This window comes from Candidatus Gastranaerophilales bacterium (genome assembly GCA_028696075.1).
GTDB lineage: Bacteria > Cyanobacteriota > Vampirovibrionia > Gastranaerophilales > JAILCC01 > JAQVHS01.
Window position 1 is genome coordinate 1 of the sequence record JAQVHS010000012.1, and the last position, 56,517, is coordinate 56,517.

At 36.5% G+C, this 56,517-nt stretch carries 60 protein-coding genes (1 of these 60 only partly in view); 32 read left to right on the plus strand and 28 right to left on the minus strand.

Features of this window, described 5'->3' with window-relative positions; all coding sequences use genetic code 11:
• Positions 1-268 precede the first annotated feature (268 nt).
• Positions 269-502, plus strand: a complete 234-nt coding sequence (locus tag PHX18_07660; GenBank protein MDD3594486.1) for a helix-turn-helix transcriptional regulator — start codon at positions 269-271, stop codon at positions 500-502.
• 331 nt (positions 503-833) lie between these two features.
• Here the strand turns inward: PHX18_07660 and PHX18_07665 are convergent, their stop codons facing one another.
• The 3 genes from PHX18_07665 to PHX18_07675 all read right to left on the minus strand — a co-directional run bounded on the left by PHX18_07665 (position 834) and on the right by PHX18_07675 (position 3,247).
• A complete protein-coding gene (locus tag PHX18_07665) occupies positions 834-1,154 on the minus strand; it encodes a hypothetical protein (protein MDD3594487.1) in 321 nt (106 codons plus the stop codon).
• 24 nt (positions 1,155-1,178) lie between these two features.
• Entirely contained in the window at positions 1,179-2,915 is a 1,737-nt protein-coding gene (locus PHX18_07670) for a hypothetical protein (GenBank protein ID MDD3594488.1), read from the minus strand.
• 170 nt (positions 2,916-3,085) lie between these two features.
• Positions 3,086-3,247 (minus strand): hypothetical protein, encoded by a 162-nt coding sequence (locus PHX18_07675; protein ID MDD3594489.1) that lies wholly within the window; start codon positions 3,245-3,247, stop codon positions 3,086-3,088.
• A 118-nt stretch (positions 3,248-3,365) separates the two neighbouring features.
• On the opposite strand from PHX18_07675, the gene PHX18_07680 reads away from it, so the two are divergent.
• Positions 3,366-3,599, plus strand: coding sequence for a helix-turn-helix transcriptional regulator (locus PHX18_07680; GenBank protein MDD3594490.1), 234 nt, complete (start codon positions 3,366-3,368; stop codon positions 3,597-3,599).
• On the opposite strand, the gene PHX18_07685 is transcribed toward PHX18_07680, so the two are convergent.
• Complete coding sequence (locus PHX18_07685; protein ID MDD3594491.1) at positions 3,600-4,214, minus strand: uracil-DNA glycosylase; 615 nt, start codon at positions 4,212-4,214, stop codon at positions 3,600-3,602.
• On the minus strand, positions 4,214-5,518 hold the full coding sequence (locus tag PHX18_07690; protein ID MDD3594492.1) for a thymidine phosphorylase: 1,305 nt from the start codon (positions 5,516-5,518) through the stop codon (positions 4,214-4,216). The genes PHX18_07685 and PHX18_07690 overlap by 1 nt, the downstream gene beginning before the upstream one ends.
• A 123-nt stretch (positions 5,519-5,641) precedes the next feature.
• Between PHX18_07690 and PHX18_07695 the strand changes: the two genes are divergently transcribed.
• The 3 genes from PHX18_07695 (at position 5,642) to PHX18_07705 (ending at position 9,153) form a co-directional block, all read left to right on the plus strand.
• On the plus strand, positions 5,642-6,904 hold the full coding sequence (locus PHX18_07695; GenBank protein MDD3594493.1) for a hypothetical protein: 1,263 nt from the start codon (positions 5,642-5,644) through the stop codon (positions 6,902-6,904).
• Between the two features lie 73 nt (positions 6,905-6,977).
• The gene (locus tag PHX18_07700; GenBank protein ID MDD3594494.1) at positions 6,978-8,012 is read left to right on the plus strand and encodes a carbohydrate kinase family protein; all 1,035 of its coding nucleotides are present in this window, start codon (positions 6,978-6,980) and stop codon (positions 8,010-8,012) included.
• The gene (locus PHX18_07705; protein MDD3594495.1) at positions 7,990-9,153 is read left to right on the plus strand and encodes an anhydro-N-acetylmuramic acid kinase; all 1,164 of its coding nucleotides are present in this window, start codon (positions 7,990-7,992) and stop codon (positions 9,151-9,153) included. The genes PHX18_07700 and PHX18_07705 overlap by 23 nt, the downstream gene beginning before the upstream one ends.
• Here the strand turns inward: PHX18_07705 and tsaD are convergent.
• The 3 genes from tsaD to PHX18_07720 form a co-directional block, all read right to left on the minus strand.
• Positions 9,150-10,205 (minus strand): tRNA (adenosine(37)-N6)-threonylcarbamoyltransferase complex transferase subunit TsaD, encoded by a 1,056-nt coding sequence (gene tsaD, locus PHX18_07710; protein ID MDD3594496.1) that lies wholly within the window; start codon positions 10,203-10,205, stop codon positions 9,150-9,152. The genes PHX18_07705 and tsaD overlap by 4 nt on opposite strands.
• A gap of 96 nt (positions 10,206-10,301) precedes the next feature.
• Positions 10,302-10,679, minus strand: a complete 378-nt coding sequence (locus PHX18_07715; protein MDD3594497.1) for a hypothetical protein — start codon at positions 10,677-10,679, stop codon at positions 10,302-10,304.
• Positions 10,680-10,920: 241 nt separating this feature from the next.
• Positions 10,921-11,442, minus strand: a complete 522-nt coding sequence (locus PHX18_07720; protein MDD3594498.1) for an adenine phosphoribosyltransferase — start codon at positions 11,440-11,442, stop codon at positions 10,921-10,923.
• Between the two features lie 82 nt (positions 11,443-11,524).
• Between PHX18_07720 and PHX18_07725 the strand changes: the two genes are divergently transcribed.
• Positions 11,525-11,944, plus strand: a complete 420-nt coding sequence (locus tag PHX18_07725; GenBank protein MDD3594499.1) for an NfeD family protein — start codon at positions 11,525-11,527, stop codon at positions 11,942-11,944.
• A gap of 17 nt (positions 11,945-11,961) precedes the next feature.
• Entirely contained in the window at positions 11,962-12,936 is a 975-nt protein-coding gene (locus PHX18_07730; GenBank protein MDD3594500.1) for an SPFH/Band 7/PHB domain protein, read from the plus strand.
• A gap of 30 nt (positions 12,937-12,966) precedes the next feature.
• Here PHX18_07730 and PHX18_07735 read toward each other — a convergent pair whose 3' ends face one another.
• The gene (locus PHX18_07735; GenBank protein ID MDD3594501.1) at positions 12,967-13,293 is read right to left on the minus strand and encodes a hypothetical protein; all 327 of its coding nucleotides are present in this window, start codon (positions 13,291-13,293) and stop codon (positions 12,967-12,969) included.
• A gap of 129 nt (positions 13,294-13,422) precedes the next feature.
• On the opposite strand from PHX18_07735, the gene bioC reads away from it, so the two are divergent.
• On the plus strand, positions 13,423-14,160 hold the full coding sequence (bioC, locus tag PHX18_07740; protein MDD3594502.1) for a malonyl-ACP O-methyltransferase BioC: 738 nt from the start codon (positions 13,423-13,425) through the stop codon (positions 14,158-14,160).
• 1 nt (position 14,161) lies between these two features.
• On the opposite strand, the gene PHX18_07745 is transcribed toward bioC, so the two are convergent.
• Together PHX18_07745 and PHX18_07750 are read right to left on the minus strand one after the other, a co-directional pair.
• Positions 14,162-15,775, minus strand: a complete 1,614-nt coding sequence (locus PHX18_07745; protein MDD3594503.1) for a tetratricopeptide repeat protein — start codon at positions 15,773-15,775, stop codon at positions 14,162-14,164.
• 86 nt (positions 15,776-15,861) lie between these two features.
• Entirely contained in the window at positions 15,862-17,490 is a 1,629-nt protein-coding gene (locus PHX18_07750; protein ID MDD3594504.1) for an AMP-binding protein, read from the minus strand.
• A 168-nt stretch (positions 17,491-17,658) separates the two neighbouring features.
• Here PHX18_07750 and PHX18_07755 point away from each other — a divergent pair, with 168 nt between their 5' ends.
• Positions 17,659-18,294, plus strand: coding sequence for a response regulator transcription factor (locus tag PHX18_07755; GenBank protein ID MDD3594505.1), 636 nt, complete (start codon positions 17,659-17,661; stop codon positions 18,292-18,294).
• A gap of 11 nt (positions 18,295-18,305) precedes the next feature.
• Positions 18,306-18,827 (plus strand): pentapeptide repeat-containing protein, encoded by a 522-nt coding sequence (locus PHX18_07760; protein MDD3594506.1) that lies wholly within the window; start codon positions 18,306-18,308, stop codon positions 18,825-18,827.
• Here PHX18_07760 and PHX18_07765 read toward each other — a convergent pair.
• The 4 genes from PHX18_07765 to PHX18_07780 form a co-directional block, all read right to left on the minus strand.
• Positions 18,824-19,195 carry a hypothetical protein gene (locus PHX18_07765; GenBank protein MDD3594507.1) on the minus strand — a complete coding sequence of 124 codons (372 nt, stop codon included), beginning with the start codon at positions 19,193-19,195 and terminating at the stop codon, positions 18,824-18,826. The two genes, PHX18_07760 and PHX18_07765, sit on opposite strands and share 4 nt — an antisense overlap.
• Before the next feature lie 71 nt (positions 19,196-19,266).
• A complete protein-coding gene (locus PHX18_07770) occupies positions 19,267-20,721 on the minus strand; it encodes a glycogen synthase (protein MDD3594508.1) in 1,455 nt (484 codons plus the stop codon).
• Positions 20,722-20,734: 13 nt separating this feature from the next.
• Entirely contained in the window at positions 20,735-21,094 is a 360-nt protein-coding gene (queD, locus tag PHX18_07775; protein MDD3594509.1) for a 6-carboxytetrahydropterin synthase QueD, read from the minus strand.
• 11 nt (positions 21,095-21,105) lie between these two features.
• Positions 21,106-21,837, minus strand: a complete 732-nt coding sequence (locus PHX18_07780; GenBank protein ID MDD3594510.1) for a type II secretion system protein — start codon at positions 21,835-21,837, stop codon at positions 21,106-21,108.
• A 120-nt stretch (positions 21,838-21,957) separates the two neighbouring features.
• On the opposite strand from PHX18_07780, the gene PHX18_07785 reads away from it, so the two are divergent.
• The 9 genes from PHX18_07785 to rpsG all read left to right on the plus strand — a co-directional run bounded on the left by PHX18_07785 (position 21,958) and on the right by rpsG (position 30,411).
• Positions 21,958-23,031 (plus strand): type IV pilus twitching motility protein PilT, encoded by a 1,074-nt coding sequence (locus PHX18_07785; protein MDD3594511.1) that lies wholly within the window; start codon positions 21,958-21,960, stop codon positions 23,029-23,031.
• A gap of 14 nt (positions 23,032-23,045) precedes the next feature.
• Entirely contained in the window at positions 23,046-24,785 is a 1,740-nt protein-coding gene (locus tag PHX18_07790) for a hypothetical protein (GenBank protein ID MDD3594512.1), read from the plus strand.
• On the plus strand, positions 24,785-25,372 hold the full coding sequence (locus PHX18_07795) for a hypothetical protein (protein MDD3594513.1): 588 nt from the start codon (positions 24,785-24,787) through the stop codon (positions 25,370-25,372). The genes PHX18_07790 and PHX18_07795 overlap by 1 nt, the downstream gene beginning before the upstream one ends.
• A gap of 10 nt (positions 25,373-25,382) precedes the next feature.
• Entirely contained in the window at positions 25,383-26,720 is a 1,338-nt protein-coding gene (gene trkA / locus PHX18_07800; GenBank protein ID MDD3594514.1) for a Trk system potassium transporter TrkA, read from the plus strand.
• Positions 26,717-28,189: a TrkH family potassium uptake protein gene (locus PHX18_07805; protein ID MDD3594515.1), complete on the plus strand. Its 1,473-nt coding sequence runs from the start codon at positions 26,717-26,719 to the stop codon at positions 28,187-28,189. Before trkA ends, PHX18_07805 begins: the two co-directional genes overlap by 4 nt.
• Positions 28,182-29,006 (plus strand): 3-deoxy-8-phosphooctulonate synthase, encoded by an 825-nt coding sequence (gene kdsA / locus PHX18_07810; GenBank protein ID MDD3594516.1) that lies wholly within the window; start codon positions 28,182-28,184, stop codon positions 29,004-29,006. Before PHX18_07805 ends, kdsA begins: the two co-directional genes overlap by 8 nt.
• A gap of 44 nt (positions 29,007-29,050) precedes the next feature.
• A complete protein-coding gene (locus PHX18_07815) occupies positions 29,051-29,365 on the plus strand; it encodes a TRL domain-containing protein (GenBank protein MDD3594517.1) in 315 nt (104 codons plus the stop codon).
• A 175-nt stretch (positions 29,366-29,540) separates the two neighbouring features.
• Complete coding sequence (gene rpsL / locus PHX18_07820; GenBank protein MDD3594518.1) at positions 29,541-29,921, plus strand: 30S ribosomal protein S12; 381 nt, start codon at positions 29,541-29,543, stop codon at positions 29,919-29,921.
• Positions 29,922-29,940: 19 nt separating this feature from the next.
• Entirely contained in the window at positions 29,941-30,411 is a 471-nt protein-coding gene (gene rpsG, locus PHX18_07825; GenBank protein ID MDD3594519.1) for a 30S ribosomal protein S7, read from the plus strand.
• 46 nt (positions 30,412-30,457) lie between these two features.
• On the opposite strand, the gene PHX18_07830 is transcribed toward rpsG, so the two are convergent.
• The 3 genes from PHX18_07830 to PHX18_07840 form a co-directional block, all read right to left on the minus strand.
• Positions 30,458-31,180: a YkgJ family cysteine cluster protein gene (locus PHX18_07830; GenBank protein ID MDD3594520.1), complete on the minus strand. Its 723-nt coding sequence runs from the start codon at positions 31,178-31,180 to the stop codon at positions 30,458-30,460.
• A 142-nt stretch (positions 31,181-31,322) separates the two neighbouring features.
• Entirely contained in the window at positions 31,323-32,684 is a 1,362-nt protein-coding gene (glnA, locus tag PHX18_07835; GenBank protein ID MDD3594521.1) for a type I glutamate--ammonia ligase, read from the minus strand.
• 137 nt (positions 32,685-32,821) lie between these two features.
• Positions 32,822-33,445, minus strand: a complete 624-nt coding sequence (locus tag PHX18_07840; protein ID MDD3594522.1) for an MBL fold metallo-hydrolase — start codon at positions 33,443-33,445, stop codon at positions 32,822-32,824.
• Between the two features lie 79 nt (positions 33,446-33,524).
• On the opposite strand from PHX18_07840, the gene PHX18_07845 reads away from it, so the two are divergent.
• The 4 genes from PHX18_07845 to ftsZ are packed head-to-tail and all read left to right on the plus strand — an operon-like array spanning position 33,525 to position 36,853.
• The gene (locus PHX18_07845) at positions 33,525-34,685 is read left to right on the plus strand and encodes a 1-deoxy-D-xylulose-5-phosphate reductoisomerase (GenBank protein MDD3594523.1); all 1,161 of its coding nucleotides are present in this window, start codon (positions 33,525-33,527) and stop codon (positions 34,683-34,685) included.
• A complete protein-coding gene (locus PHX18_07850; GenBank protein ID MDD3594524.1) occupies positions 34,678-35,382 on the plus strand; it encodes a DUF881 domain-containing protein in 705 nt (234 codons plus the stop codon). Before PHX18_07845 ends, PHX18_07850 begins: the two co-directional genes overlap by 8 nt.
• Before the next feature lie 13 nt (positions 35,383-35,395).
• Positions 35,396-35,758, plus strand: a complete 363-nt coding sequence (locus tag PHX18_07855) for a DUF1290 domain-containing protein (GenBank protein ID MDD3594525.1) — start codon at positions 35,396-35,398, stop codon at positions 35,756-35,758.
• Positions 35,759-36,853, plus strand: a complete 1,095-nt coding sequence (ftsZ, locus tag PHX18_07860) for a cell division protein FtsZ (GenBank protein MDD3594526.1) — start codon at positions 35,759-35,761, stop codon at positions 36,851-36,853.
• A gap of 40 nt (positions 36,854-36,893) precedes the next feature.
• On the opposite strand, the gene PHX18_07865 is transcribed toward ftsZ, so the two are convergent.
• Genes PHX18_07865 through PHX18_07875 form a run of 3 tightly spaced genes read right to left on the minus strand, consistent with a single transcriptional unit; the run spans position 36,894 to position 40,013 of the window.
• Positions 36,894-38,177, minus strand: a complete 1,284-nt coding sequence (locus PHX18_07865) for a response regulator (GenBank protein MDD3594527.1) — start codon at positions 38,175-38,177, stop codon at positions 36,894-36,896.
• The gene (locus PHX18_07870; GenBank protein ID MDD3594528.1) at positions 38,177-39,139 is read right to left on the minus strand and encodes an ATP-binding protein; all 963 of its coding nucleotides are present in this window, start codon (positions 39,137-39,139) and stop codon (positions 38,177-38,179) included. The genes PHX18_07865 and PHX18_07870 overlap by 1 nt, the downstream gene beginning before the upstream one ends.
• A 40-nt stretch (positions 39,140-39,179) precedes the next feature.
• Positions 39,180-40,013, minus strand: a complete 834-nt coding sequence (locus tag PHX18_07875) for a sulfide/dihydroorotate dehydrogenase-like FAD/NAD-binding protein (protein MDD3594529.1) — start codon at positions 40,011-40,013, stop codon at positions 39,180-39,182.
• Positions 40,014-40,187: 174 nt separating this feature from the next.
• Between PHX18_07875 and PHX18_07880 the strand changes: the two genes are divergently transcribed.
• Complete coding sequence (locus PHX18_07880) at positions 40,188-40,580, plus strand: hypothetical protein (protein ID MDD3594530.1); 393 nt, start codon at positions 40,188-40,190, stop codon at positions 40,578-40,580.
• Here PHX18_07880 and PHX18_07885 read toward each other — a convergent pair whose 3' ends face one another.
• A complete protein-coding gene (locus tag PHX18_07885) occupies positions 40,581-41,066 on the minus strand; it encodes a hypothetical protein (protein ID MDD3594531.1) in 486 nt (161 codons plus the stop codon).
• A 147-nt stretch (positions 41,067-41,213) separates the two neighbouring features.
• Here PHX18_07885 and PHX18_07890 point away from each other — a divergent pair, with 147 nt between their 5' ends.
• From PHX18_07890 to mnmG, 8 genes are all read left to right on the plus strand, one after another.
• Positions 41,214-42,707, plus strand: a complete 1,494-nt coding sequence (locus tag PHX18_07890) for a phosphomannomutase/phosphoglucomutase (protein ID MDD3594532.1) — start codon at positions 41,214-41,216, stop codon at positions 42,705-42,707.
• Between the two features lie 2 nt (positions 42,708-42,709).
• Entirely contained in the window at positions 42,710-43,693 is a 984-nt protein-coding gene (gene sppA / locus PHX18_07895) for a signal peptide peptidase SppA (GenBank protein MDD3594533.1), read from the plus strand.
• 3 nt (positions 43,694-43,696) lie between these two features.
• On the plus strand, positions 43,697-44,254 hold the full coding sequence (locus PHX18_07900; protein MDD3594534.1) for a YIP1 family protein: 558 nt from the start codon (positions 43,697-43,699) through the stop codon (positions 44,252-44,254).
• A gap of 39 nt (positions 44,255-44,293) precedes the next feature.
• Positions 44,294-44,923, plus strand: a complete 630-nt coding sequence (locus PHX18_07905) for a hypothetical protein (GenBank protein MDD3594535.1) — start codon at positions 44,294-44,296, stop codon at positions 44,921-44,923.
• Positions 44,889-46,367, plus strand: a complete 1,479-nt coding sequence (locus PHX18_07910) for a DUF4127 family protein (protein ID MDD3594536.1) — start codon at positions 44,889-44,891, stop codon at positions 46,365-46,367. The genes PHX18_07905 and PHX18_07910 overlap by 35 nt, the downstream gene beginning before the upstream one ends.
• Before the next feature lie 64 nt (positions 46,368-46,431).
• Positions 46,432-47,259 (plus strand): hypothetical protein, encoded by an 828-nt coding sequence (locus PHX18_07915; GenBank protein MDD3594537.1) that lies wholly within the window; start codon positions 46,432-46,434, stop codon positions 47,257-47,259.
• On the plus strand, positions 47,243-48,172 hold the full coding sequence (gene miaA / locus PHX18_07920) for a tRNA (adenosine(37)-N6)-dimethylallyltransferase MiaA (GenBank protein ID MDD3594538.1): 930 nt from the start codon (positions 47,243-47,245) through the stop codon (positions 48,170-48,172). The genes PHX18_07915 and miaA overlap by 17 nt, the downstream gene beginning before the upstream one ends.
• Entirely contained in the window at positions 48,154-50,019 is a 1,866-nt protein-coding gene (gene mnmG, locus PHX18_07925; GenBank protein ID MDD3594539.1) for a tRNA uridine-5-carboxymethylaminomethyl(34) synthesis enzyme MnmG, read from the plus strand. Before miaA ends, mnmG begins: the two co-directional genes overlap by 19 nt.
• Positions 50,020-50,033: 14 nt before the next feature.
• On the opposite strand, the gene PHX18_07930 is transcribed toward mnmG, so the two are convergent.
• The 6 genes from PHX18_07930 to serB form a co-directional block, all read right to left on the minus strand.
• Positions 50,034-50,279: a hypothetical protein gene (locus PHX18_07930; GenBank protein ID MDD3594540.1), complete on the minus strand. Its 246-nt coding sequence runs from the start codon at positions 50,277-50,279 to the stop codon at positions 50,034-50,036.
• A 229-nt stretch (positions 50,280-50,508) separates the two neighbouring features.
• Positions 50,509-53,175 carry a pyruvate, phosphate dikinase gene (ppdK, locus tag PHX18_07935; GenBank protein ID MDD3594541.1) on the minus strand — a complete coding sequence of 889 codons (2,667 nt, stop codon included), beginning with the start codon at positions 53,173-53,175 and terminating at the stop codon, positions 50,509-50,511.
• A gap of 99 nt (positions 53,176-53,274) precedes the next feature.
• Entirely contained in the window at positions 53,275-53,631 is a 357-nt protein-coding gene (locus tag PHX18_07940) for a hypothetical protein (protein ID MDD3594542.1), read from the minus strand.
• Between the two features lie 8 nt (positions 53,632-53,639).
• Complete coding sequence (locus PHX18_07945; protein ID MDD3594543.1) at positions 53,640-54,101, minus strand: hypothetical protein; 462 nt, start codon at positions 54,099-54,101, stop codon at positions 53,640-53,642.
• 73 nt (positions 54,102-54,174) lie between these two features.
• The gene (locus PHX18_07950) at positions 54,175-55,962 is read right to left on the minus strand and encodes a U32 family peptidase (GenBank protein ID MDD3594544.1); all 1,788 of its coding nucleotides are present in this window, start codon (positions 55,960-55,962) and stop codon (positions 54,175-54,177) included.
• Positions 55,959-56,517: the 3' portion of a phosphoserine phosphatase SerB gene (gene serB, locus PHX18_07955; protein MDD3594545.1), read on the minus strand. 68 nt of this gene lie beyond the right edge of the window; 559 of the gene's 627 nt are visible here — the last part of the coding sequence; its start codon lies beyond the right edge, outside the window; its stop codon occupies positions 55,959-55,961. Before serB ends, PHX18_07950 begins: the two co-directional genes overlap by 4 nt.

The following is a 56,517-nucleotide window of genomic DNA, read 5'->3' on the forward strand; positions in this document are numbered from 1 at the left end:
GGGGAGTGCTTTTTGAATGAGGTATATCATTCAATTTTTAGGGAAAGAGAGAGAAATGGGCTAGAAAAACAAAATTTTCAACGCTCAAAAATGGCTAATCGATAGGTTAGCCATTTTGTTTTGTTATTTTTGTATATTTTCATCTTTCATAAAAGTATCTTATTCTTGCAAAAAATAATTGTCAATAACCCATACAATAAAGATATTAAAGGATATTAAAACTATCGGATAGTTTGTAATTTGCAGAAACAAATTCCAAAATTTTGGTATGGGTAAAAAGACATTCAAATTAGACAAAGTACTATGCAGAAAATTCGGGGAACGTATCAGATTCTTGCGTAATTCTCATAATTTAAAACAAGATGAGCTGGCTTTTAAGGCTCAAATTTCACCGAGTTATTTAAGCGCAATTGAAAGAGGTATCTCTGATACCACGATTTCGACAGCTAAAAGATTGGCAAAAGCTTTCAATATTAATTTAAACGATTTGTTTGATTTTTAATCTTTATCCAAAAGCTCTTTAACCTTCTTGATATCGTCTTTCATAAGGCGCATAGGTGAGCCTTCTTTGTCTGATTGGTAGCGAAGAAGGTAGGCAGGGTGAAATATCGGCATCATTTTGGCACCGAACGGTCCGTCGAAAAACTCGCCTCTGATTGAGGTTATACCTTTTTGAAAAATTCAATGTCATCAATGGGAAAAGAAAATTCGCCAATGACAATACTATTTCAAACTAGAAATTCTGATAATATATTAGATGTTTTTAAAGTAAATAGCACGAGAATACCTTTAAAAATAAATCTTAGAAATTTACTGCAGAATATTGAAAAAGCTTAAGAGTTAAGGTATTTTTCGTTGGCTTCCTTGTTAATAAAATAATTTGACCATTTACGAGTGGCTTCGGAAAAAGTAAAAAAGCCAAGTCCTAAGCAAGCACCTAGAAATCCAATTGCTAACATTAGAGGTTTATTTTTCATCAAAGGTTGTTTTGTTATCTCTGTATACCCAACCAAAGATGCTGTAATACCAATTGCAGAAGCTGTTAATATAGCTGACGGATAAAGCTTCATACTTGGAACATTGCTGTCTTTTTTGTTTTTCAAGGAAGAAAAACTTAACTCGTTAGTTGCAGTTCGTATAGATTGAATTTTCATTAAACCTCCTTTTGGTTATATAGATTAAGATATCACTTGCTTTTTAAAGATATTGTCTATTATCTTTTGAATATTAGCTTTTTCTACCTGTTCATAATTCACAAAATGCCGATAGTCGTCAAGATTTCTAATTGCCATCATATTTGCAACTCTTGAAGCTTTTTTCTGTTCTTTTGTTACGTAAATTTCAAGCAGCACAGAGGGAATCATACCACAAAGTGCGCTGAACAGAGGAATAAATATAAATCTGGAAAAATCTGTTTTTTTAAGGCTTTCAATTGTTTTATATTTCCCATCCATTATGGGCTTATAGGCAATAATCATCCCTAAAATAATTCCCAAAGATTTAAACAATCTTCCGAAAGTATTTTGTGCCACTTCTCCTACAGCCTCTACACTTTCGGCATATTTTTGGGACATATCATCAACCTCGTTAAAAGCCTTAAATGTATTTAGCTGCAGAGATTTCGCTTTATTTATTTGTTCTTGAGATAAATTTAATTTTGAAACAGCTTTATTTCTTTTTTTATTTTCTCGGGCTTCGGTTTTTAAATATTGTTGATACTCTTTGTTGTCTTTAATTGTTTGCAACAAAAATTTGAAGATATTAGGCTTCTTTTCCGGGGCTAATTTTACATCCTGTATATTTTTAATTTTCTCATCATCAATGTAAGCAAAGTTATTTATATCTTTAGCGAGTTCTTGTTTTACTTTAAACCGTCCTATTCGAGAGCCCTGTTTTTGCAGCATTGTAAAGTAGGATTGAAATAATATTGAAGGTAATAATGTTGTTATAAGAAATGCTGCGGGTCTTATTATATTTCCGTATTTTAGGTTATCAATTTTGCATAATTTTAGAACCTTATTTGTTAATAAACCTCCAACGATACCACTTCCTGTTAATAAAACGGTTGATATATTTGTCAGCATCTCAATATTTTCCGCATAATCTTGTGAGGCAATATCTATTTTATTGACCAATTTTGCAAGTAATTGTTTATCCTTCTTAGCTTCGAGAATTTCATCGTTAATTAATGGTTTAGCAAATTTTTCTTGGTTTTGATTAAGTTGCTTTTCAAATTCATTTTTTTCTTTTTGGTATAATTTTCTCTCTTTTAACAGGTTATTTATTGTTTTAAAAAAATCAAAGGGGTTTTTTTGTATATTTGCTTTGTTTATATTTTTCAAATCATTTTCATCAAGCTGTATATTTTTTGAAATTTCCAAGGCTTTTTGCAATTGCTCTTCCGATAAATTTGCAAAATGAGCAGGATTATCCAATTCTTTTCTCATTGCTTCAAACCTGCCTTGCCTTGAGGCTCCTATTTGGGCTTTTGCAGTCAGCGAAACAAAAGGGATTGAGGCAAGCCCTGCAATAACCCCTCCCATAATTCCGATTAGTTCAGCCGAATAATTTTTGGATATTTTATTAAAAAAGCTGTTAATTTTATTAGATTTTGTGAATAGTATTCCGGCTATAGCCATTATCCCTACATATATCATACTTTGTATATGACCTCCGGCAATATCTGTAGCAATTTCTACATCCTCTGCTTTTGTTTGAGAATATTCATCCATAATGTCAATTGCATTGAGAAGAATTTTACCTTTTTGAGAAGCCTCAAGTTTTTCTTTTTCATTCAACGGATTGCTTTGCAAATACTGTTGACGTTTGGCTTCTTCCCGGTCAATTTTATTTTTCCAATGCAGATATTCCGGTTCGTACTTTTTATAATTGCCGTAATTCTTAAAAATTTCCATATTGTTGCCTAATTAGCCTGTTCCATATAATTGAATGCCGATTTTTGTACACTTTTTTGTGCAATTGTTTTGTCATTAATTAAAATATTATTACTTCATAATAATATATTTATAAATGTCATAAATATATTTATTTGTTAGGAAGTATCAATAATAATTATTGTTGTTTATTATGATAATAATTGCTTGAGTTTTTGTTGTATTTGTCGGGCTACATAGCTGCAGCCGTCTATAACTTCATCTTTTTCTTCGCTGTATTTCAAGGCAGCACATAAAACTTCTCCCGTCAAAATTGCTTCCAATAAAATTTTTTGTATATTTTCATCTTTCATAAAAGCATCTTATTCTTATAAAAAATAATTGTCAATAATTCATATAATAAAGATATTAAAGGATATTAAAACTATCGGATAGTTTGTAATTTACAGAAACAAATCCCATAATTTTAATATGGGTAAAAAGACGTTCAAATTAGACAAAGTACTATGCAGGAAATTCGGGGAACGTATCAGATTCTTGCGTGGTTCTCATAATTTAAAACAAGATGAACTTGCTTTTAAAACGCAAATTTCACCGAGTTATTTAAGCGCAATTGAAAGAGGTATCTCTGATACCACGATTTCGACAGCTAAAAGACTGGCAAAAGCTTTCAATATTAATTTAAATGATTTGTTTGATTTTTAATTATCGTGACAAAAATTCTTTAACCTTCTTGATATCGTCTTTCATAAGGCGCATTGGTGAGCCTTCTTTATCTGATTGGTAGCGAAGAAGGTAGGCAGGGTGAAATATCGGCATCATTTTGGCGCCGAACGGTCCGTCGAAAAACTCGCCTCTAATCGAGGTTATACCTTTTTTGACATCAAGCATTGACTGCACTGCGGTAGCTCCGCATAAAAGTATAATTTCAGGCTTAATAAGACTTATTTGGGCATCAAGATAACCCTTGCAAAGCTCTTTTTCCTCATTCGTCGGCACCCTGTTTTCAGGAGGTCGGCATTTTACCGTATTGCAGATATAAACATCGTTTGCTCTTGTGATACCTTCATTTGCAAGAAGCCTTTCAAGCAATTGTCCCGAACGACCCACAAAAGGCAAACCCCTCTCATCCTCATTTTTCCCCGGAGCTTCGCCTATTATCATAAGTTTTGCACTAGGGTTTCCGTCTGAAAAGACAACATTGGTTCTCGTTTTATGAAGACCGCAAGCCTTGCATTGTGAGCAAATTTCTTTGACCTCGTTAAGGATTTTTACTTTTTTCTTTGGGGTTAAATTATCTGTATTAATATCGGTAAGCATTATTCTATCACCTTGTAAATCAGCGGTTCTTTGGCAGTTTGCACATCTGATATTACAAAAGCCTGTTCAAACAACTCTTCTGCCTGAATTAACTTTTCCATAGCATTTGCGTGTATGGTAAATAGGATTTCGCCTTCTTTCACAAACTCACCGACCTTTTTATTAAGTACCACTCCGACTGCATAGTCTATAGCATCAGTTTTTTTATCCCTGCCTGCGCCTAAAATCTTGCAGCCCAAGGCTATTTCATAGGCTTTTATAGTATTTATAAAACCTTCTTTTTTAGCCTTGATTTCTTTGATTATCGATGCTCGCGGAAGTTTTGAGTAATCTTCTGTACATTCGCTGCAGCCGTGTTGTTCTTGTATAAGTTCTTTGAATTTTGCCAAAGCACTGCCGTTTGCTATGCTTTCAAGCATTTTTGCTTTAGCTTCTTCTTTTGTTTGAAATACTTTAGAATTTACAAGCAAAATACTTCCAAGCTCTAAAGTCAATTCCACCAAATCCGCAGGCCCTTTACCTTTTAAAACTTCTATAGATTCAATGACTTCAAGCGCGTTGCCGATATTATGTCCCAAAGGCTCCTCCATAGAGGTTATTACAGCTGTTATTGAACGGTTTAATTTTTTTGCAATATCAACCATAATTACGGAAAGCTTTTCGGCTTCTTCTTTTGTCTTTAAAAAAGCGCCGTCGCCGTATTTGACATCAAGTACAATCACATTTGCGCCTGAAGCTATTTTTTTTGAAACAACGCTTGAGGCAATGAGCGGCAGGCAATCTACCGTTGAAGTTACATCCCTGAGCTCGTATAATTTTTTGTCGGCATAAGCAAGTTCACCTGTCTGGGAGGCTATAGCGCAGCCTGTTTTTTTTACCTGTGCGGTAAATTCTTCCATCGACAAATCGGTTTTAAAGCCTTCTATGGATTCGAGTTTATCAATGGTGCCGCCCGTATGCCCCAGTCCTCTGCCGGAAAGCTTTGCTATCTCGCCGCCGCAGGCTGCTATTAAAGGAATTAAAATCAGAGTGATTTTATCGCCTACCCCGCCTGTGGAATGCTTATCGAGTATGTAGTTTGAAATATGACTGAGGTCAAGTGTTTTGCTTGTATTAACTATAAGTTCCGTTAAAATAGCGGTTTCTTCAATGTCCATCCCTTGAAAATACACTGCCATAAGCCAGGCGCTAAGCTGGTAATCAGGAATTTCGCCCGAAACGATACCGTTTACTATGTATTCAAGCTCTTGTCTTGTGTGGGCTTTGCCCTGTTTTTTCTTTGTTATTAAATCTACGGTTCTCATTAATATTATCCCCTCAAAACTCTATTTTACATACCTTTTTGCTTTTAGTCAAAGTTTATTCAATGTAACAATTTTTTGATTTTGTAAGTATAAACTATCAAAAGAAAGTTTTTTGGTTGTTTTATGCAGAAGTTAGGGAAACAAGGCAGCGCGATGTTTATAAATTCTCTTTGCCGCAATCAAAGCCAAACATCTTTCAGGGCAGGACATACCTCTTTATTTTCTGATTATGACAAAACCTTTTTTCAGGCAAGTCAAAATGCTGTGAAAAATATCCGCAACCCTGAAAATGCTTCTCAAATTGAGGATGCAAAGTATAATTTTGGGATATTTAACGATTTCTTATCGAAGATACGTCCAAAATTCACCTTTACTTTAACAAGCGGTAGAAATCTGCCCGAATTTCAAAACAACGTATTTACTTTTGAGCAAAACGGAATAGCTCACCCTTTGCCTGACAGGTTTGTGAGCAGAGACGGCGGTGATAACTTTGCTCTGGTGCCTGAAGCCGCCGCTATTATAGATAAATTTAAAAAGCTAAACCCAAACCCTGATGAATACAGTAATTTCGTTCATAAATCAAGGCTTTATCTTCCTGATACTATTACTTATCAAAAAAGAGAGGCGGCAAAAGCTTTTAACTGGAAGTATGAAGCACTTAAGCACAGAATAAAGCGTTTTTGCGAGCACAAAACCGGCAATGAGCTTGTGTATGCACCTACCAATAACAGCTCTGATTATAACTTTAAAATCACCTACCGGGATGCAGGGCGTCCCAAAAATTATGTTGTTAAAGAGGACGACGGGAAGTTGTTTATAGGATTGAAGGCGCAAACTCCCGAGATTGCAAATGCTCTTGCGCAAAATCTTAACAAACATCGTGCAAATAATGAACTGGGTGATTTTATAACGGAAGTGGACGGCAGAAGACTTAAAATTAAGCCGAATGTACAACCTGTTTATTCGAAGTTGTCTGACCCTTTGGCTGCGCTTAAAAAAGCTATAGAGTCGGATGATTTGATTATTGTATCAGGTGATAGCAGTAATGATGTAGAAATGCTTAATTTGAAAAATTATATAAAAGGAAATATAACAAGAGAAAAAATTAAAAATACACCCGTAGTTAGCATAATAGTGGACAATGGAAGCGGCGGTAACGGCGAGGCTTTAGAGAGTTTAAAAAGAACCCTGCCGTCATTTAATGACGATGGAATGCTGCGCTATATTTATGTAAGCAGAAATGGCGGTGATGTTGCTACCCTTACGGATGCCGTTAAATTGGCAATAAAATCTTATGCAAGAGAAAATCCCAAGTACGCAAAAGCTTTATCGGAAAAAATTTCATATGAATTTGCACGGGAATTAGGCGTAAATAGTACAAAATAAAAAGATACGTTTTTGACTTATACCTCATTGAGAAGCTATAATTTTTCTAAGCTTAATTAGTTTGGAGTGAAAAATGTTTGATGTAGTAACCTTTGGAAGTGCAACAATTGATACATTTGTTGAGAGCAATGATGCGCACATAGTTTCTGTTCGCAGTATAGAAAGACAGGCGGAATTATATTGTCTGCCTTATGGAGCAAAAATACAGATTGACAAACAGTCTTTTGATGTAGGCGGCGGCGGTGTTAATACGGCAGTTTGTCTTGCAACGCTGGGATTAAACACTGCCACTGTGATAAAAATAGGTACAGGCGCAAATTCAGTTAGCGTACGGGAAAGATTAAAACATCATAATATAAGCGAAAATCTTATTGTTGCTACAGGGGAAGAAAAAACCGGTTTTTCAATAATATTGACGAGCTTTGAAGGGGATAGAACGGTTTTGGCTTACAGAGGCGCTAACTCGGATTTGATGATTTCTGATATTAATCTTGAAGAGCTAAAAAAAACAAAATGGATTTATTGTGCGCCTGTTAGTTCTGTTAAAGACAATATAGTAGAATTTGTTGCGGAATTTTGTTTGAAAAATAATATTAAATTGGCTTATAACTTGGGCAGTAAGGCGCTTGATAAGACCTTGGACGAGCTTGCCTCTACCTTAAGAGCGGTTAGCGTATTAACTTTGAACGTTCAGGAAGCAACAAAAGTTACCAAAATAGAACAACGCTACCAAAAATATAAGCACTCACCTATTAATGATTACGTTAAAGAAATGCTTAAAGCCTTTAAGGTCTACGTACAAGATGTAGTGGTTATCACAGACGGTAAAAAAGGTGCTTATGCTTATGACGGTGAAAAATTCTATTATATCGAAAACTTCCCGAGCAAAAGGGTTAGCACGCTGGGTGCAGGGGATTGTTTTGCAAGTACTTTTTGCGCTTGTTATATTGAGCTTGAAAAAAGTATAGGCGATTCACTTGAACTGGCATCAATTAACTCTGCTTATGTAGTTACCCAATACGGCGCTCAGTCAGGTTTGTTGACTATGGATGAGCTTATGAAGAAGAAGGAAGAAAACCCCGAGTATGAAACAGAAATTGTCAAATAACCCCAAAGAAATGCTTGTTATCGGGTTGATGTCAGGAACAAGCGTTGACGGTATTGACGCAGGTTTAGTGAGGATAAGACCTGATTTTACTTTTGAATTTATTGACGGGATTGTATATGAATATTCTCCCTTGATGATAGAGCGGATTTTTGAACTTTTTGAAAAACATGTCAGTATTAAGCACCTTTGCCAGACAAATTTTTTAATTGGCGAATATTTTGCACAGGCGGTTTTGGCTTTGTGCGAAAAAACAGGGATTTCAACATCTGATATCGATTTAATAGGCTCCCATGGGCAGACTGTTTATCATTATCCGTTTGATAAAAAATTTGAACATTATTCTCTAAAAAGTACCCTGCAAATAGGCGAGTCTTCTGTTATTGCCCAAAAAACGGGAATTTTAACTGTAAGTGATTTCAGGACAAAAGACATAGCCGCAGGCGGAGATGGCGCTCCTTTAGTGCCGTATTTCGATGAAATATTTTTCAAAAAAGACGGTTTAAACAGTGCTATTCAAAATATAGGTGGTATTTCAAACGTTACTATGGTTGGTGAAAATATTGATACAATGGCTTTTGACACCGGACCGGGGAATATGATAATTGATTATTGTGCGAAGAAATTTTTCGGTGTTCCTTATGATAAAGACGGTAAAATAGCAAAATCAGGGAAAGTTGATGAAGATTGGCTTGCTTTGCTTATGCAAAACGGATATTTTAAGCTTTCACCGCCAAAAACCACAGGCAGAGAGCTTTTTGGCTTGCAATTTATTGAACGGTTTTTGAACTCCAATCCTCCGTCTGATGCAAGAGATGTTATGGCTACAGTTACGGCTTTTACCGCAAAAACCATTGCCAATGCTTACAAAGATTTTATTTTGCCCAATAATAAAATCGACCGTGTTATCTTAGGCGGAGGAGGAGCTTATAACTCAACTATAATAAAGATGTTAGCCTCTGAATTTGATAATAAAATTCCTATTATGACACATGAGGACTTTGGGATTTCAAATAAATTCAAAGAAGTTATAGCATTTGCATTTCTTGCTTATGCCGCTTACTTTGACATGGCAAATAACGTTAAGTCTGCAACAGGCGCCAAGTCTGATGTCATTATGGGAAAATTCACCAAACCTTATTAAGCTCTTGAAAAAACTTCTACCGTCAAATCCGTATACACATCAGACAAAAAGTAAGCGCAGCTTGCTATCATAGCGGCATTGTCTGTACAGAACTGCATCTGTGGTGCAAAAGTATTGTAGCCTTCATCTTTTAGCGCTGACATTTTTTTTCTCAGTTCTGAATTTGCCGCTACTCCGCCGGCTATCGCTATGGTTTCATATCCGTATTTGTCTGCGCATGCCTTGGTTTTTTCCACCAAATATTCGCATACCGTTTTTTGAAAACTTGCCGCTATATCTTCTACAGGCATGGGGGTGTTATCTTTTTCGCATTGGTTTTTTAAATTTTGGATTAGTTTGAGCATGTGGGTTTTAATCCCGCTAAAGCTGAAATCAAATTCCCCGACTTTTGGTTTTGGGATTTTATAAGCGTCAGGATTGCCCGTTTGCGCCAGTTTATCGAGATTGATACCGCCGGGATAGGGAATGCCCAGCAGTCTTGCTACTTTGTCGTATGCCTCTCCTATGGCGTCATCAAGCGTTTCGCCTACAATTTCCTGTTCATCAAAAGACGAGATTTTAATAATTTGAGTATGCCCGCCGCTTACTAAAAGACAGATAAAAGGCGGTTCTAAATCCGAATTTAAGTAATTTGCACAAACATGCCCTTTTAAATGATTAACTCCGATGAAAGGTTTATCGTAAACAAGGCTTAATGTCTTAGCGGCATTAGCCCCTACCAAAAGACAGCCGACAAGCCCCGGACCCATTGTCGAAGCAAACGCATCTATGTTATGTCCTGTCAGACCGCTTTGGGTAAAAGTTTCTTCAATTACGGCATTGATGGCTTTTAAATGTTCTCTTGAGGCAACTTCAGGTACTACTCCGCCGTATTGTTTATGTATAGGAATTTGAGAAGCGATGACGTTTGCCAGAACTTCTCTGCCGTCTTTTACAATGGAGCATGCCGTTTCATCACAGCTGCTTTCTATCGCAAAAATTATTATACTGTTATTTTCGTCAGGGATTAATACTTCTTTTTCACTAAAAGGTGTTTTTAAAACTTTTGGCATATCTTATAACCTTATCCTTATAAGATATTAGCACGAATAATCTGAACAAAAAAAAAGAGGCCTTTTAGATGCCCCTTTTTTTTTAAGCTTTAATTATTATCTACCGCCACCGCCGAAGGCTGTTTCAATATTCTTATCTAAGGTTTTCTGCATATTTTCTCTGCGCTGTTGAGCCATCTTCAATTCATTCTGCAGTTTGTTCAATTCCATATCAAGGACTTTATCCATTGCTTGAATAATTTTTTCTTGCTGTTCTAACATTTGTAATTGAGCATTGATAGCGTTACTTCTGGGGTCATTACCTGACATACTGCCGTTTGCCTGGAAGTAAGTGGATTTTTGGCTAGCTAAAAAGATACTCTTCATGGACAGCATTTGTCTTTGGTCAGATTTAGCGTTGATACGAGCCTGTAAATCATGCTCCATCGCTACCATCATCAAAAGTATTATGTTTGGACCTGCTATCGCGCCCATCGGCTTGCTCCTTTAAGCTAACGTAAAATGTTTTATTAGTCTTCTTACTAAAATAAAAACATTCTGTTTTTAATAATTGCCATGTCTAATCCTTGTGTAGTCATGTTTTGAGGCATATTAAATAAAAAATGAAAGAATAATATTTTTAAATATATTTAAACCCCTTAAAATAAAGGGATATGGGTAGTCAACATTTTGTTGTCTAGTTGGTTTAAAAGATGTTAAGATATGTAAATATTTTCTAATATTTAATCATGGAGATAATATTTACTTTGTTATCAAATTTTTCTCTTGCTTTTAAATCTTGCAGCTCCATAACAAAAGCAGAAGCGACAATTTGAGCTTCCGATCTTTCTATAAGTTCCATTGAAGCGCCTAATGTGCCGCCTGTTGCAAGTAAATCATCCATGATTATAACTTTACTGCCTTTTTTCAAAGCATCGGCATGGATTTCCAGTTTGTCGCTGCCGTATTCCAGTGTATATTCAGCAGAATGTACTTTGGCAGGAAGTTTGCCGGGTTTTCTTATTAAGACCAGCCCTTTTCCCATAAGATAAGCAATAGGAGCGCCCAGGAAAAACCCCCTCGATTCTATAGTTGCTATGTAGTCAAAATCCATATCTTTAAATTGCTCTGTGAAAAAATCAACAATTTGTTTAAATGCCAAAGTATCTTTTATAGCTGTTGTTATGTCTTTGAACAAAATTCCTTTTTTGGGAAAGTCCGGGATTGAACGTATTTTACTTTTTACATATTCTGTCATTCTTAACTCCTGATATTAGCTGGTCAAAATTTTAATCCAATGTTATTATAAAATAATGATACAGTAAAGGAAAGAATAAAGAATGGAACTTTGGTTAGTTTGGCTTATATCTGGTATTGTGCTTGTTATATTGGAAATTTTCACCCCGACACTTTTTTTGTTAAGCATTGCTTTTGCATGTTTTATCGTTGCATTTTTAAGTTGGCTTGAATTTTCACTGCTATGGCAGGCAATAGTATTCGCTATATTGGCAGTTTTATTGATAAAATTTATAAGACCGCTTTTTATATCAAAAGTAAAAGATGATACAAATACCAATATATATAATGATAAAGAAGCTACTGTGATAGAGCAGGTAGATAATGCCCAATTAAAAGGCAGAATAAAAGTTTTTGATGAAGAATGGGCGGCAAAGTCTGTCGATGACTCGGTTATCGAATCAGGCAGTGTCGTTATAATTGAAAAAATAGAATCAATGAGTGCTATTGTAAGAAAGAAATAATTAAAAAGGAGAAAGTAATGTCTTTATTTATTATTGTTTTGATTTCAGCTGCTGTAATTTTTGTACTTACCAGCGTAAAAATTGTCCAACAGGCTGAAGTTATTATTGTTGAGCGTTGGGGGTCTTATAACCGTACAATGCAGCATGGGTTAAATATTCTAATTCCTTTTATGGAATTACCCAGAGGAATTCACTATAAAATATCCAGAATGCTTGTTGGCGGCGGCACTATTAATATGCTTGAATTAAAGGACAGAATTGACCTTAGAGAATCTGTTTATGATTTTCCAAGACAGAATGTAATTACAAAAGATAACGTTACTATAGGTATTAATGCGCTTTTATACTACCAAATTATTGACCCTAAAAGCGCTGTTTATGAAATTGCAAATCTCCCTGATGCTATAGAAAAATTAACCCAAACAACTTTGAGAAATATAATAGGCTCTATGGATTTAGACGAAACACTAATTTCAAGAGATATTATTAATGCAAAACTCAGAACCTCGTTAGATGAAGCTACAAGCAAGTGGGGCGTGAAGGTTAACAGAGTTGAGCTTCAGGATATAGTTCCGCCAAAAGAAATTCAGGCGGCAATGGAAAAACAAATGAAAGCCGAACGTGACAGAAGAGCGACAATCCTTGAAGCTGAAGGGTTAAAACGCTCGAAAGTACTGGAAGCAGAGGGATTTAAAGAAGCTGAAATTAATAAGGCCGAAGGTGAAAAAAGAGCCGCAATTTTGACTGCGGAAGGTGAAGCGGAAGCAAGAATTAAAGTAGCCCAGGCAGAAGCCGAGGCAATCAGACTTGTTATAGAGGCGCTTAAAGATAACGGCGACCCCGATAAATATCTTATTGCCGTTAGATACATAGAAGCGCTTAAAGAAATGGTTAGTGGTGAAAGCAACAAAATTGTTTATATGCCGTATGAAGCAACAGGTGTTTTAAGTTCTCTTGACAGTATTAAACAAATGTTTACAAATTCTAAATAATTTAAAAGCCTCCTTTTAAGGAGGCTTTTTTTATAATTTAATTTTCTTTAGGAGCGGACCTATAAGAGGAATTTTATGTCTGAGCAAGAATGCCGTTACGGCGACAGCGCCGCCTATTAAAAACATTTCCAATTTACTGCGTTTTTCAACAGCTCTGTTAACAGCGCCGTATGTATCCACACTTGGAGGTGTTGCTAACCTTGTTCCGCCAAGGAAGTTAGTGTTATAGCCGTAATTGCCATAACCTGCACCCATAGCATTTCCTACATAATAAGGGCTGAGAGGATTATTTAAATTTTCCTGCAACAGTTGGTTATTGAAGATTGCTGAATTTGGTTGAAATAAATTGCTACCCATGCTTTTATCCATCCTTTTCCTTGTATATATATAAAAAATTTTTGTTAAAAAAAATTGCCTTTATGAAAATATTTGGCTTGTAAAAAAAATTAAAACGTTTTATGATTGTGCGGTAACTAAGGGGTTTTTATGGCAGAAAGACATTTAATAGAAAGCAGATTTAAGAAAGGTTTTGCTACTTATGAAGATAGTGCTTTCGTTCAGGCACGTATGGCAAGATTACTTACTGATATGTTGAAAAATCATCAATCTGATTTTGATAAAATAATGGAAATCGGTTCGGGGACGGGGCTTTTAACCAAAGAGATTGTTAATAATTTTAACTTCAAAGAATTTATTGCTAATGATTTAATAGCGGACTGCGAGGAGCATGTTAGAAAAATCAGCGACGAAATATTATTTTTTTACGAAGATGCACAGAATTTTAACATCAATAAAAAGTTTGATTTAATTATGTCTAATGCTACTTTTCAGTGGTTTGACGACTTGGCTGAAACATTGAGAAGTTTTCATATTTGTCTAAAAAACAGCGGATATTTAGCATTTTCCACTTTTGGGGTTGCTAATTTTAAGGAAATTAAAGATACATTGGGTTTGTCTTTAAACTATAAGCCAAAGGACGAAATATGCAGTATATTGTCGGAGAACTTTGATATTCTTGATACTATGGAATGGGAAGAAAAGCTTGAGTTTAAAGAGGTGCTTGACGTTCTCAAATATATTAAACAAATTGGCACTAATTCTTTAATAAAAGGATTGTGGACTAAATCAAAGCTTGAAAAATTTGTTAAGGATTATGAAAACTTAGATACAAAAGGGATATTTTTAACTTATAACCCTATTTTGATTGTGGCACGTAAAAAATAATTTATTCAAACAGGTCGTTTAATCTTTCGGTAATTTCCTGCGCATCAAGCTCGTTGGTTATTTTATTTATATCAAGCGCAACCTGATAGAGTCTTGCCGCTTCAATTTTATCCCCTCTTACAACCATTGCTCTTCCAAGATTATAATAAGCAAGGGCATAGTTCGGGTTGGAAGCGACAGCCAGCTCAAAACAATCAATAGCATCTTTCACCTTGCCTAAATTGTCTAAATACAGTACGCCAAGGTTATTATAAGCGATGTCATAGTTATTGTCGTATGCTATAGCAAGCTCGTATTCTTTGATAGCTTCGTCGATTTCATCCCTGCCCCAGAGCAGATAACCCAGATTACAGTGTATTCTTGAGTTTTCAGGATAAAGTTCAAGCGCAAGATTATAAACCACCTTGGCGTTATCGTAATCACCTTTGTCGTAGAATGCGCTTCCAAGGCTTATGTAAGTATCAATATCATTAGGATTTAATTGGTATGCACTTTGATATGCGCTTATTGCCGCATCATAATTTTTAACCGATTCATGAAGAACATAACCTAAAGTCTGAGATACAACACTTGTCCAGTCTTTGCTGGGGTTTAAATTTATAGCATAGTGGTAATATTTTATGGATTCATCAATTTCACCTTTTAAATAAAGAATATTAGCAATATGACTGTATAAGACGGGGTTACGCGGTTGTATTCTGATAAGTTTTTTATAACTTTGAACCGCTTTGTCATAATCTCCTATTTCTTCGTACAGCTGGCACATGGATTGATATGCCGGAATATTTATGGGGTCTATCCAAATCGCCATCCTGTATTCGTTTATGGCTTCTTCATATTTGCCTATTGATTTGTATACATCTCCTAACAAAATGTATAAAGGAATCCAACCCGGCGCTTCCTCTATTTTTTCCTGATACAATTCTATTGCTTTATCTTTTGTGCCTGTTTCTTCAAAATACCAGCCTTTTGTATATATAGGTAAGAATTCTATCATATTTTTGATTTTTGTAAATATATTGTGTAGTACAAAAGAATCAAACGGTATTCCTAATACAGCCAATGTTTTTCTCCACCAAATTTTTAAACTGTTTTTTAAGGAAGGCGGATTTATAATACTAAGAACATCAGCCAGAAGAAAATTTATTTTCGAGGTTCTCAGTTTCTCATAGTGTAAAGCCGTATAGGCATTTTTGATGCATTCTTGCATATTATCTTTTTTATAAAAGGTTTTTGCTGCCATAAAATACGCATCGGCATAAGTCGGGCTGTAATTAATCGCATAGTTAAAATGAGAAAGCGCCTTGTCCAACTCGCCTTTGCACAGGAAAGCCAGCCCCATTTTATAGTGAATTACATCGGCATCGGTATTCGATTCTAATGCTCTTTGGTATTCTGTAATAGCTTCATCGGCGTACTGTTTTATGTTGTAAATATCCTGGTGCTTCTCAATGTATAAATCCCCTAATTTTATATGGAGTTTTGAATTGGTAGGGTCTTCATTCAGTGCATTTTTACAGATATTTATAGCATTGGTGATGTCTCCTTTTTTTTCAAGAGAAATGATTTCATTTTCTATTTCTTTTATTTTATTATCTTGTTTTTCACCAAGCATTTTTATTCCAATACACTTTATACTACTCTTATTATAATATTAATAAGGAAAAATTTGAATTAAATATTGCGTTCTTGTTGCAAAGTTTAACCTAAGAGCAGTTTTTTTACCTCATTGCGTTTAATTTTTCTTGTAGCGGTTCTTGGCATAGGAGCATCTGCCGTTATAATATTAACAGGTCTTTTGTAAGCGGCAAGCCTTTGGGAAAGTTTCTTTACTTCGGCTTTTATAATATTTTCAAGTTCCTGCTCATTTTGTGCGCTTTCCGCTATTTCCTGCTTAGGTAGTATTGCAACGCATACGTCTTCCGTACTGTTTTTTTGTCCGCCCGTGCGTCTGCCGCCAAATACGCAAACTTCTTCAAACATAGGTGATTTTTCAAGTACAGATTCTACTTCTTCAGGGAATACTTTTTTACCGCCGCTTAATACAATCATGCTTTTTATTCTGCCTGTGATAAAGACAAAACCTTCTTTGTCTATTTTGGCGATATCACCGGTTTTTAACCAGCCGTCTTCGGTAAATACTTCTTTCGTCAGTTCAGGCTGATTATAATAACCCTTCATTACATTATCGCCTTTTACAAGCAATTCTCCTGTTTCAGGGTCTGTTTTTACTTTTACGTTAGGTAGAGCCCTGCCTACTGAGCGGAATTTGCTTACTGATGCTCTTTCTGTTGCCACAACAGGACTTGCTTCAGATAGCCCGTAACCTTGGTACACAAGCATACCTATTCTTTTAAAGAAAATACCTACATCTAAGTCTAATGGCGCACCGCCTGCAATACAGCCTTTGAATTTGCCGCCGAACTTGTCATGTATTTTTTTGAATAACAATTTTCTTGTCCATAAAGGAAGATAATCCGCTATGCTGTAGAAGAATTTAAACATAGCCTTTCTCACGGGCGAGAGTTGATTGACCTCTGTTTCTATGCCGGTTTTAAGCAGCTTTAAAAAAGCAGGTACCACAATCATAAATGTAACTTTTTTATCTCTGATAATTGAGAATAAATCTTTTGGTTTCAAACTTTTTGAATAGTAAATAGATGTTCCCCAATTTAAGAATGACAAGAACCCTACAGTTAATTCAAATAAGTGATTCATAGGTAAAATAGAAAGCAGCTGGTCATTTTCACCAAAATCAAAACACTTACTGATGGAGTCAATTTGAGCTAAAACATTTTTAAAAGAAATTTCTACCCCTTTAGGGCTTCCTGTTGTTCCCGACGTATAAATAATAAGAGCGGTTTTATTGGGCGCTCTGTGCCGCCATTTGCCTTCAGTGTTATTTTCAATATTATACATAGATGCGTATTCTGTCATTGCGCTGCTGCCGTCCAGCACAATTATATCTTCTATTGATGGTATTTCTTTTTTCAGTTCAACAGCTGTTTCCAGAAAAGCGTTTGAAACAAGGAGTAATTTAGGCTGACAATCGGCAAGAATTGATTGCAATTCATAAATAGTAAGTTTTATATCAAGAGGAACTACTGTTGCACCGGCCAAGACAGAGGCAAAGAGTGTTGCGCCCCATTCAGGCATGGATTCCGATAAAATTGCAACCTTATCGCCTTTGTTGATACCTATTTTAATTAAATGATTGGCAAGTCTTCTTGATAAAATCCCAAGGCCTCTGAAAGTAAGCTCTTTCCAGCCCAAATGTGATTTCATTCCTAACGCTATACGGTTTTCAAAGTCATCTGTTTTGTTTTCCATCAATAATAAAAGATTTTTGTGGTACATAATTTCCTCTCATGCATAATCTGACTATTTCGTTTATTATATAATAATTATTAAATAATGGAAATCAGGTTAATATTATTTGCTTTTCAAAAAATAAAAAGTACTGTTATAATATGAGGTAAATAAATTTTAGGAAAAAGCATGGTAGACTCACTTGCAAAAATTTTAGTAGTAGATGATCATCCTAAGTATCTGGCAGATACTTTGCCAATGTACGGCTATGAAGTACAGGTTGCTTATGACGGTATTCAGGCTGTGCAAATGTTAACTAATTCCAACCAGCATTTTGATTTGGTTGTTTTGGATGTCATGATGCCGAACATGGATGGTTTTGAGGTTTTAAAGGTTATCAGAAGTAAAGAATATCTTGAAGAATTACCTGTAATTATGCTGACTGCGGTTGACGCAGAGCAAAAACAGGTTTCGGGTTTGAAATTCGGGGCTGATGATTATATTGTTAAGCCGTTTTCTTTACCTAATTTTCTTGCCAGAATTGAAGCAATTTTAAGACGCTCTAAAATCAAAGAAAAGAGAAAGTCCGATAAGGCTTTGGATTTGGCATTTTCTACCGATGAACCCGTTGCGCCCCTTACAACAAGGGAAAAAGAGGTTCTTGAATTAGTGGCAAAAGGTGCAAACAACATGGATATTTCCAAAAAGTTGTTTATAAGAGAAGTTACGGTAAAAACTCATATGAATAATATCTTTAAAAAATTAAATGTTTCAAACCGTACCCAGGCTATTTTGCTTGCTATGCAAATGAATATTATTAAATAAGGATTTGGTTTATGACAGAAAATATTATTGAGTTATTAAAACAAGGTAAATTTGATGAATTTAACGCAGAAATTAAAAACAATGTTGAAGATTTAACCGAAAGCGATTTATCGGGCATGGAATTGTCAGGAGTTTCTTTTTACGGGCATGATTTATCCGGGTCTGATTTTTCTGAAACTACGCTTGATAATGTTAACTTTGAAGGGACAGACCTATCAAGCGCAACTTTTGCACGGGCACACCTTACTACTGTTGCATTCAACGGCGCTGTTTTAAACGGTACCAAGTTTAATAACGCTCAAATTTATTCCTGTGATTTTACAGATGCTGATATGAGCGGAGCTGATTTTTCCGAATCTGATTTAAGTGATAGCGATTTAAGTCTGTCGCTGAATTTGAACAAGTGTACTTTTGATAAATTTACTATTTGGCCTGATGCCGATAACTTACCGTCTGATTTTGATACGGATTATCAGGATGATTTAGCTTCTCTTAATGAAGATGACGATTACAATAATAATGAAGACTACTAGTTAATTACTTGTGTTTCGTCGTTCATTTTCATAAATACTTGCAATAGCTCCATAGGATTGCTTATAGCGTAAGTGGGAATTTCTTTTTTTACTATTTTGCCGTCTATATTTCTCGGGGTTGCTTTTATTTTTAATATCGGCACAAACGAAGGTGCAAGCCCCAAGCCCTCTTTGCAGATTTTTTTGGAAACGGATAAATCTATGATACTGTTTGGGGTTACCCTGTCAAATGCATCTTTGTACTTTTTAATAGCAAGTACTGAATTAATTGTACCTGACCTGAAACAATTTTTTTCCATATCTTCGGTTTTGGGGATTGTTCTCACTCTGCCAAAAGACTGTTGGTGGTTAATATTTTGTAATTTCATAACATTACTCCTGATTACTAAGCTGATTATACAATTATTTCTATTAAGTCTGTAAAAAAATAATTTGCCGGTTATATCTTTAATACATCTTCATAAAGCCAGATATACTTTTGCGCACTTAGATTCCAGCTGAAGTCTTGTTCCATATCCCTTCGAACAAGTTCTTGCCAGGCTTTTTTGTCTTTAAATACATCACAAGCCCACTTTATGGTATCTAAAAGCCCGTTGGCGTCATAATTCCAAAATTTAAACCCTGTACCCTCTTGAGTTTCATTGTTATAATTTTGAACAGTATCAACAAGCCCGCCTGTTTCACGCACAATCGGAACAGTGCCAAAAGCCATCGCTATAAGCTGGCTTATTCCGCAAGGTTCAAAACGGCTCGGCATTAAAAACATATCGGCTCCCGAATAAATATATTCTGCTTCTGTGGCGTTATAACCTATAAAATCTCTTATGTTACGGCTATTTAGTCCCAAATGTCTGAACATATCTTCATACCATCCTTCGCCCGAACCTAATACTATCATTTGTGCATTCATTTGTTTGAATTCATGCGCAATAGCTGCAATTAAGTCTAATCCCTTTTGGTTTACGAGGCGTGATACTATACCTATAAGCGGAATACTTTCGTTCACTTCCAGTCCGTATTTTTTTTGCAATTCAAGTTTGCATTTTAATTTGCCAGATAAATCATCTTTGCTGTAATTTGCAAAGATTTTCTTATCTGTCGCCGGATTCCACTCATTGTAGTCTATGCCGTTTAAAATACCGCAGGTTTTATATTTTTCATCATATAAAACCTGTTCTAACCCTTCGCCGTATTCGCCCCTTTGGATTTCAAACGCATAAGTCGGTGATACGGTTGTGATTTTGTCTGCAAACTTTAAAGCTCCCTTCATCATATTTACTTCCTTGCAGCATTCAAGCATATCAAAACGCCATGCCCAATCAGCAGGAAATCCGATAAAGTCTACAATATCTTTTGAATAACGCCCTTGATAAGCAAGGTTGTGTATCGTGAATATAGATTTCATACCGCCATGGAAGCCCGAATATTTAAAACTTTCTTTGAGATGCATGGGTATTGTAGCCGTATGCCAGTCGTTGCAGTGTATTATGTCTGCTTTAAAATCCATCAGCATTGTGAATTCAAGCACAGCCTTTGAAAAAACAGCATAGCGTTCATGCTCAAACCTGTTAGAAACCCACTGCGGGTAAATGTAGTTGAAATTTCCGAAGTAGCCGTCATTTGCCAAAAAGTATATTTCAACATCGCTATTCGGCAGCTTGCCTTTCATAACGCCGAATCCGATATCGCTGCTGCCCATCTGTACTGTCAATGGCGGAAAATTCACGTATTCAATTCCGTATTTTTGATAATCTATGCAGCCGTATGCGGGCATTACCACTTTGATTTCATGCCCGAGGTTTTTAATGTACTTAGGCAGGCTTCCCGCCACATCCGCTAATCCGCCTACTTTTGCAAACGGAGATACTTCTGCCGAAACAAATAAAATATTCATTATCTATCCTTTTCTATTCTTCAAAATACGAGGCACAGGCTCTTTCTGTTTCCCATACGGAAACTTTTGTGATGGTATAAAAATTTTCTTTTAATCTGTAATATATAACCCTTGCTATTCTTTCACTGCTTGGGCTTTTGTCTTTAAATTCTTCAAGCTCGTTCAGGTCTTTGTGGTCAAATTCTGCCAGAGTTTCTTTTAACGCTTTTTTTAACACTTTGAAATCTATCAAGATACCTGATTTATCAAGATTTTCACCTTGAGCGTAAACTTCTACTTTCCAATTATGCCCATGTTGTCTTTCGCATTCTCCCTCGTAGTTTAGAAGGTGATGCGCAGCAGAGAAATGGTCTTCTATTTTTATTTCAAACATATTATCTCCTTTTAGTAATAATTAATACGCCAGCCGTCTTCAACAATCCTGCCCGTACATGTAAGGCTATGATTTGCACCGCCTCTCTCGCAGGTTCCTGCTGCTTGCCAATGACCGTTTATATTATCAAATTTTCCGCCCATGGGATACAAATATGCAGGATAATTATCCAGTATTATAAACCCAAAAACATCTCTGCCGTAGGTATTAGGTCCTCTAGCGCCGTCCAGGTCAACTATGAATGTGCCGCAGCCTTTGGCAAATTTTTGATATTTTATGGCATTCTCATTTGTTGCAACTAACGTTTGGCAGTTGGTACCATAAGAAGTTATAGAATAAGTTTTGCCTTTTACGTCCATAAACTTGTAGCTGTTTTCGGCGTTAAAATCTACAGTGCCTATGTTTGTTTTTGGATTTTTTGACCAGCAATCACCCGCTGCACCGGAACATTCTTTGACCGTTTTATAAACTTTCGCCAGCCCGTTTCCTGCAACAAGCGGATTATTAGCAAAAAGATTTGTGGCGGATAATTTTCCACTTGCGCCGTCTTTTAATGCAAATGCCGCGAACGCTTTGTTCCCCTCATTCATAACATCTCTTACGCCTGAGAGGTAAATTTGTTTTTCATAAGTAAGAAGAAGAGAAGGCAAAGTCAGTACCATAAGTATTCCAAGTACGGTAAGGGCGAGCAAAACTTCTGCCAATGAATAAGCGTTAGAAATATTTTTCATAAAATCATCCATTGAATGTAATCATTATAATGGATTATACAGTAAAATTAAATAAAGCTTAACATATTTTTAATTTTAATTTTATTTGTTAATATTGTAATTGAATAAAAATCAAGGAGAGCATTTCTTTAGATGGTTATTGATGAGTTGTTGGAATTAGTAATTGATAATAATGCAAGCGATTTGCATTTGTCAGTGGGTTTACCGCCTATAATAAGGGTACATGGAGAATTATTAAAAACGGAATTGCCTGATTTAACGGCACAAGATGTAGAACAGTTGGTTTTTTCTATGTTAACTGCAGAGCAAAGACGTTACCTGGAACAGCATTTGGAACTTGATTGCAGCTATGGGATATTCGGCTTGGGCAGATTCAGGGTGAATATTTACAAAGAAAGAGGTACCTACGCGGCAGCATTAAGAACCGTAGCTTCTGTTACACCTACTATAGAACAACTGGGGCTGCCTACAATTGTGAAAGACTTAACGAGAAAGCCAAGAGGCCTGATTCTTGTAACAGGTCCTACCGGAAGCGGTAAATCTACAACCCTGGCGGCAATGATTGATTCCATTAATACCAGCCATGCCTGCCATATTCTTACAATTGAAGATCCTATAGAATTTGTGCATAATTCCAAAAAGGCTTTAGTCCACCAAAGAGAGCTCGGCGCTGATACAAAAACGTTTGCAAATGCCCTGAGAGCCTCATTAAGAGAAGACCCTGACGTTATACTAATCGGTGAAATGAGAGATTTGGAAACTATCCAGCTGGCTATAACGGCGGCTGAAACAGGACACCTTGTGTTCGGAACTCTGCATACTTCAAGCGCTATTCAAACAATAGACAGAATTGTAGACGCTTTTCCTCCAGGGCAGCAGCAGCAAATCAGAGTTCAATTATCAACAAGCTTGGTAGCGGTGCTTGCTCAGACACTTTTACCTAAAAGAACGCCTGAAGGCAGGCAGGATGGCAGGATTTTGGCTCAGGAAATTATGATTGTTACTCCCGCTATTGCCAACCTCATAAGAGAAAGCAAAACTATCCAAATGTACAGTTCCATTCAAACAGGAGCGCAACATGGTATGATTACTTTAGAAGCTTCGTTGAAGAATTTGTACGACAGAAAATTGATTGCCTACGAAGATGCTATGATGGTAACTTCAAGACCCGATGATTTAGCTAAGCTGCTTGGGTACAATACGTAATGGATTAAAAACTTATGGATTTTGATATAAAACAAATATTGGATAATTTGCAGCATAAGAAGAAATTGGTTTCGATTAATATTTCTCCTAAATCTGTTGTTGAAATTGCTGAAATTGAAAAACAAACTCATAAAATTATTAATTATACAAGCGTTCCGATTCAATACAACAGCTTTTCCAAGCAAATAGAAAATTTTGCCGACTTTGAATCCGCTCTAAAAAAAGCTTTTTTAGAGCTGGGTTTCAGCCTTAATTCTTCCGTATATTTATCCATTCCTACTGTAATTACCAGCCATCAGGTATTTCCGGCTTCTTTGGAAGATGACTCTATTAAACTTTCTTTAACCGCAGAGGTTGAAAAAAACTACATATTTAAGAAGTATGACCCTTCCATAAGCTATTATAGAATTCCTACCGAAAATCCTGACAATGCTTTTTTATGTTATACGGCTATTCAGTCGGAACAATTGGCACAAATAGTCAGTGTTCTTGAAGGAGTGGGTATAAAAATACTTGCTGTTGATTCGAATTATTCTTCGATGCTGCGCGGTATTATAGCAAGTAATAAAATAGAACGTTTGATTGTAGATGAGAACAGAAAATGGAATGTTGTTTTAATAACTCCAAATAGCTACAATATTCTTGCTATGTCAGGTTCTAATCTTATTGAAATCTTTGAAGAGCCTCTTGCTGTCAAATCTTTTAATGAAGATGAAGTTTATCAGGTTATTGCAGATTCTCTTAATCTTTCTTTAGTGAATTATCCCGCGGACCAAATGGTTATAGTGAGCCAGTCTGATGATGTTTCAGCTGAAATTCTTATGTCTTCTGTCAACTCCGACGTTGTTATGTCTTATATAGAAGATAACAAATTTACAAAGAAACCGATTGTTGAAGTAGGATTTAATGTTGTACAATCAAAAGCTCAAAAAATTTCACCCGAAATAGTAGGTATATCATTATGGGCGGAGCATCCTGATTCTTTCAGGTTTAATTTTGTTGATACCGTAGTAGAGTTGAGTACCGATTCTATTCTTATTAACATAATGGGAAGAGATGTAGAACTTACCTCCAAGCTGCTTGAAACTATTTCGATTATTCTTGTAGTTTTAATAGTTTTATTTGTAGGTGTTTTATACGGACTCGGTTATATGCTTGAAAGCGCCCAAAATAAAGCATATGAAGATGTAGTGGAAAAAGTCGGAATTATAGAAAAATCCTTAGAAAATAAGCCTCAGGCAAGAGGTATAAGTCTTGAGGAATTTTTGCAAAATACTTATACTAATAATAAAGATATGTCAAAATCCTATAACGCTATAGGGGAAGAAATCCCGGCAATGCTATGGATTGAAGAGTTCGAAATGGGTGATTCTTTGGCTCTTTATATGAAAGGGTCAGCTTATACAATGGATGATGTTTTGAATTACTATGACAGTTTAAAGCGTCTCGGAAGATTTAACGATTTAAAGATAAGTTCGCTAAAAGTGGCGGATACTACCTATAACACCCAGGATTATTCCGTTTCACCGCAGGTGGAAAAAGTTTATGAATTTGTCTTGGGGCAGCCTGTTTATTCATTATTTAACGCAGTGCCGGCTGCAGCCGGCACTGCTCAAACTCAAGCAGGCACTGACCCTAATGCGGCTGATATTTCCGGCTCTAAAAAGGTTAATCCTGCTAAGCCGGCCCCTGCACCTTCAGACTCAGAATTGCCGCCTCCGCCGACAACATTACCTAAACAGGATACTAACTAATGGAAATAATTAATTTTCTTACATCTGCTAAAAATATTAAATCAATGGTTATTATTATAATGGCAATTATAATTGTGGTATATTCTTCAATTTTGCTTGTTGTGCCTAAATGGCGTGATTTTATTGATTTGCTTGAAAAAACCAAAGAATCCGAAGTTCAGCTTGAGAGCTATCAACAAAAACTTGATGCAAAAAGAAGAGAAGAAAAACTTGTGGAAAAAAAGACGGAGACTGTTCCTGTAGAAGTATATAAATCACCGTTAAGTAATTTACCCGTAGAAAGCTCTTCTATAGATTTAGTTACCAATGTAATCAGTATGCTTGAAAAGAACAATAATAATATAATAAATATTTCTTATACCCCTAATCCTGCTGCTGTTAACGAGATGACGGTGCCTGTCAGCGTAGGGGTTGTTGAATTGAAATTAAAGCTTGATTCCACTTATGTTTCTTTAAAGAATTTTTTAACAACACTTTATTCATATAATTATCTATGTTCTGTAAAGGCTATGCGAATAGTTCCGTTTCAGGATAATAAAAATATGCTTGATGTTGATATAATAATTTGGGTATATGTAATGAAATAATGGGAATTTTATGAAAATAATAATAAGCGGAGCAAATGAAACAAGTTATTTGTTGGCCGCTGCTCTCCAGGATAAAAATGATGTTACCGTAATTGATGATAATGATGAACTTCGTCAGGAGTTTGACAATCTTGATATTACTTTTATTGAGGGTAACGGCGCTAACCTTCAGGTTTTAGAGATGGCAGGGGTAAAAAGCGCAAAATTATTTATCGCATGCGGTAAAACGGATGAAGCTAATATAGTAGCAGCATGGACTGCCAAAAAAGTTTCAGGGATTATAACAGTTGCGTTTGTGAGTAAGTTTGAGTATTTTAAAAGTTTTAATTCTAAAAATAACGGCTCATACCTTGAAGAAATAGGGATTGATTATGTTATTTGGCCGGAAGAGCTTTTGGTACAAGAGATTTTTAGAATAATAACCGTACCTGAAGCGATAGATGTGGAATATTTTGAGGGCGGTAAGGCAAGGCTTTTTGAATATCGTATAAAAAAAGATACCCCTATTATTAACAAAGAGCTAAAAAATTGTTCATTCCCCGAAGATACTATCATTGTCGGCATAACAAGAGATGAAGAGCTGTTTATTCCCGACGGTGCTACTAAGCTGTTATTGAATGATAAAGCTATTTTTATGGGAACGGAACATGCATTAAATATCCTTTCAAGAAATTATTTCTTTGATAAGCAAAGCAGGGTAGATTCCGTTGCAATCATAGGCGGCGGCAACGTAGGCTTTATGCTTGCGCAAAAACTTGAGAGCGTAGGCATCAGGACAAAAATTATAGAGAGGGATTTTGAAAGATGTGAGATTTTATCTGAAAAATTGCAAAATACTTTGGTTTTGCATGCAGACGGTACCGATATTAAGCTTTTGGCGGAGGAAGTAGCGGAGAGTGCCGTGGTGGTTAACGTTACCAATAATGATGAGAAGAATCTGCTATGTTCGTTAATTACAAAACAACTTGGTGTAAAAAGAATAATAACAAGAGTAGGCAACGAAAATATAATTGCGCTTTTTGAAAAAGTCGGGGTTGATGTTGCGCTTTCTCCTAAGGCTGCTACCTTAGATGAGATAAAAAATAAAATTGTTGATAAATCTACTCACATTATTGCTACTGTAGAGCAGGGAAAAGCGGAAATTCTTGAGCTTGAAGTGTCAGAGAAAATAGAAGATAAACTTGTCAAAGATATTCATTTTCCTACGAGGGCTATTATTGGTATTATCAAGAGGGGAAAACGTATTATTATCCCCAAAGGTGATACGATGCTCAGAGAAGGAGACAGTATGATTATATTTACAAAATCAGACAGTGTATTGAAAATAAAAGAATTTATTAAACGATGAGACCCGATTATATATTATCAGCTTTAGCAATAGTTTTGACAGGGTTTGGGTTATTAGCGCTTACCCCAATTTTGGTTGCATTGTATTATTGTGATTATTCTTCTATCCTTCCTTTTATTTCAGCTTCTATTGTTTCAATAGTAACAGGCAGGTTTTTTGCAGCTATATCGGGTGCAAGGAACAATTTTAACGACTTAAATAAAAAAGAAGCGCTTTTAATTGTATCTTTGACCTGGGTAATGGTTTCCTGTATAGCCGCTATACCTTATCTGTTTTACGGATTTTCTCTTATCAATGCCTTATTTGAGGCAGTGTCAGGGATTACCACCACAGGTGCTACAATTCTGACCAATTTTTCATATCCCAAAACAGTGTTCTTTTGGCGAGCAATGAGCCAATGGCTTGGCGGTATGGGTATTATAATCTTGTTTATAGCTGTTTTACCGCAATTTGCGGTAGCAGGACGGCAAATGTTCTTTGCAGAAGTTCCCGGTCCTACGGAAGAAAAAATTACTCCGAGAATAAGACAAACAGCAAGTTTGTTATGGATGGTCTATGCTATTCTAACCGTTGCGGAGATAATTTGTTTGAAAATAGCCGGTATGCCATGGTTTGACAGTATTTGTAATTCACTTGCAACTATTTCCGCAGGCGGGTTTTCCCCCAACCCTTCGAGTATAATGGGGTATAATAATAATGAGGTTATTTGGGTTATTACATTTTTTATGTTTTTGTCGGGCTGTAACTTTGCTTTGCAGTACAGAGTGTTTTTTCAAGGTCAGTTTAAGGCTTTGATAACCAATGAAGAGTTCAAATTTTATACTAAAATCTTTTTGGTCTTTTCGTGCTTTTTAGCTTTTACGCTCATGTATCACAATCATTTCGGTTTTAGTGATGCGATAAGAGATGCAATGTTTCAGATTATATCAATTATTACTTCAACAGGATTTGCATCGGCTGATTTTGATTTATGGGCAAATGCTTCAAAAGTATTGATTTTTGCAATGATGTTTATAGGGGGCAGTGCAGGCAGCGCAGGCGGCGGTATAAAAGTTGTGAGGGTTTTAATTATTATAAAATACTTAATAAGAGAAATTACCCAGATTCTTCACCCGAGAGCGGTATTGCCTTTGAAAATAGGCAATATGGTAATCCCTGCGGATGTTTTAAGACAGATTGTCGGTTTCGTTATGTTTTATTTTGTAATTTTTATTTTATCATCGGGGATTACATCCATGATTGAGGAAAATATTGTCCTGGGTGTAACAGGCAGTGCCGCCACGATAGGCAATATTGGTCCAGGATTTATGGGTATAGGTCCTATGCAGAGTTTTAACGGTTTGCATGTTGTTACAAAAATTATATATATATGTAACATGCTGGTAGGAAGACTTGAATTAATTCCGTTTCTTGCTATGCTTCATGTAGATTTTTGGAAGATTAAATTTGAGGGCAAGAATAATGCTTAATAAAGTTAAAATTAATGATAATGTAGTATTCGGCAATGACAAACTTGTTATTATAGCAGGTCCCTGTGCAATGGAAGAGGATGTTTCAATTACCCTTAAAACAGCGGAAGAGTTAAAAAAAATCACGCAGGAACTTGATATTCCTTTTGTGTTTAAATCTTCGTTTGATAAAGCAAACCGCAGTTCCATAGATTCTTACAGAGGGATAGGCCTTGAAAAAGGTTTGGAATTGCTTGCAAAAGTAAAACAAGAATTTGGCGTTCCTGTTTTGACTGATATACATAGCGTAGAGCAGGCATCTTTAGCGGCAGAAGCTGCAGATATACTGCAAATTCCGGCGTTTCTTTGCCGCCAGACAGACTTATTGGTAGCAGCTGCTAAGACAGGCAGGGTTGTTAATATCAAAAAGGGTCAATTTTTGGCCCCTTCTCAAATGAAAAACAGCATTAAAAAAGTAACCCAGTCGGGAAATGACAAAATCCTTTTGACAGAAAGAGGTTCTACTTTCGGCTACGGTAATCTGGTTGTTGATATGAGGGCAATACCAATAATGCGCGGGCTTGGCTATCCGGTTGTCTTTGATGCCACGCACAGTGTGCAGCTTCCCGGCGGTAACGATGTAAGTACAGGTGGCGAGAGACAATTTGTACCGACATTGGCAAAAGCTGCAGTTGCAGCAGGGGCTGATGCTTTGTTTTTTGAAGTCCATCCTGACCCTGACAATGCTCCTTGCGATGGACCTAATATGATACCTATAAGTCAGGCAAGAGAACTGTTTACGACCTGTAAAGATATTTTTAATTTGATTAGAAATTGAATGTAATATATAATAGCTTTTGTATATTTTAACGGAGGTTATAAATGAAAAAGTTATTAGCTACATTAGTGTTTGGAACGGTCCTTTCTATGACTATGGCGTTGAATGCCAATGCAGAAGGTGTAATAGGCTTGATTTTCAAAGAAGCAACAGAAGCGGGCGGCGGAGCAAGCCCTATTGTTGCAACAAAAGTTGGCTCTGCTACCGCTAAAAGTTATTTTGGAATAGTTGCTCTCGGTGATGCAAGTATTACCGCTGCTATGAAAGACGGCAAAATCAGAAGCCTGTCTCACTATGATATTGAAACATTAAATATTTTAGGCTTTAAAAAAGTAACAACAAAAGCTTACGGTCAATAAATATTTAACAATTAGTAAAAAGGGGACTGCAAATTTTTGCAGCCTCTTTTTTTGTAAGCGTTTGACATTTTATTATGTGTGTAGTTTATTATAAGCTATATGCAGGTGTATTGCCGGCATGATTTCAAACGAAACTCAACTTATAAAGACGCATAAATGGCATAAGGAGGTACATGTGCCTACATTAAATCAATTAGTTCGCAAAGAAAGAACAGAAATCAAGAAAAAAACAAAATCACCCGCTTTGGCAAATTGTCCTCAAAGAAGAGGGGTTTGTACAAGAGTTTATACAACTACACCTAAAAAGCCTAATTCAGCGCTTAGAAAAGTAGCAAGAATCAGATTAACAAACGGGTTTGAAGTTTCTTCATACATCCCCGGAGTTGGTCATAACCTTCAAGAACACTCCGTTGTGTTAATCAGAGGCGGCAGGGTAAAGGACTTGCCGGGTGTAAGATATCATATTATCAGAGGTACTTTGGATACTTCAGGTGTTGCTAATAGAGCGCAAGCCAGAAGTAAATACGGTGCTAAGAAAGAAAAAGCTAAGAAGTAATTAATAAAGGACAGATAAAATGCCAAGAAGAAGCAAACCAGCAAAAAGAATACCTCTGCCTGATCCGGTTTATAACAGCAAAGACGTAGCTAAGTTTATAAACAGACTTGTTCGCAGAGGCAAAAAAAGCGTAGCTGAAAAGATTTTCTATTCAACTATGGATAAAGTACAAGAAAAAACAAAAGAAAACCCCGTAGAAATTTTTGAAAAAGCAATCAAAAACGTAACCCCTCTTTTGCAGGTAAAAGCCCGTAGAATTGGCGGTTCCACTTATCAGGTTCCTATTGAAGTAAGACCGGAATTAGGTGTTGCTCTGGGTTCTACCTGGATTATTGAAACTGCAAAAAAACGCTCAGGTCGCTCTATGATAGAGAAACTCACAAACGAAATTCTTGATGCATCAAACAATACAGGCGCATCAGTAAAGAAAAAAGAAGACACGCATAAAATGGCAGAAGCTAACAAAGCTTTCGCTCATTACAGATATTAAACAAAGACTATAATTTGTTTTTAAAGCTGCTGTTAAGCAGCTTTTTTTATAATATTTTTTTGATTTGTTCTATATTAAATTTAACGATTTCAACCAGCGCATGGAGCATCAAGGCGCTTATGTGGACATCTTCCCTCCATTGGTAATAGCCGCAGCTTTTGGGCAGTAGTATTAGAGGATTAGTCGGAAATTCACGGCAAATTTGCGGACGATTTGCATAATCCGTGCATAGGTTATCTTCGCCAAGTTTTGGGCAGTAATAAAAATAAATCTTTTCTCCCTCTTTTAATTCCTTTTTAAGGTGATTAACGAACTCAGGATAAGCTTCTCTTGCCTTCTTTTCGGTTTTGTAAGGAAGAAATATGCTTGTGAATTGTGTAGCAAAATTGTCGTTATTCCGGGCTTTTTCCTGCAGTTCTTGAGGCGAAAATTCACTGCATGCCAGCTTGCAGCAGGTGGCACATTTAGAGCAGGAATAATTTTGTTTATGTGCTTCGATTTGCTGTATTCTTTGGCAAATATCACGTGAAATTTCATTCTCCAGCTTATCCAGGCATTTAAGCTGCCACTCTTTTAAGGCGCAGTTTTGCGCTAAAACCTGCCGTGGAGAAAATTCTTTATTCTTTAATGTACAGGGGTTAGCGCAGCTGTTGCACAAGTCCTCATCTTTTAGCAGGTTTAACTGCCTGTTGATTTCTTCGTCAGCTTTCCAGAATAATTCCCTGTAAATACTTATGGTATTCATTTTGTCTTGTTCAAATTCATCCATACCAACATGATACTTTTAAATAAAAATATTAACAAGAAAGATAATATGCAACTCTTAACCCCTTCACCGCTTAAATCCCTTAAGCTTAATCCTAACTTCTCAGCTGCTCAACTTCCCAGCTGCCTAGCTTCCTAGCTTCCTCCTAGTATCTTGCCAGATATCTATCCAGTTCCCACCCCGAAACATACGTGCTGAAAGAATCCCATTCCCTGCGCTTTGCGCTGATAAATTCATTATAAATATGTTCACCCAACGCTAAACGTACAATTGTACTGCGCTCCATAATGTCCAGCGCTTCATTAAGGCTGGAGGGAAGAGAATTAATTTTGTATCTTTTTCTTTCTTTAAACGAAAGTTTATAAATATTGCTGTCCACAGCTTCGGGCGGTGTGAGTTTTTTCTTTATACCATCCATTACGGCTGTTAAAATGGCCGCAAAAGCAAGGTAGGGGTTGCAGCTCGGATCAGGCGAGCGCAATTCTATTCTTGTTTCCTCATCTTTTTTTGCAAGTACTCTTACTAATGCGCTTCTGTTTTCTAAAGACCATGCAAGATAAACAGGCGCTTCATACCCCGGGACAAGCCTTTTATAGCTGTTTACGGTAGGGTTTGCTATTGCTGTTACCGCCCTTATATGTTTTAAAATCCCGCCGATTGCATGGAAAGTTATATCGCTTAAATGGTTGGGTTTGTCTTCATCAAAAAAAGCATTTTTGCCTTTGTTATACAAGGAAATATTACAGTGCATTCCGGAGCCGTTAATACCGACCAGCGGTTTTGGCATAAAGGTTGCATGCAACCCGTTTTTATCTGCTATAGCTTTTACCGCCATTTTAAAAGTCGCAAGGTTATCTGCCGTAGTCAGGGCGTCTGCGTGTTTAAAACCTATTTCATGCTGTCCTCTTGCTACTTCATGGTGGCTGGTTTCAATTTCAAACCCCATGGTTTCAAGCCCGTCAACGATTTTAGTCCGAATTTCTTCCCCTTTATCGTCAGGACCCGCATCATAGTAGCCTGCAAAATCATTGGTTATTGTTGTAGCCATACCGTTTTCGTCTTTTTTAAAGAGGAAAAATTCAGCCTCGGGACCCACTTGCATCTCAAAGCCCCATTCTTTCGCCTCTGCTATAACTCTTTTTAAGTTTGCTCTCGGACAGCCTTCAAAAGGTGTAGCGTCTGCGTTATAGATGTCGCAGATAAGGCGTGCCGCATTCCCTGTTTCTTTAGAGAGCCAGGGAAGAAGCGTAAAAGTTTTTTTGTCGGGGTAAAGGTACATATCAGCTGTTTCTATGCTCCTGAAACCTTTAATGGAAGAGCCGTCGAGTATCATTTCGTTGTTTAAGAGTTTATCAATTTGACTTACCTGTACGGAAAGATTTTTCACCTGTCCGTTCAAGTCTGTAAATTGCAGTTTGATTACTTTTACATTGTTATCTTTTACTATTTTTTTTATTTCATTATCGCTTAATTCTACACTGTGTGCAGGTACAAAATTTGATTTCATAACTTTCTCCTTGCAGCTAATGTAACAATTAAAGCAAGAATTTATTGAAAAAGTCAATAAAACAGTGCTGAATTTGCCGAAAATATACTTTTATCCCGGGAAAAAGCTAATATGTCATATTTTTATAAGAAAAAACATTATGCCTTAAAGTAAGGATTATTCTTTTTTTCATGTTTTATAGAGCTTGCACAGCCATGCCCCGGATAAAGCTTTATATCATCACCAAGCGGGTAAATTTTGTTTTTTATGGAATCTTCAAGCTGATAGTAATCTCCGCCGTAAAGGTCTGTTCTGCCGACGCACTCGAAAAATATTGTATCACCGCAAAACAAAGCATCTTCAACCAAATAACATACTCCGCCTTTGGTGTGTCCGGGGGTGTGAACAGCTTTGATAGTTAAATTGCCCAACCTGAATTCTGCACCGTCTTCAAAAAAAGTAATGTCTTCAGGCGGTTCATATTCAGGCATGCCAAACATTTTCAGGCTTTCTTTAAAGGCGGTCATGATTATTCCGTCATCTTTGTGCATATAAATCGGAATACCGAGATTTCTTTGCAGTTCTTCATCACCTGCAGTGTGGTCCATATGAGCATGTGTATTAAGAATGTATTTTAAATTGCAGCCTAATTCTTTAACGGCAGCCATTGTCATCTTATAATCCCCTCCTGCGTCAATAAGGGCTGCATCTTTTGTGGTCTCGTCCATCACTATGTAGTTATTTACCTGAAATACTCCCATATTTAAAGTTTTTATAATCATTTAGCGTTCCTTTTTCTAAGTCTTTATTTGTATTAGTTTTTATTCTACTATAAAAGTGTGTGGAGTTTAGAAATTTAAAATGAAAAAGAAGATAGCAATTTTAGGTTCATCAGGTTCAATAGGTACACAAGCTCTTGAAGTTATAGAAAAGCTCGGGGATTTGTTTGAGGTAACAGCGCTTGCTGTTAACACACAGGTAGCGCTGTTGGAAGAGCAGATTAAGAGGTTTACCCCTGCTGTTGTGAGTGTAAGCTCTCCTGAGTCCGCTAATGAGCTTGCTCAAAAGTATAAGAATACAGAAGTGCTTCATGGAAATGAAGGGCTTGCAAAAATAGCAAAAGAGGCTGATTATGATACGATTTTGGTTTGTGTAACAGGCATAGACGGGCTTATCCCTACTCTTGAAGCTGTTAAAAGAGGTAAAACCGTAGCCCTTGCCAATAAAGAAACGCTTGTAAGCGCAGGTGATATAGTGATGGAAGCGGTTGCCGGATATAATGCACAAATTATCCCGGTAGACAGCGAACACAGCGCTATTTTTCAATGTACGCAGGAGCAAAATCATGTCAAAAAATTGATTATTACGGCATCGGGCGGACCTTTTCTGAATAAATCGGTTGAAGAAACCAAAAGTGCAACCAGAGCCCAAACTTTGGCACATCCCCGCTGGAATATGGGGGCCAAAATTACTGTTGATTCTGCGACTTTAATGAACAAGGGGTTAGAGGTTATAGAAGCCCATCACTTATTTAACAAATCCTATGATGATATTGAAGTTGTTATTCATCCGCAAAGCATCATTCATAGTGCAGTAGAGTTTTCGGACGGAAGTGTTCTGGCGCAGATGGGCGTGCCCAGTATGCATATCCCTATCCAATACGCTCTTACGTATCCGCAACGTGTTGAAGGGATTAAGACATCCTCTTTAAACTTAATTGATATAGCAAAATTAGAGTTTTTTGCGCCTGATTTTGAGAAGTTCCCTGCGCTTAAACTTGCTTATGAAGCGGGTAAACAGGGCGGAACAGCCCCTGCCGTTATAAATGCGGCTAATGAAACCGCGGTTTATGCTTATTTAAGGGATGAAATAAAATTGGGTGATATAATAAGTATTACAAAATCAGTCCTTGATAATACTGATTTTATAGGATTTCCTTCGTTTGAAGAAATACTGGAGGCGGATAAACTTGCCCGTTATGAGGCAGAGCAGGTAATCTTAAAATTGAAAAGCCATGTATAAAACCGATGATAATATTACAATCTTTAACGTATTTAAAAAGCTTGAGCCTTTTGCTTCTTCAAAAAAGCTTTTTGCCGGTTTGCTTTTTATAATTCTCTTAGCCGTAATTTTTGCCGTTATAAGCTTAATTTATCTGGAGAAAACATCTTCAAACAAGATTTTAGTTGCAAGACAAGGCGCCTTAAATAATCAAATAGTTGCCTTTGAAAATAAAAATAAAATTTTGGAGCTTGAGATTATTCTTTTAAAGAAAGAGCTTTATTCGCTTTTAAGAGAAAAAGAACAGAGAAAGATAAATAAAATAGCGCCTTTGCTTGGTATTGAAAAAGTTAAAGGGGAAGGATTAACAATAATGTTGGCGGATTCTGACCAAACTTATGAAGATAATACATCATCGCAGTATATAGTACATGACATAGATTTGTTAAAAATTGTAAATTTTTTATGGGCGAACGGAGCGGAAGCTATTTCAATAAATAATGAGAGAATAGTTAATTCAAGCCGTATTTCCTGTATAGGGAGTACTGTTTTGGTCAATCAAAAGCCGCTTGTCCCGCCATTTACAAATAAAGCAGCCGGTAAAGCTTTAAACCCCGAAGGAATAAAAAATGATGCACTTATGCTATCATTTAGTATAAGAGGATTAAAGGTGAAGGTTTCGGATAAGCAGCCTGTAGAAATTGCTCCCGGAACTTAAGAAGCGGAGAATAATGTTTAAATCGATAACAGCAGGGATTTTAATAGGGGTTATAATAGGTTTTTTAAGCCCTTTAAATATATCTTTGATAGACCCTAAAGCATTGATGATAGTGGTTTTAGTGTGTCTTGATGTTTTGATTGCAAGCTCAAATGCAAAGTTATTGCAACAATTTAACTATTTGCTCTTTACTAATGAATTTATTTTGAATACTATTATATCATTAGGGATAGTTTATCTTGCTAATATAATGAGTTTGGATTTATTTTCGGTCATAATGTTGGTTTTAATACTAAAGATATTCTATAATCTTAATAGGTTGATAAAAACCGTTGTATTGAACAATCAGTGTAGTAGTGAAAAAGGGGTTAGCTAAGTGAGTAATAACTTTGGACCATCAAATTTTGAGGAGTCGGAACATATGGCAAGTCAAGCAAAGATTAAAGTTATAGGTGTTGGCGGCGGCGGCGGCAATGCTGTTAACCGGATGATATCGCAAGGGTTAGGCGGAGTTGAATTTTGGGCAATGAATACTGATGCTCAGGTTTTAGGAACTTCATCAGCCCAAAACACGGTACAATTAGGCGCTAAATTAACAAACGGTCTTGGTGCTGGCGGAAGACCTCAGGTTGGTGAAAAAGCTGCCGATGAAAGCAGAGACCAGATTATGGCTGCTATTGACGGCGCTGATATGGTTTTTGTTACCGCAGGCATGGGTGGTGGAACAGGCACAGGCGCTACTCCTATTATTGCTCAAATAGCAAAAGAATTAGGCGCTTTGACTATCGGTGTTGTAACAAAACCGTTCAACTTTGAAGGCAAACTGAAAATGACACAGGCAATGCAAGGGTTGGAAAAACTTCAAGAGAATGTTGATTCTCTTATTACAATTCCTAATAACAAATTGCTTTCGGTCGTGGATAAAAAAGCAGGTTTCAGAGAAGCGTTTTATGTGGTTGATGAAATTCTTGCACGAGGTGTTCAAGGTATTTCTGATATTATTACAATCCCCGGCTTAATAAATATTGACTTTGCAGATGTAAGAGCGGTTATGGCTTCTTCAGGTTCTGCAATTATGGGTATAGGCAGAGGCAACGGCGAAGGAAGAGCTATTGAAGCAGCAAGATCAGCAATCAATTCTCCGATTCTTGAAACTTCTATCCATGGTGCAAGCGGTGTTATTATTAATGTAACAGGCGGAGCCGACATGACTTTACATGAAATTCATGAAGCAGCAGCTATTATCAATGAAACGGTGCTGGATAACGCTAATATCATATTTGGTGCGGTTCACGATGATAAAATTCAGGGCGATTTACAAATTACTGTTATTGCAACAGGCTTTGAATTGGATCTTAAAGAAAATACTCCTAAACCTATTGATACTTCAGCTATTTTTAATACTGCTTCCGTCAAGAAAAAGGACCCAAGTCCGCTTGATATTCCGGATTTTTTAAAGAAACCAATATAGCAATAAACATTGAAAGGCTCTAAACAGAGCCTTTTTTTATTTATCCGAGTATTTTTTCTATCCATGAAAAAAGGTTTACAAGTTCATATGGCTTAGGTAAATATACGTCTGCCCCGCAGCCTAAAATTTTTTCTTTATCATGCTTTGTGTCAGTGAAAATTATTTTGATATTTTTCAGGCTGTTTGCTTTTATTTTTCTGCAAAGTTCAATAGCATTGTCATCGCCGTCTATTATTATTAATTTAGCCGGAATGCTTAAAATATATTCAACAGGGCAGTTAAAGCCGCAAATGACAGGATTATAGCCCTGTATTTTTAATGTTGTGTCAAGCAGGTATGCTAAGTCTTTATCCTGCTCAAATATTAATATGGTTTTATTATCTATATTTTCAAGCTCTTTTTCACTGCTTATTAACGGTCTGTCTATAATTTTTGATGAGCCTATAAGTGTTTTGGCAAGTTTTTGCATTTTATCCACGCTTAAGAGCGCATCTTCCACGTCTATATAGTTTTTTAACTCTGAATTGATGATACCTATGCTTGTTGTCATAATAGGGATTTTGCAGCCTGCTTTATTATCGCCTTGAAGCAGAATATACCCTCTTTCATTGTCGGTTGCGCTGTAAAATTTTTGGGCAATTATATCAAAAGTAAAGTTCAGATAGTCTGCAAGTTTTTCTGCTTTGTACGAAGAGGTTATTATGATGAAATCATTTTCCTTTAAATGCCCCACAAAGTCCTCTGCTTCGATTGTTGCGTTTAAAATTGCACTGTAAGTTTGCAATAGCTTTGATGCCGGTATTTCCCCGTAGATTTCCCTGTATGCATTTATATTATCTATATCAATATATAAAACCGCCCATTTATCATCGGATTGCATCGCTCGTTTTAAAAACTTTACGGTAGAATCGTGAGTCGGGAGCTTGGTTAAAAACGAAGAATTTTCTTCGTCCTTTCTTCTTAAATGAGCTGCTATCCTGGCGGTCAGCTCGTTTAGGTCAATAGGTTCGCTTAAAAAATCATCCGCACCGTTTTGAAGCGCTTCAATTTTATCGTTAGCGAAGCTTGATTTTGATAAAAGTACTATAACGGGTCTGTTTTTAGAATTTTTTTGTCTTATTTCACGGCATAAGTTGCCAAAATCCTCCTGCACACTTTCTGAAATTAAAATCATTTCCGCCTGAGTTTCTTCAAGATTTAGCATTAAGTCTTTTTTATCAGCTGCACAAATTACGTTTACAAGAATTTTGTTCTCGATATTTTTTTTGTATTTTATCGGGATTTCCAGCCTTTTATCGTAAATGATTACTACATTTCTGTGCATTATTTTTCTCCCGTAATTTTGCTTTCCATTTGAGTTTCAAAGTTTATTGACGGAAGTTCAATGCTTATAATAGTTTTATTTCCGACGCTTTGTGCGGTGATTTTGCCGTTGAGGTTTTCGACAAGATTTTTTGTTATAAAAAGCCCCAGCCCGCTGCCTTCAACCTGTCTTGTGAGCGGGTTATCTATTCTTGAAAACTTGTTAAAAATCTTTTCCAGACAGTCTTGGGGAATTTCCACCCCTTCGTCAATTATTTCTATTAAGATACAATTATTTTTAAAGGCTGCTTTGATTTCAATTTTAGAATCAGGATAAGAATATTTTGCGGCGTTATCAAGCAGGTTTAGCATTATTTGCTCAAGCATATCGCTATCCGCCCAAATATCAGGCAAATTATACTGTATTTCGGACGAAAAAGTCCTGTTAGGATATTTTTTTTCTACCGAAAGAATAAGCGTGGAGATAAATTCCTGAAAGTTTATTGCCTTTAATATCATTTTTTGTCTTTTTGAAGACAGATTTGTAATAGCAAGCAGGTTTTCTATTAGTCTGGTAAGCCTTTTTGTCTGGTTAATAATAATTGTGAGGAATTTTTCCCGCTGCTCTTTTGTAAGCGCATCAGACGAGTGCAGCATAGTATCGGCAAACCCTTTTATGCTCGTTAAGGGCGTCCTCAATTCATGGCTTACGGTTGATACAAAGTCCAGATGGGCTTGATTTAGGCTGCTTTCACAAGTGCAGATATAAAAAACATTGCCCTCGGCATCTATTTTTTGCGTATTTAAAAATAAATTCTCATCGATGAATGCCTGATTAATTTCATCAAGCGTTTTTGCATTAATATTTTTTTGTTTTAGTAGTGTTGAAAATTTTTCATTATAAAAAATCATTTCTGCTTGTGAGTCAAAAACGCAAACAGGAATGCTGATTTCGCTAAGAATTGTCTTGTAAAAGTTATCCATGGTTTTATTATAACAACAATTCAGGCAGACATTGTCATACTTAATTATATTTTAACAAATTGCAGTTTTCGTCTCTTGTGCGCTCTTCATTTTTATAAATAGAAGTTCTTGCAATGACTTCGTCAAAGTCGACTAAATGTCCGTCAAAGTCAGGACCGTCAACACAAGCAAACTTTGTTTCTCCGCCGACGGTAAGCCTGCATGCTCCGCACATGCCTGTGCCGTCAACCATAATCGGATTCATACTTACTATAGTTTTAATTTTTTTATCTTTTGTTAAATCGCAAACAGCTTTCATCATAGGCATAGGACCTACAGCTATAACTTCATCAATTTGTTCTTTATTCATTAACTCTTCAACAACCTGAGTTACAAATCCTTCTCTGCCTAAAGAGCCGTCATTTGTTGTGATAAATAATTCATTTGCTGCGGATTTCATTTTATCTTCCCAAAAGATTAATTCTTTTGTTCTTGCGCCCATAACCATATAAACCTTGTTACCGGCGTCTTTAAAAGATTTTGCTATAAGGTAGCATGGCGCTGCGCCGTATCCGCCTGCAACGCAAATTACCGTGCCGACTTTTTCCGTGTGGGTAGGTACACCGAGAGGTCCTACGAGGTCATAAATTTCTTCGCCTTCGTTTATTTGTGCAAGTTTTTTCGTAGAAAAACCCACGGCCATATATACAATAGTCAAAAGCCCTTTTTCTTTATCAACATCAGCAATTGTAAGTGGAACTCTTTCTCCGTTTTTATCCGCTCTGAAGATAATAAATTGTCCTGCTTTTGCATTTCGTACGATAAAAGGTGCTTCTACCCGAATTTCGTATTGGTTAGGACAAAGTTCTTTTTTTGATACTATTTTGTAACCCATTTTTGCCTCTATATTTCATTTTACGCTAAAAGTATATTATAAAAACAATTAATAGGCAAAAAGTTTATAACGGACAAAACTTAATAAAGTAATGTTAATAGAATAATACATATATACTGGCAAAGAATATTTTGTTTATACTTAAAATAGTTGTAACAAATAAGGATTACAAGCATGGATAATTTTCACAGAAACCAAAACAACAAGGACATTAATTTCAATGGTTTACAAAGTATTTATAAGGCTGTTTCAAGAAAAACCGCTGCATTAGCAGCCGCACTTGGTATAACTGCAGGCGGAACAGGTTGTGCAGTAAGACATATAGATGTTTGTCTGCCTCCGCCAAGACCGGTTGTTGTTGCTCCTCCTGTAGTCGTTGCACCGCCTCGTATTGTTCTTCAACCCCCTGTTGTAGTACAACCTCCGGTTGTTGTCGCGCCTCCTGTCCTCGTAGTACCGGTACCGCCTCGTCCTGTATATATCAGACCTCCCAGACCTCATTATGTACCGAATTACAGACCTGCCCCAAGACCTCCTGCTCATATGAGACCATTTCCGCACAGATAATTAAAGCTTGTAACTTCGTACCTCTTGTACCCCTGTTTCACCGACTTTTTTATCGTCAAGGTTGTAGATGTTGCTTACGAATTTTTTAGTCGGGCTGCCGTCTGTATATAACCACAGATACTTCTTGCTGTTGCCCGGTGTTAAAGGTTCTTTTACTTTGATTTCAATATTTTCAATGAAGAAATCTTTAATTTTCATTATGTATTCTATCCCTTTAAACTCTTCTTTTTTAACCAGATTGCTTTTTCTGTCGTAATAAAAAGTAAAGCTTTTTATGCAATCATTGTTTTTGCAAGATAGCCAAAAGGTAATACAAAAATCGATTTTTATCCCTTCGCCTAAACGATTTTCAACCTCTTTTTTTAACGGTTTGTGTGCAAAACAGCGAAAATAGTTGATAGTGTGAGCATCTTTTGTATCATATTTATACCCGCAGCAAACATGAGCTACCCTAGGCAAGGGAGCTTTTTTCCATTTTTTGTTCATGATTTTTTAAGTCTCTTTTTACATATCCCGAAATTAAATTAGCATATTACAAAAAAATTCCAAAATTTCATAACAGAATATGAAGAAGTTTTTATTTAGCTTAATTTCAGATATAATCTTATTAAACAGAGAATTAACGAGGGATTTATGACAAAGTTAGATACAAGCGCTTTCGGAAAGAATGATATCAGAGGCATATACGGACAAAATGTTACTGTTGAAGTATTTTACTATGCAGGCAAAGGATATGCCAAATATGTCGCACAAAAGTTGAATAAAGAAGCTAAAGATGTATGGCTTTCTGTATCAAGAGATGCCCGCTTGCATTCATTGGAGCTTGTAAAAGCTTTGATAAAAGGTATTACATCGGTTGGTGCAAACGTAATAGATATAGGGCTTGTACCTACTCCGTTAGGGTATTTTTCAGAGGTTATAGATTATGAAATTAACGATAAACATATAGAAATCGACGGTGCGTTGATTGTTACGGCGAGCCATAACCCTTCCGAATATAACGGTTTAAAGATGACTTTGAACAGGCAGTCTTTGAACGAAAAAGATATTAAAGACGTCAAACAATTTGCCCAAAAAGCTTATGGCGCTAAGGAAAAATCTTATTATCAAATAGGAGAGGTGTTAACCTATAACTTAATTAATACTTATCTTGAAAAACAATTAAAACATTTTACTAAATTCGGTAAAGGCATTAAAGTCGTTGTAGACAGCGCTAATGCTACAGGCGGTATAGTAGCTCCCGACTTGTACAGAGAGCTGGGCTGCGAGGTGGTTGAACTTTATTCGGAACCTGACGGCAATTTCCCCAATCATCATCCAAACCCTTCCGATGAAAAAACGCTCGATGACATAAAGGCGAAAATTAAAGAAACAGGCGCTGATTTTGGTATAGCGTTTGATGGCGATGCTGACAGAATAGGTGTTGTAGATGATACAGGGTATTCTATCCCGGGAGACCAGTTGCTTTTGATTTTTGCTCTGGATGTTTTAAAAGAGCTTAAAGGCAGGGGCGAAAAGCCTAAAATTATATCAGAGGTTAAATGTTCACAGGTTCTGTTTGATATGATTAACGCAAATGGCGGCGAAGCTATTATGTGGAAAACGGGACATGGTTATATTAAGTCTAAAATGAAGGAAGAGCGGGCTATTTTAGCCGGTGAGATGAGCGGGCATATTTTCTTTAAGGATAGATATTACGGTTTTGACGATGCTATTTATGCAGGCTGCAGGGTCATTGAAATTGTTGCTAAAAACAAGTTGAATAACCCTGAATTTAAGCTGTCAGGTCTTATAAAGTCCCTGCCTCAGGTGCATACAACAAGAGAAGTGAGATATCCTTGTAAAAATGAGAATAAAAAACCTGTTTTGGCCGATTTAACCGGGCTGATTGAAGAAACTCCGAATTTATTCGGTTCCGAGATTAAATCCATCATAGATATAGACGGGTTGAGGATAATATTTGAAGGCGGATTTGCTATGATAAGACAAAGCAACACAGAGCCTGTATTTACATTGCGTTTTGAATCAAATGATAAAGAAAAAGCTCTAATGTATCAATCCGCTATGATTGAGGCATTGGATAGTATTGTAAAAAAATATAATCATCATGAAGAAATAGGAGTTTAAATATGGAGAAAAAATACCTTGCAATATCTATATTAGCGGTGTGCGTATTGTGTTTAGTTTTAGGGCTGGCAAAGCCGAGACCGTTTAAAACCGCTGATACCGGTCTATCTGCAATTCAAGCTCCCTCTCGTATTGCTTTGATAAATCTGGAAGGTCCTATAAGTTCAACTGTTTCAACAACTTTCTTCCCTGAATTATATTCAGCTACAAATGTTTTGGACTCCGTAAACAAAGCGGCGAAAGATAAAACAGTAAAAGGCGTGATTTTAAGAATAAATTCACCCGGCGGCACAGTATCGGCATCTCAGGATATTTATGATGCTGTTTTGCGTTTACGCAAGGAAAAGCCCGTTGTCGTTTCAATAGCTGATGTAGCAGCGAGCGGCGGTTATTATGTTGCTTCTGCGGCGGACAGAATAGTTGCGCAGGAAGGTTCTATGACAGGCAGTATCGGTGTTATTTTCAGTTTTATTGATGCCGCTGATTTAACCAGAAAAATCGGGCTTACCGATAATACCGTTAAAAGCGGCAGGTTTAAAGACGCAGGCTCATTCTACAGACGAATGACCACAGATGAAAAATCTTTATTCCAAACAACTATTTATGATGCTTATGACCAGTTTATTGATGCTATAGACAAAGGCAGAATACAAAGAAAAGATACTTATAAAGCTGAAAAGACAACCCTTACATTGGATACATTGAAACAATATGCAGACGGCAGAATTTTTCTGGGTTCTCAGGCAAAAAAAATAGGCTTTGTTGACAGTTTAGGCGGTCAGTACGAGGCAGAAAATCTTGCCAAAAATCTTGTACAGGAAAAGTTTAATATAAAAACAGAACTGCCTGTTGTTCCTTACAATAAAGATTCAAGCTTTAAATCCCTGTTAATGGGTATTGAATCTAAGTTTAATCATAACCCTATCTCATCTATGCTGCCCTTTAGCGTAAAGTACGCAAAGCAACCCCTGTTGTTATGGGAGTAAATTATGAACGAGTTTTTTGAAAAATTTTATGATATTTTGTTTGCCCCTTCAAAAGTTTTTGAAAGCATATCCTACGACAAACCTTATAAAATGCCGCTTTTAGTCGTCCTTTTAACTTCAAGCGTGGTTTTTTTAACAAATATAAAGGTAACCTTTACCCCTTTTGAGCTTTTGGGGCTGACGGGTTCTTGGCTGAGCGCCGTAATATATTGGCTTTTCTTTTGTTTATTTGTAAATTTATGCGCACAAATGTTCAACCTTAAGAGCAATTATTCCAAGCTGCTGACGCTCAGCGCTCTTGCTACCGTACCTTGGCTGTTTTTAGCTCCTTTAAAACTTTTGAAAGCATTTAGCCCGCTTTCTTCCGAGATAGCTGTATTTTTTATTCTGATAGTTTGGGTTTGGACAGTAGTGTTGCAGGTTGTAGCTATTTCAAGGGCTTATGATATACCCAGCAAAAATGCTATCGGCATTATAATTATCCCTTTTTTGGGGTTTGTGGTTTATACGGTATGGATTTTTGACTTCTTTCTTAAGATTGCACAAATATCTACACTTTAAACTTTTGCAATTATATCAATATAAAGTTACAATAGGGTTATGAGAGTTAGATTTTTTGTTTATATATTAATGTTATTGCTTTTTGTCCAAAACCACCTAATGGCGGAAGAGATAAATTTTATCCCTGCAGCAGCAGGTTTATCAAAGCTTACGGTTTTACGTTCCGCTCCGATGCTCTATCGGCCTAATAAACTTTTTACAGGACAGGATGCTGTTTTTAAAGTAAAAGCGGCGCCCGATTCTTTTGTAGTATTGGTGCTTGATTATGAGTTTGAACCTCAGTCTGTCGCATATGAGTCAAAAACCAATGCAGCAGGGTTATGTACATTTAGAATACCAATGAACGTGGCTAAAGAATATGTCGGTAGAACTGTAAAAGTAGAGGCTATGGTTTGGAAAAATGAAGATAAGAGCGATATAGTCAAGGCGCAGCCACTTGATTCTACCGGTAATACTGCTGCTTCCGCGAGAATTGTTATATCCGACGGCGGGGCAAAGGGTGTCGTATTCAGCCCGTCAAGAGGCTTGAATGAATATATAATTAATAGTGATTACGATGAGGATAGTAATTTTGATTTGTCTAAAAATAAAATTTATAATGACTCTACTCCCGCTTATGTGAAAAATATGAGAGATGCGCAAGATAATGTCAAACAAAAAACACCTTAAAATACTCATAATCCCGCTGGATGACAGGCCTGTCAGCTATGATTTGCCCAAAAATACCGCTTCTTTTATTCGGGGGACAGAAATTTTTATTCCGCCAAAGTCGATGTTAGGCTCTTTAACTAAAACAGCGGATACAGATGCGATTTTAAATTGGATAAAAGACACTATTGATAACAATCAGATTGATGTTATTCTGCTAAGCCTTGATACCATTGCTTACGGAGGGTTAATTCCTTCAAGAAGAATTGTGCTGGGCTTTGATGAAATAAAATCAAGAATAGACAAATGTACCTCGATTTTTGAAAACCTTGCGTATACCCCTAAGGTTTATGCCTTTTCAAGCATTATGAGAATTTCCAATAATAATATAAACGAAGAGGAAAAAACTTACTGGGATAAGTACGGTGAAAAGATATTTAAGTACTCATATTTAACCCATAAAATGGTTTCTGATTATGACCATATTATAGAGAATGAGCTGGTAGAACTTGCGCAGACTATTCCGTTTGAGGTTGTTGAAGATTATCTCAATACAAGAAAACGTAATTTTGAAATAAATCTATATTACCTTGAACTTGCTCAGAAAAGTTTGTTTGATTATTTGGTTTTTTCACAGGATGATACGGCACAATATGGCTTTAATGTTGAAGAAAAAGACCTTTTAAATAAACAAATACAATCCTATAATTTGCAAAATGTGCAGATTAAAACAGGTGCGGACGAAATTATAACCGCTCTTTTGTCAAGGGCTGTTGTGGAATTTTACGGTAAAGAAAAAATTAAAATTTGCCCTGTGTTTTTTAACGAAGAGGCAAAGAAAATTATTTCAAGGTACGAGGATATAGACATAGAAACCTCGGTTAAATCGCAAATTGAAATTTGCGGCGGCAAAGCCGTTTGTGAAAATTATGATTTAACACTGGTTGTCAACGCCCCCGGCAAAATTCAGGATGATATTTGTCTTGGAATTTTAGAGGATACGCTTGAGCATAATCAGGCGGATTTATTGGCGGGGTATCTTGCCGGTAACGCTAATAAAACAATGATAGCCGACATAAAAAACGCCAACGGTGCGGATAATTATTTGATTGACAAGTTATTTGGGCTTGGTCATATTGATTTGTACGGTTACAGCGCCTGGAATACTACAGGCAATACTTTAGGCAGTTTGATTGCGATGGGTATTGTAAGATTTTTGGCAGAAAAGATTGATTTATTTGACAGAGAAAAATTTGACGAAATGATGATAACAAGATTTCTTGATGATTGGGCATATCAGGCAAATGTCAGGGCGATTATAAGACAAGAAAACAACCCTGATGCCGTGGACGGGGAAATGCTGCCTTTTGAGCAACGGCTTGCTTCATTTTTAAATTTTAATAAAAAAGTTTCTTACTCTTTTCCATGGAACAGGATTTTTGAGATTGAAGTCGTATTAGATTAGTAGTACAATTTCTAAAAGTTTGCTTTTGTTATAAAATAAAATATGTACATTATACGGGAATAAAATGTTAAAAGATATTTTTATAACAGCGTTCCAACTATCTAAAAAATATATGAACTTAATGCAGCCGTTTTTGTTATTTTTAATCATTTTGCTGCTTTTTATGGGCAATGTTGCTGCTGCAAAATCAGGCATAGTAAACAATATTATTTTGATGATATTGTTTTTCTTTTTGGTTGTTGTATTTATGGCAGGGTGGTCAAATGCTTTTAAAGCCGCCATAGAATATGACAAAATCAACGAGCTTAAAACACCTGAAGAAAGAGAATATATCCCGCCTTTGTTTCTGGGTGATTTTGCGGAAGGAGTCGGGAAATATTTTTTTAAATTTGCCGGGGCCGGAGTATTCTATATGATTTTAGCTCTGATATTTGCGCTAGGTATGTATTATATTGCGACTAATATGATAGGTATCCCCGAAGCTTTTTCAAAAGTAAATTTATCTCAGATAACGCATTCTGAAGCTGCATTTAAAACTTTTTTCTTCAGCCTTAGCGATGCAGACAGGCTCAGATTGGCGAAGATAAATTTATTAGGGTTTATAGCAGCAGGGCTGTTTTCTTATTTAACTATGCTTATTCCGGTATCACTCGTAATGGGCAGGAAGAATTTTTTTGCGGATATACTCACAAGTATTAAATTACTGTTTAAAAAATTCTTTGTTTCTTTGAATTTATTTTTGTTCTTCAACATCTTGCTTTTTTCCGCTTCCGTGATTAACGCAGCAGGCGCTAATAATGTAATTTTGTCTATTATAGGCTTGTTGTTATTTTGTTTTATTAATTTGTATTATTTTATGACATTATTTATATATTATGAAAAAGCAAGATAATATTATAGCAATAACAGGACCTACCGCATCAGGCAAGACAGACCTCGCTGCCAGGCTGGCACAGGATTTTGATACGGAGATTATATCCGCTGATTCGCGTTTGGTTTTTCGGGAATTTAATATAGGAGTTGCAAAGCCCTCACAAGAAGAACTTGCTTTAGTTAAGCATCATCTTGTGGATGTTGTTTCACCTCTTGAGGATTTTAGCGTAAGTGATTTTAAAAATTTGGCAAATAAAGTTATTGAAAAATTGTTTGAGCAAAATAAAACCCCTATTGTAGCAGGCGGTACAGGATTTTATATAAAAAGCCTGCTTGAAGGACTTGATATACCAAAAGTCCCTGCAGACGAAGGTTTCAGAGCAGAGATGAGAACTTTGGCAAAAGATCACGGCAATGAATATCTATACAGAATACTTATTGAAAAAGACCCCGCTATGGCACAGAAACTCCATTATAACGATATTTTTAGGGTTATCAGGGCATTAGAAGTTATAAAATCGTTAAACATTCCCATGAGCGAAGCCCAAAAACTTAACAAACCTGACTTTAACGTGATTTACATAGGGCTTGATGCAAAAGACAGAGCGTTCTTATACGACAGGGTCAATAAAAGGGTTGACTTAATGGTAGAGCAGGGGCTGTTTGAAGAAGTTGAATTTTTGGTAAAAAAATACGGCGAAACTGTTTCTTTATTAAAAACTTTGGGGTATAAAGAAGTTATAGACTATTTTAATAACCGTTTGACTAAAGAAGAGGCTGTAGAGCTAATCAAAAAAAACACCAGAAATTTTGCGAAGAGGCAGCTTACCTGGTTTAGGACAAACAAAAATATTAACTGGTTTTATATTGATGAAAATGATAATAAAAATTTGACGCAGAAGGTAAGAGAAAAATGTTTAAGTATGATGTAATAGTAGTAGGCGGCGGGCATGCAGGATGTGAAGCTGCATTGGCTGCTGCAAAATACGGACTGAAAGTCCTTTTAACTTCTATAAATCTTACCAATATAGCTCTTATGCCATGTAACCCTGCTATAGGCGGACCTTCAAAATCAAACATAGTTAGGGAAATTGATGCTTTAGGCGGAGTTATGGGGCTGGCTGCCGATGCTACTTATCTTCAGATGAAGACCTTAAACTCAAGCAAAGGTCCTGCAATCAGGGCTTTAAGAGCGCAATCGGACAAAAAAGAATATATGCACTATTTTAGAAACCTGCTCGAAAGCTATGAGAATATTGATATTAAACAGTGCATGATAGTTGAAATTATGGTAAAAAACGGCGCTGTTACGGGCGCTAAAGACGAGCTTGGGATAGAATATCTTGCTCCTGTGGTGATTTTGACAACGGGGACTTCTCTTGAAGGCAAAATCCATATAGGGCTGAAGTCTTTTCAAGCAGGCAGGTTGGGTGAATTTCCTGCCCATGGTCTTTCAGACAACTTAAGAGCTTTGGGGTTGGATTTAGGCAAATTTAAAACAGGCACCCCTGCCAGAGTTGATGCTCGTACGATTAATTTTGACGGGCTTGATGTTCACTATGGTGATAAAGAGTTGTCCTTCTTTTCTTTCGAGCCAAACCGTCCTATCCGCCCACAATATCCTTGTTATCTGACACGAACTACAAAAAAAACCCACGATATTATAATGGCAAACCTTGATAAATCACCTATGTACACCGGACGTATTCAGGGAAAAGGTCCCAGATACTGCCCTTCTATAGAGGACAAAGTTGTCCGTTTTGCAGATAAAGAATCGCATCACATTTTTATAGAACCGGAAGGGGAAAATACTTACGAAACCTACGTACAAGGATTTTCAAGCAGCTTGCCTTTTGACGTTCAGATACAAATGCTGCAATCTCTGCCGGGGCTTGAAAATGTAAAAGTGATGAAGCCTGCTTATGCTGTTGAGTACGATTATGTACCTGCACTACAGCTTGAACATTCTTTGATGACTAAAAAAATAAAAGGGCTGTTTTGCGCAGGTCAAATTAACGGTACAAGCGGATATGAAGAAGCCGCAGGACAAGGGCTTTTGGCTGCTATTAATGCGGCATTATTTCTTGATGAAAAAGCGCCTCTGGTGCTGCCTCGCAACTCCTCTTATATAGGCACTCTTATTGATGATTTGGTTACAAAAGAAATGGATGAGCCTTATCGTATGTTGCCGTCAAGAAGCGAATACAGGCTTATTTTAAGGCAGGATAACGCAGACCAAAGACTGACCAAAATCGGCTATAACATAGGTTTGATATCGGAAGAGCGGTATTTGCGTTTCAAAGCCAAGCTTGAAATGATAGAACAGGAAAAATTACGTTTGCAGGAGCTGAAAATCTCTGCAACCAATGAAAATAACGGGATTTTAGCCAAGTATAATACTCAAATAGAGCGTGGTATAAGAGTTGCAGAACTTTTAAAGCGACCTAATGTAGATTATTCCGTCATCAAGGAATTGGATGAAACCACAAGAGTTTTGAACTTGCCTAAAGAAGTTGAAGAGCAGGTGGAAATCCAGATAAAATATGACGGTTATATCAAACGTCAAAATATCCAGGTGGAGCAGGCGTCCAAACTGGAAAATGTGAAGCTTCCGCAGGATATTGATTTTCAGGGTATCAAACATATTTCTCAGGAAACAAAGGACAAGCTGACAAAAGTCCGCCCGAAAACGCTTGCTCAAGCCGCCAGAATAGGCGGAATTAAACCTTCTGACGTGTCAGTTTTGATGGTGCTTTTGGAAACTAACAGATTGAAGTAGCACAAAAAAATAATTTATTTGCTTAATAAATCTGCGACTACTCTTAATCGTTCTGTTTCAAAAGCTTTACTGTCTACTTTTAAATTGGGATTTTTCAAACGAGCTATACATAAAATATTATCATAGCATTCTCTTTGTGTTATAGAGCTTAAATTTCCAACCATTTTGCGATAAGTCTGTTCTAAAAATTTTCGAGAATAACCATTTATTAGTTGTTCTTGCCCGGCAAATTTTTGATTAGATATAGCTAAAACTTTCATTGATTAATCTCCGTAAATTACCACTATGCTATGTTAGCATAAAAATCTTACAGGATTACAAATATTTACAAAAAATAAAAGAGAAGAGCCGAAAATTTAATTTTCGGCTCTCTTTGGTTTTTAGTCTTGAATTTTGCTTCATTCGGGCATCTTGCTCATTTCGCTTCGCTGCAATTCGCATTGCCCTCATTACTTCGGCGTTCGCTTCGCTCAGCCTTGTCAAAATCCGCTAGTGATGACAAACAGCTTTAGAGTCTTTATCTTCTAAAACAGCTTGAGCAGCAGCTAATCTTGCTACGGGAACTCTGAATGGTGAGCAGCTTACATAGTTTAAGCCGATTCTGTGGCAGAATTTCACTGATTCAGGGTCGCCGCCGTGTTCGCCGCAAATACCTCTCTTTAGGTTTGGTCTTACAGGCAACGCTTTTTCCAAAGCGATTTGCATAAGCTGACCGACACCTTCTTGGTCAAGAGTTTCAAACGGGTTAGCAGGAAGAATTTTTTGTTCAACATAGTTGTTCAAGAATTTACCTTCCGCATCATCACGGCTGTAGCCAAATGTCATTTGAGTTAAGTCATTTGTACCGAAGCTGAAGAACTCTGCATATTCTGCAACTTGATCAGCAGTTAAGGCAGCTCTTGGGATTTCAATCATTGTACCGAATTGATAATCAACGTTGATACCTTTTTCTTCCATAACTTGTTTAGCTACGCGCTCAAGCACTGTTCTTGCTTCTTTTAACTCGTTTACGTGTCCTATAAGAGGAATCATAATTTCAGGTTTAACATTTAGCCCTTCTTTTTTAAGGTCGCAAGCAGCTTCAAAGATAGCTCTTACTTGCATTTCATTAATTTCAGGGTAAGTTAAGCCTAAACGACATCCTCTTAAGCCCATCATTGGGTTGGATTCGCTTAAACCTTCAACGATGTTAAGCATATCTTCTTTTGCTTTATAGTCTTGACCTGTGGCTTTTAGAGTAGCAACTTCAGCTATTAATTCTTCTTTTGAAGGTAAGAATTCGTGAAGCGGCGGGTCTAATAAACGGATAGTCATTGGTAGTTCGCCTAACGCTTTGAACATAGCGTAGAAATCAGAATATTGCATAGGAAGTAATTTGTCCAAAGCATCTTTTCTAGCTTCAGCAGTACCTGCAATAATCATTTTTTGTACCCATGGAAGTCTGTCGGGGTCCATAAACATATGCTCTGTTCTGCAAAGTCCGACACCTTTAGCTCCAAGCTCAAGCGCTTTTTTAACGTCAGTAGGAGTATCAGCGTTAGCTCTTACTAGAAGTTGTTTTGTTTCATCAACCCAGTTGAATAATATTTCAAAGTTTTCATCCATTTTAGGGTCAATTGTGGTGATTGAACCGGCATAAACTTCACCTTCGCCTGCATCCATAGAGATTATATCTTCTTTTTTGTATACAGTACCGTCAGAAGTTGTTAAAGTTTGGTTTTTAAGGTCGATTTTCAAGTCTTCGCAACCTGCAACGCAAGCTTTACCCATACCTTTAGCAACAACAGCAGCGTGAGAAGTCATACCGCCTCTAAGCGTTAATACACCCTGAGCGGCAATCATACCGTGAATGTCATCAGGGCAAGTTTCAATTCTTACCAAAATAACTTTTTCACCGGCAGTACCTCTGTCAGCAGCTTCTTGCGTATCAAATATGATTTTACCTACAGCAGCACCCGGGGAAGCAGCTAAACCTTTTGCAATAAGTTTTGCATTCTTTTTAGCGGCAGGGTCGAAACTTGGTAACATTAATTGGTACAATTGAGCAGGGTCAACTAATTGGATTGCTCTTTCTTTTGAAATTGTACCTTCTTTAGCCATTTCAACGGCAATTCTAACCGCAGCAGCAGCTGTTCTTTTACCGTTTCTTGTTTGAAGAATGTATAATTTACCTCTTTCGATTGTAAATTCCATATCTTGAACATCTTTGTAATGGTTTTCAAGTTTTTTTGCTATATCAACATATTGTTCATAAAGAGCAGGCATTTCTTGAGAAAGTTCTGCAATTTGTTTAGGGGTTCTGATACCGGCAACAACGTCTTCACCTTGAGCGTTAGTTAAGTATTCGCCGTAGAATTTGTTTTCACCTGTAGATGGGTTTCTTGTGAAAGAAACACCTGTAGCAGAATCGTTACCCATATTACCGAATACCATTGTTTGAACGTTTACGGCTGTACCGTATCTGTGGTCAATTTTGTAGTGGTTTCTGTAAGCAACCGCACGAGGAATGTTCCAAGAACTGAATACTGCTTCGATAGCTGCTTGTAATTGTTCGTAAGGATCTTGAGGGAATTCTTTTCCTGTTTCCGCTTTAATTAATTCTTTGTAAGCGGGGATAAGAGATTTTAAACCGTCAATGCTTACTTCTGTATCAAGTTTAACACCTTCTTTAGCTTTTACTTCGTCAAGAATTTCTTCAAATTTTTCTCTTTCGATTTCCCATGCAACGGAGCCAAACATCGTTAAGAAACGACGATAACTGTCGTATACAAATCTTTCGTTATTAGTAAGGTTTAATAAACCTACTAATGTACGATCATTTAAACCCAGGTTTAAAATCGTTTCCATCATACCGGGCATTGATAATCTTGCGCCTGAACGTACGGAAACAAGCAGTGGATTAGTTTCATCACCGAATTTTTTACCTGTTTGTCGTTCAACCTCAGCCAAAGCCGCTTTTACGTCATCCATAAGACCTGCAGGCATTTGATTACCGTTGTCAATGTATTCCATACAAGTTTCTGTAGTGATAGTAAGTCCCGGAGGTACAGGCAGACCTGCGTTTGTCATCTCGGCAAGATTAGCACCTTTACCGCCAAGAAGATTTTTCATGGTGGCATTGCCTTCTCTAAATAACCATACTCGTTTGTTTGTCATAAATTTGATCTCCTATTTATCTAACAATGAATTAATTTTATGGTAATAAACAAGAGTTTTATATCACAAACATACTTATATTACAAATCTTTTTTAGGTTTATTTTGACAAATTAATCAATGCTCTCAAGGATTTTGCGGTATTTAAAAATTCTTCTTCTTTATTGTGAGAGATAGTTTCATCGATAATTTTTAATAATTCTGTTTTATCCTCAAGCGCTAAAAGTCCGTTAACTGTTGTCATTGCTACTTTTGTACTCAAATCATGAACCCCTTTGCCCTGTTTTGTTAAAAGGATTCTCAGAGCATCACAGCTGTTTCTTCTAATGAGCGCTTTTGCGGTTTCTGTTCTTATTTCTTCTTTTGCACTGTTTGTACCAACGTCTTCTAAAACAGCAACGGCATTCATATCATCATGCCTGCCCAATGCTTCAATAATTTTTAATGCATTTTTCATATTACACCTTACGCTTTCAATTCTTCTTCAAGTAACCCGCGAAGTTCATAAGTCGGCATTTTTACGTATTTTCTTACGTCTTTGTCCAACGTTAATAAAGAAATCTCTTTGCCTATGGAGTGCATTGCATCGGTTAATGTTATTGAATTTAGTGTATTGTAGCCTTCTTTTACTTTACCTGCAAAAGATATTACGGGTTGGAACATTTCTCTTGTTTTGTTTCTTGCTATTTCCATTCCTGCGTTAAATCTTTGGGTAAATTCAGCTATCTTTTTCATCACAAAATTAGTTGAATTTTCTTCTTTAAGTGAAGAGTTTTGGAACATATCAGCATTTAATGCTGATTTAAAAGATATTTTGAACGGGTTATTGCTGAAAGCCGGCTGTTGTGCATTTTGCGTCTGTTGCTGGTTTGTTTCTTGTGTTTTAAAAAAATTGACTTTGATAGATGGAAAAGTAATCTTGTTCATTGGATTTCTAGCCTTTCATATTAGTAAGCGTATATAAATGAAATCTACCATATATATTTTTTTACAAAATCATTCAAATGCTGTAGATTTCCATTTGGCATTTTTGACAATTAAATATCAACTTGTACTTTTGTTTTTTCTCATCGATTAAGGACCAATTCAGTTTATTGGAGCCGCATTTGCCGAGGTGTGATTTAAGACAAAATTTTGTTGTCATTAGTTTTTTGTCCTTTATTGCCGAAGTTGATTCAAGAGCTTTTTCAACAATAGTGCAGCCATGTTTTAGGTAGAAATTTTCTGCGTATTTGTTGTGGATATTTGCGCTATAGTCGAGTTCTTCTATAGGGTAATTTTTTGCATTATCAACTCTTGCTTCACCCTTTGGTGTATTATTTCCTATCCTAAGGTTTTGCAGGGCAGCAAATAATTCCCTTCTTATTTCATTTAGTGTGTTTATGGAAATAAACGGAATCTCTTTTAAATTTATAGTTACCTCTGTTATTTCGAAAATGCCGCCCCCTGATTTTGAAAGTTGTTTTTTTATATTATTTAATGCGCCTTCTTCTTTTTGCGCTTTTTCAAATTCTTGTTGAATTTGAACGTCAACCGTATTTGTTCCGTCAGTGATTTTTAAAATCAAGCCGTCCTCAACGGTTATTTGAGCAGGTATTTTCCTTGTTGTTGAGGAATTTTTAAGAGCTTTTTCAAACTTAATATCAAAGTTCCTGTATATAATAGTACCAGGCTCAATACCGCTAATATTTTGGACGGTAATGATATTTTCCTTAACGTTATTGATTAGCGTGCCTTTAAGTTCTTTATCTTTGGTAAAAAAGCATACACCGTCACCGTTTGAAAGGGTTTTATCGGTTTTTACCGTAAATTTGTCTTTTTCTATTTTTACTACCGTACCTATTTTTTCGCCCAGTGCCTTAGGTGTGTCCTGGTTGATGAGATTCTTTTCTCTTTTGAATAAAAAATATTTGGTGAAACCTCTGTTAAAACTTTTATTTAAATCAGGTTCAAAGTCAAAATTTACAATACCGTCAGAGCTTTTTAAATATTCTGAACTTTCAAAAATATAATCCAGTTTTTTTCTGTAGTATGCGACAACATTCTTAACATAAGGTTCATCTTTCATCCTGCCTTCTATTTTTAGCGAAGTTACCCCTGCATCAAGCAGTTCAAGAAGGTTATCAGAGAGATTAAAATCCTTTAATGAGAGAAGATATTTATCCTTAATTAAAATATTGGAATTTTCGTCAAGCAGGGTATATGTTTTTCGGCAAGGTTGGGCGCATTCTCCCCTGTTTGCGCTTCGTCCCCCATTGGCGCAGCTCATATAGCATTGTCCGCTGTATGATACGCACAATGCTCCGTGAATGAAATATTCCAACTCAATGTCTGTTTTCGATGAGATTTCTTTTATCTGCTCCAGCGAAAATTCTCTCGGGAGTACAACTCTTTTTATCCCCGTATCTTGAAGAAACAGGATTTTTTCAAGGCTATCGTTGTTCATTTGAGTGCTTGCATGGAGCGAGATAGGAGGCAGGTCAATTTCTAAAAGCCCAATGTCCTGAATAATAATTGCATCAGCACCTATGTCGTATAGTTTATAAATCAGCTTTTGAGCTTCGGGGATTTCTTTATCAGTAAGAATAGTGTTTAGCGTTATATAAATTTTTGCGCTATATTGGTGGGCATAGCTGATGAGTTCTTCTATTTCCCGGATGGAATTGCCTGCTTTTGAGCGGGCGCCGAATTTTTCCGCACCGATATAGACGGCATCCGCACCAAAATTTATAGCGCTTTTGGCTATTTGGGCATCTTTTGCGGGGGCTAAAAGTTCAATTTTTTTCATAGTTTTATGTGATTAAGTATATTCAGAAGATTTTTATCGTCCACAATTACGTTTGCTGCCTTTTTTAGCGTGTCTTTAGCGCAAAAAGCCACTTTTGTACCTGCGTATTTAAACATGCTCAAATCATTTGCGCCATCACCTACGGTCATTGTATCTTCTGTTGAAATATTTAATATGGTTTGTATTTTTTGCAGCATAATGCCTTTTGAATTTCCGGCGCACATTTCACCGTAAACAAGCCCCGTCAGATATCCGTTTTTTTCATGAAGAATATTACAGAAACCCTCGTCAAATCCAAGATGTTCTTTGGCAGGGATAAGAGCGTTGGCGAAACCTCCGCTAAAGCAGATGACTTTTATATTGTTGGATTTCAATTCTTTTATAAGTTCTTTTGCCCCTTTTATATATGGAAAATTCGAGCAGATTTCATTAACGTGTTTTACTTCCATTCCTTTTAAATAAGACACTCTTTGAGTTAAACTTTCAAAAAAATCAAGTTCCCCATTCATGGCTTTTTCGGTTATGGTTTTCATTTTTTCTTTTATATCAGCATCT

What these genes read in the sequence shown, in the direction of transcription:
- PHX18_07690 (MDD3594492.1), bottom strand. Translation starts at nt 5,518, where the DNA reads ATGAGAACCGTAGATTTAATAACAAAGAAAAAACAGGGCAAAGCCCAC.
- PHX18_07930 (MDD3594540.1), bottom strand. Translation starts at nt 50,279, where the DNA reads ATGAAAGTTTTAGCTATATCTAATCAAAAATTTGCCGGGCAAGAACAA.
- PHX18_07675 (MDD3594489.1), bottom strand. Translation starts at nt 3,247, where the DNA reads ATGAAAGATGAAAATATACAAAAAATTTTATTGGAAGCAATTTTGACG.
- PHX18_07875 (MDD3594529.1), bottom strand. Translation starts at nt 40,013, where the DNA reads ATGGGTTACAAAATAGTATCAAAAAAAGAACTTTGTCCTAACCAATAC.
- PHX18_07720 (MDD3594498.1), bottom strand. Translation starts at nt 11,442, where the DNA reads ATGACAGAATATGTAAAAAGTAAAATACGTTCAATCCCGGACTTTCCC.
- PHX18_07735 (MDD3594501.1), bottom strand. Translation starts at nt 13,293, where the DNA reads ATGGGTAGCAATTTATTTCAACCAAATTCAGCAATCTTCAATAACCAA.
- PHX18_07725 (MDD3594499.1), top strand. Translation starts at nt 11,525, where the DNA reads ATGGAACTTTGGTTAGTTTGGCTTATATCTGGTATTGTGCTTGTTATA.
- glnA (MDD3594521.1), bottom strand. Translation starts at nt 32,684, where the DNA reads ATGAAATCAAATTTTGTACCTGCACACAGTGTAGAATTAAGCGATAAT.
- PHX18_07830 (MDD3594520.1), bottom strand. Translation starts at nt 31,180, where the DNA reads ATGGATGAATTTGAACAAGACAAAATGAATACCATAAGTATTTACAGG.
- sppA (MDD3594533.1), top strand. Translation starts at nt 42,710, where the DNA reads ATGGAGAAAAAATACCTTGCAATATCTATATTAGCGGTGTGCGTATTG.
- PHX18_07865 (MDD3594527.1), bottom strand. Translation starts at nt 38,177, where the DNA reads ATGCACAGAAATGTAGTAATCATTTACGATAAAAGGCTGGAAATCCCG.
- PHX18_07880 (MDD3594530.1), top strand. Translation starts at nt 40,188, where the DNA reads ATGGATAATTTTCACAGAAACCAAAACAACAAGGACATTAATTTCAAT.
- PHX18_07750 (MDD3594504.1), bottom strand. Translation starts at nt 17,490, where the DNA reads ATGGAAAACAAAACAGATGACTTTGAAAACCGTATAGCGTTAGGAATG.
- PHX18_07890 (MDD3594532.1), top strand. Translation starts at nt 41,214, where the DNA reads ATGACAAAGTTAGATACAAGCGCTTTCGGAAAGAATGATATCAGAGGC.
- PHX18_07770 (MDD3594508.1), bottom strand. Translation starts at nt 20,721, where the DNA reads ATGAATATTTTATTTGTTTCGGCAGAAGTATCTCCGTTTGCAAAAGTA.
- PHX18_07845 (MDD3594523.1), top strand. Translation starts at nt 33,525, where the DNA reads ATGAAAAAGAAGATAGCAATTTTAGGTTCATCAGGTTCAATAGGTACA.
- PHX18_07785 (MDD3594511.1), top strand. Translation starts at nt 21,958, where the DNA reads ATGGTTATTGATGAGTTGTTGGAATTAGTAATTGATAATAATGCAAGC.
- PHX18_07850 (MDD3594524.1), top strand. Translation starts at nt 34,678, where the DNA reads ATGTATAAAACCGATGATAATATTACAATCTTTAACGTATTTAAAAAG.
- PHX18_07755 (MDD3594505.1), top strand. Translation starts at nt 17,659, where the DNA reads ATGGTAGACTCACTTGCAAAAATTTTAGTAGTAGATGATCATCCTAAG.
- PHX18_07730 (MDD3594500.1), top strand. Translation starts at nt 11,962, where the DNA reads ATGTCTTTATTTATTATTGTTTTGATTTCAGCTGCTGTAATTTTTGTA.
- PHX18_07910 (MDD3594536.1), top strand. Translation starts at nt 44,889, where the DNA reads ATGCGCAAGATAATGTCAAACAAAAAACACCTTAAAATACTCATAATC.
- tsaD (MDD3594496.1), bottom strand. Translation starts at nt 10,205, where the DNA reads ATGCCAAAAGTTTTAAAAACACCTTTTAGTGAAAAAGAAGTATTAATC.
- PHX18_07700 (MDD3594494.1), top strand. Translation starts at nt 6,978, where the DNA reads ATGTTTGATGTAGTAACCTTTGGAAGTGCAACAATTGATACATTTGTT.
- PHX18_07685 (MDD3594491.1), bottom strand. Translation starts at nt 4,214, where the DNA reads ATGCTTACCGATATTAATACAGATAATTTAACCCCAAAGAAAAAAGTA.
- PHX18_07940 (MDD3594542.1), bottom strand. Translation starts at nt 53,631, where the DNA reads ATGAAAAATGCATTAAAAATTATTGAAGCATTGGGCAGGCATGATGAT.
- PHX18_07660 (MDD3594486.1), top strand. Translation starts at nt 269, where the DNA reads ATGGGTAAAAAGACATTCAAATTAGACAAAGTACTATGCAGAAAATTC.
- PHX18_07765 (MDD3594507.1), bottom strand. Translation starts at nt 19,195, where the DNA reads ATGAAATTACAAAATATTAACCACCAACAGTCTTTTGGCAGAGTGAGA.
- PHX18_07840 (MDD3594522.1), bottom strand. Translation starts at nt 33,445, where the DNA reads ATGATTATAAAAACTTTAAATATGGGAGTATTTCAGGTAAATAACTAC.
- trkA (MDD3594514.1), top strand. Translation starts at nt 25,383, where the DNA reads ATGAAAATAATAATAAGCGGAGCAAATGAAACAAGTTATTTGTTGGCC.
- PHX18_07915 (MDD3594537.1), top strand. Translation starts at nt 46,432, where the DNA reads ATGTTAAAAGATATTTTTATAACAGCGTTCCAACTATCTAAAAAATAT.
- PHX18_07945 (MDD3594543.1), bottom strand. Translation starts at nt 54,101, where the DNA reads ATGAACAAGATTACTTTTCCATCTATCAAAGTCAATTTTTTTAAAACA.
- PHX18_07665 (MDD3594487.1), bottom strand. Translation starts at nt 1,154, where the DNA reads ATGAAAATTCAATCTATACGAACTGCAACTAACGAGTTAAGTTTTTCT.
- PHX18_07715 (MDD3594497.1), bottom strand. Translation starts at nt 10,679, where the DNA reads ATGGGCGCGATAGCAGGTCCAAACATAATACTTTTGATGATGGTAGCG.
- PHX18_07780 (MDD3594510.1), bottom strand. Translation starts at nt 21,837, where the DNA reads ATGGATGATTTTATGAAAAATATTTCTAACGCTTATTCATTGGCAGAA.
- PHX18_07815 (MDD3594517.1), top strand. Translation starts at nt 29,051, where the DNA reads ATGAAAAAGTTATTAGCTACATTAGTGTTTGGAACGGTCCTTTCTATG.
- PHX18_07705 (MDD3594495.1), top strand. Translation starts at nt 7,990, where the DNA reads ATGAAACAGAAATTGTCAAATAACCCCAAAGAAATGCTTGTTATCGGG.
- PHX18_07790 (MDD3594512.1), top strand. Translation starts at nt 23,046, where the DNA reads ATGGATTTTGATATAAAACAAATATTGGATAATTTGCAGCATAAGAAG.
- PHX18_07760 (MDD3594506.1), top strand. Translation starts at nt 18,306, where the DNA reads ATGACAGAAAATATTATTGAGTTATTAAAACAAGGTAAATTTGATGAA.
- ppdK (MDD3594541.1), bottom strand. Translation starts at nt 53,175, where the DNA reads ATGACAAACAAACGAGTATGGTTATTTAGAGAAGGCAATGCCACCATG.
- PHX18_07670 (MDD3594488.1), bottom strand. Translation starts at nt 2,915, where the DNA reads ATGGAAATTTTTAAGAATTACGGCAATTATAAAAAGTACGAACCGGAA.
- PHX18_07695 (MDD3594493.1), top strand. Translation starts at nt 5,642, where the DNA reads ATGCAGAAGTTAGGGAAACAAGGCAGCGCGATGTTTATAAATTCTCTT.
- PHX18_07745 (MDD3594503.1), bottom strand. Translation starts at nt 15,775, where the DNA reads ATGCTTGGTGAAAAACAAGATAATAAAATAAAAGAAATAGAAAATGAA.
- mnmG (MDD3594539.1), top strand. Translation starts at nt 48,154, where the DNA reads ATGTTTAAGTATGATGTAATAGTAGTAGGCGGCGGGCATGCAGGATGT.
- miaA (MDD3594538.1), top strand. Translation starts at nt 47,243, where the DNA reads ATGAAAAAGCAAGATAATATTATAGCAATAACAGGACCTACCGCATCA.
- PHX18_07680 (MDD3594490.1), top strand. Translation starts at nt 3,366, where the DNA reads ATGGGTAAAAAGACGTTCAAATTAGACAAAGTACTATGCAGGAAATTC.
- PHX18_07855 (MDD3594525.1), top strand. Translation starts at nt 35,396, where the DNA reads ATGTTTAAATCGATAACAGCAGGGATTTTAATAGGGGTTATAATAGGT.
- PHX18_07885 (MDD3594531.1), bottom strand. Translation starts at nt 41,066, where the DNA reads ATGAACAAAAAATGGAAAAAAGCTCCCTTGCCTAGGGTAGCTCATGTT.
- PHX18_07805 (MDD3594515.1), top strand. Translation starts at nt 26,717, where the DNA reads ATGAGACCCGATTATATATTATCAGCTTTAGCAATAGTTTTGACAGGG.
- PHX18_07905 (MDD3594535.1), top strand. Translation starts at nt 44,294, where the DNA reads ATGAGAGTTAGATTTTTTGTTTATATATTAATGTTATTGCTTTTTGTC.
- PHX18_07900 (MDD3594534.1), top strand. Translation starts at nt 43,697, where the DNA reads ATGAACGAGTTTTTTGAAAAATTTTATGATATTTTGTTTGCCCCTTCA.
- PHX18_07795 (MDD3594513.1), top strand. Translation starts at nt 24,785, where the DNA reads ATGGAAATAATTAATTTTCTTACATCTGCTAAAAATATTAAATCAATG.
- PHX18_07870 (MDD3594528.1), bottom strand. Translation starts at nt 39,139, where the DNA reads ATGGATAACTTTTACAAGACAATTCTTAGCGAAATCAGCATTCCTGTT.
- rpsG (MDD3594519.1), top strand. Translation starts at nt 29,941, where the DNA reads ATGCCAAGAAGAAGCAAACCAGCAAAAAGAATACCTCTGCCTGATCCG.
- kdsA (MDD3594516.1), top strand. Translation starts at nt 28,182, where the DNA reads ATGCTTAATAAAGTTAAAATTAATGATAATGTAGTATTCGGCAATGAC.
- queD (MDD3594509.1), bottom strand. Translation starts at nt 21,094, where the DNA reads ATGTTTGAAATAAAAATAGAAGACCATTTCTCTGCTGCGCATCACCTT.
- PHX18_07950 (MDD3594544.1), bottom strand. Translation starts at nt 55,962, where the DNA reads ATGAAAAAAATTGAACTTTTAGCCCCCGCAAAAGATGCCCAAATAGCC.
- bioC (MDD3594502.1), top strand. Translation starts at nt 13,423, where the DNA reads ATGGCAGAAAGACATTTAATAGAAAGCAGATTTAAGAAAGGTTTTGCT.